General features: G+C 29.0%; 52 protein-coding genes and 1 riboswitch (1 of these 53 only partly in view). Of the genes, 30 read left to right on the forward strand and 22 right to left on the reverse strand.

Going from position 1 to position 57,671, the window contains the following annotated elements; translation table 11 throughout:
• The 6 genes from IR151_RS06510 to IR151_RS06535 all read left to right on the forward strand — a co-directional run.
• On the forward strand, nt 1-1,726 hold the 3' portion of the coding sequence (locus IR151_RS06510; protein ID WP_227433714.1) for a sigma-54 interaction domain-containing protein. 50 nt of this gene lie to the left of the window's left edge; the window shows 1,726 of its 1,776 coding nt (coding positions 51-1,776); the start codon falls outside the window, past its left edge; its stop codon occupies nt 1,724-1,726.
• A 409-nt stretch (nt 1,727-2,135) separates the two neighbouring features.
• On the forward strand, nt 2,136-3,443 hold the full coding sequence (locus tag IR151_RS06515) for a serine dehydratase subunit alpha family protein (protein WP_227433715.1): 1,308 nt from the start codon (nt 2,136-2,138) through the stop codon (nt 3,441-3,443).
• A gap of 315 nt (nt 3,444-3,758) precedes the next feature.
• Nucleotides 3,759-4,298 (forward strand): hypoxanthine phosphoribosyltransferase, encoded by a 540-nt coding sequence (gene hpt / locus IR151_RS06520; protein WP_227433716.1) that lies wholly within the window; start codon nt 3,759-3,761, stop codon nt 4,296-4,298.
• Between the two features lie 257 nt (nt 4,299-4,555).
• Nucleotides 4,556-5,089, forward strand: a complete 534-nt coding sequence (locus tag IR151_RS06525) for a sigma-70 family RNA polymerase sigma factor (protein ID WP_227433717.1) — start codon at nt 4,556-4,558, stop codon at nt 5,087-5,089.
• Between the two features lie 56 nt (nt 5,090-5,145).
• On the forward strand, nt 5,146-6,363 hold the full coding sequence (locus IR151_RS06530) for a DUF4179 domain-containing protein (protein WP_227433718.1): 1,218 nt from the start codon (nt 5,146-5,148) through the stop codon (nt 6,361-6,363).
• A 123-nt stretch (nt 6,364-6,486) separates the two neighbouring features.
• Nucleotides 6,487-7,920, forward strand: coding sequence for an exosporium protein (locus tag IR151_RS06535; RefSeq protein WP_227433719.1), 1,434 nt, complete (start codon nt 6,487-6,489; stop codon nt 7,918-7,920).
• A gap of 191 nt (nt 7,921-8,111) precedes the next feature.
• Here IR151_RS06535 and dapB (IR151_RS06540) read toward each other — a convergent pair whose 3' ends face one another.
• Entirely contained in the window at nt 8,112-8,867 is a 756-nt protein-coding gene (gene dapB / locus IR151_RS06540) for a 4-hydroxy-tetrahydrodipicolinate reductase (RefSeq protein ID WP_227433720.1), read from the reverse strand.
• A 336-nt stretch (nt 8,868-9,203) separates the two neighbouring features.
• On the opposite strand from dapB (IR151_RS06540), the gene IR151_RS06545 reads away from it, so the two are divergent.
• Nucleotides 9,204-10,193 (forward strand): SPFH domain-containing protein, encoded by a 990-nt coding sequence (locus tag IR151_RS06545; protein WP_227433721.1) that lies wholly within the window; start codon nt 9,204-9,206, stop codon nt 10,191-10,193.
• A gap of 265 nt (nt 10,194-10,458) precedes the next feature.
• On the opposite strand, the gene dapD is transcribed toward IR151_RS06545, so the two are convergent.
• The 5 genes from dapD to dapA (IR151_RS06570) all read right to left on the reverse strand — a co-directional run bounded on the left by dapD (nt 10,459) and on the right by dapA (IR151_RS06570) (nt 15,499).
• The gene (gene dapD / locus IR151_RS06550; protein ID WP_227433722.1) at nt 10,459-11,175 is read right to left on the reverse strand and encodes a 2,3,4,5-tetrahydropyridine-2,6-dicarboxylate N-acetyltransferase; all 717 of its coding nucleotides are present in this window, start codon (nt 11,173-11,175) and stop codon (nt 10,459-10,461) included.
• A 195-nt stretch (nt 11,176-11,370) separates the two neighbouring features.
• Nucleotides 11,371-12,120, reverse strand: coding sequence for a 4-hydroxy-tetrahydrodipicolinate reductase (dapB, locus tag IR151_RS06555; RefSeq protein ID WP_227433723.1), 750 nt, complete (start codon nt 12,118-12,120; stop codon nt 11,371-11,373).
• 67 nt (nt 12,121-12,187) lie between these two features.
• The gene (dapA, locus tag IR151_RS06560; protein ID WP_227433724.1) at nt 12,188-13,075 is read right to left on the reverse strand and encodes a 4-hydroxy-tetrahydrodipicolinate synthase; all 888 of its coding nucleotides are present in this window, start codon (nt 13,073-13,075) and stop codon (nt 12,188-12,190) included.
• A 115-nt stretch (nt 13,076-13,190) separates the two neighbouring features.
• The gene (locus IR151_RS06565) at nt 13,191-14,192 is read right to left on the reverse strand and encodes an aspartate-semialdehyde dehydrogenase (RefSeq protein WP_227433725.1); all 1,002 of its coding nucleotides are present in this window, start codon (nt 14,190-14,192) and stop codon (nt 13,191-13,193) included.
• 173 nt (nt 14,193-14,365) lie between these two features.
• A riboswitch (Lysine riboswitch) is annotated at nt 14,366-14,540 on the reverse strand.
• A 77-nt stretch (nt 14,541-14,617) separates the two neighbouring features.
• A complete protein-coding gene (gene dapA, locus IR151_RS06570; protein WP_227433726.1) occupies nt 14,618-15,499 on the reverse strand; it encodes a 4-hydroxy-tetrahydrodipicolinate synthase in 882 nt (293 codons plus the stop codon).
• Between the two features lie 323 nt (nt 15,500-15,822).
• On the opposite strand from dapA (IR151_RS06570), the gene IR151_RS06575 reads away from it, so the two are divergent.
• From IR151_RS06575 to IR151_RS06640, 14 genes are all read left to right on the forward strand, one after another.
• Nucleotides 15,823-17,016 (forward strand): L-serine ammonia-lyase, encoded by a 1,194-nt coding sequence (locus IR151_RS06575; protein ID WP_227433727.1) that lies wholly within the window; start codon nt 15,823-15,825, stop codon nt 17,014-17,016.
• Nucleotides 17,017-17,222: 206 nt separating this feature from the next.
• The gene (locus IR151_RS06580; protein WP_227433728.1) at nt 17,223-18,341 is read left to right on the forward strand and encodes an N-acetyldiaminopimelate deacetylase; all 1,119 of its coding nucleotides are present in this window, start codon (nt 17,223-17,225) and stop codon (nt 18,339-18,341) included.
• Between the two features lie 256 nt (nt 18,342-18,597).
• A complete protein-coding gene (locus IR151_RS06585) occupies nt 18,598-18,831 on the forward strand; it encodes a small, acid-soluble spore protein, alpha/beta type (protein ID WP_227433989.1) in 234 nt (77 codons plus the stop codon).
• Nucleotides 18,818-19,564, forward strand: coding sequence for a class I SAM-dependent methyltransferase (locus IR151_RS06590; protein ID WP_227433729.1), 747 nt, complete (start codon nt 18,818-18,820; stop codon nt 19,562-19,564). The genes IR151_RS06585 and IR151_RS06590 overlap by 14 nt, the downstream gene beginning before the upstream one ends.
• Before the next feature lie 215 nt (nt 19,565-19,779).
• Nucleotides 19,780-20,655, forward strand: coding sequence for an Hsp33 family molecular chaperone HslO (gene hslO / locus IR151_RS06595; RefSeq protein ID WP_227433730.1), 876 nt, complete (start codon nt 19,780-19,782; stop codon nt 20,653-20,655).
• Nucleotides 20,656-21,013: 358 nt separating this feature from the next.
• Nucleotides 21,014-21,814, forward strand: coding sequence for a PIG-L family deacetylase (locus IR151_RS06600; protein ID WP_227433731.1), 801 nt, complete (start codon nt 21,014-21,016; stop codon nt 21,812-21,814).
• 257 nt (nt 21,815-22,071) lie between these two features.
• Entirely contained in the window at nt 22,072-24,312 is a 2,241-nt protein-coding gene (locus IR151_RS06605; RefSeq protein WP_227433732.1) for an excinuclease ABC subunit UvrA, read from the forward strand.
• 365 nt (nt 24,313-24,677) lie between these two features.
• Nucleotides 24,678-26,213 (forward strand): glycine betaine ABC transporter substrate-binding protein, encoded by a 1,536-nt coding sequence (locus IR151_RS06610; protein ID WP_227433733.1) that lies wholly within the window; start codon nt 24,678-24,680, stop codon nt 26,211-26,213.
• A 14-nt stretch (nt 26,214-26,227) separates the two neighbouring features.
• Nucleotides 26,228-26,989: an ABC transporter ATP-binding protein gene (locus IR151_RS06615; protein WP_227433734.1), complete on the forward strand. Its 762-nt coding sequence runs from the start codon at nt 26,228-26,230 to the stop codon at nt 26,987-26,989.
• A 115-nt stretch (nt 26,990-27,104) separates the two neighbouring features.
• Entirely contained in the window at nt 27,105-27,518 is a 414-nt protein-coding gene (locus IR151_RS06620; protein WP_227433735.1) for a cupin domain-containing protein, read from the forward strand.
• Between the two features lie 181 nt (nt 27,519-27,699).
• Nucleotides 27,700-28,392, forward strand: coding sequence for a response regulator transcription factor (locus IR151_RS06625; RefSeq protein ID WP_227433736.1), 693 nt, complete (start codon nt 27,700-27,702; stop codon nt 28,390-28,392).
• Nucleotides 28,382-29,446 carry a sensor histidine kinase gene (locus IR151_RS06630; RefSeq protein ID WP_227433737.1) on the forward strand — a complete coding sequence of 355 codons (1,065 nt, stop codon included), beginning with the start codon at nt 28,382-28,384 and terminating at the stop codon, nt 29,444-29,446. The genes IR151_RS06625 and IR151_RS06630 overlap by 11 nt, the downstream gene beginning before the upstream one ends.
• 298 nt (nt 29,447-29,744) lie before the next feature.
• Nucleotides 29,745-30,434: an ABC transporter ATP-binding protein gene (locus IR151_RS06635; protein WP_227433738.1), complete on the forward strand. Its 690-nt coding sequence runs from the start codon at nt 29,745-29,747 to the stop codon at nt 30,432-30,434.
• The gene (locus IR151_RS06640) at nt 30,421-32,985 is read left to right on the forward strand and encodes an ABC transporter permease (protein ID WP_227433739.1); all 2,565 of its coding nucleotides are present in this window, start codon (nt 30,421-30,423) and stop codon (nt 32,983-32,985) included. The genes IR151_RS06635 and IR151_RS06640 overlap by 14 nt, the downstream gene beginning before the upstream one ends.
• A 346-nt stretch (nt 32,986-33,331) precedes the next feature.
• Here the strand turns inward: IR151_RS06640 and IR151_RS06645 are convergent, their stop codons facing one another.
• The 6 genes from IR151_RS06645 to IR151_RS06670 all read right to left on the reverse strand — a co-directional run bounded on the left by IR151_RS06645 (nt 33,332) and on the right by IR151_RS06670 (nt 37,377).
• Nucleotides 33,332-33,982, reverse strand: coding sequence for an NAD(P)H-dependent oxidoreductase (locus tag IR151_RS06645; protein WP_227433740.1), 651 nt, complete (start codon nt 33,980-33,982; stop codon nt 33,332-33,334).
• On the reverse strand, nt 33,979-34,482 hold the full coding sequence (locus IR151_RS06650) for a flavodoxin family protein (protein ID WP_227433741.1): 504 nt from the start codon (nt 34,480-34,482) through the stop codon (nt 33,979-33,981). Before IR151_RS06650 ends, IR151_RS06645 begins: the two co-directional genes overlap by 4 nt.
• A gap of 48 nt (nt 34,483-34,530) precedes the next feature.
• Entirely contained in the window at nt 34,531-35,046 is a 516-nt protein-coding gene (locus IR151_RS06655; RefSeq protein WP_227433742.1) for a helix-turn-helix transcriptional regulator, read from the reverse strand.
• A 583-nt stretch (nt 35,047-35,629) separates the two neighbouring features.
• Nucleotides 35,630-35,887: a DUF1697 domain-containing protein gene (locus IR151_RS06660; RefSeq protein ID WP_227433743.1), complete on the reverse strand. Its 258-nt coding sequence runs from the start codon at nt 35,885-35,887 to the stop codon at nt 35,630-35,632.
• A gap of 7 nt (nt 35,888-35,894) precedes the next feature.
• Complete coding sequence (locus IR151_RS06665; RefSeq protein WP_227433744.1) at nt 35,895-36,332, reverse strand: DUF3795 domain-containing protein; 438 nt, start codon at nt 36,330-36,332, stop codon at nt 35,895-35,897.
• 61 nt (nt 36,333-36,393) lie between these two features.
• Nucleotides 36,394-37,377, reverse strand: coding sequence for a helix-turn-helix transcriptional regulator (locus tag IR151_RS06670; protein ID WP_227433745.1), 984 nt, complete (start codon nt 37,375-37,377; stop codon nt 36,394-36,396).
• Nucleotides 37,378-37,649: 272 nt separating this feature from the next.
• Between IR151_RS06670 and IR151_RS06675 the strand changes: the two genes are divergently transcribed.
• Complete coding sequence (locus IR151_RS06675; protein ID WP_227433746.1) at nt 37,650-38,111, forward strand: MarR family winged helix-turn-helix transcriptional regulator; 462 nt, start codon at nt 37,650-37,652, stop codon at nt 38,109-38,111.
• The gene (locus tag IR151_RS06680) at nt 38,095-39,498 is read left to right on the forward strand and encodes an MATE family efflux transporter (protein ID WP_227433747.1); all 1,404 of its coding nucleotides are present in this window, start codon (nt 38,095-38,097) and stop codon (nt 39,496-39,498) included. The genes IR151_RS06675 and IR151_RS06680 overlap by 17 nt, the downstream gene beginning before the upstream one ends.
• 105 nt (nt 39,499-39,603) lie before the next feature.
• Here the strand turns inward: IR151_RS06680 and IR151_RS06685 are convergent, their stop codons facing one another.
• Nucleotides 39,604-40,197 (reverse strand): nitroreductase family protein, encoded by a 594-nt coding sequence (locus IR151_RS06685; protein WP_227433748.1) that lies wholly within the window; start codon nt 40,195-40,197, stop codon nt 39,604-39,606.
• Nucleotides 40,198-40,910: 713 nt separating this feature from the next.
• Here IR151_RS06685 and IR151_RS06690 point away from each other — a divergent pair.
• The 3 genes from IR151_RS06690 (at nt 40,911) to IR151_RS06700 (ending at nt 42,672) form a co-directional block, all read left to right on the forward strand.
• The gene (locus IR151_RS06690; protein WP_227433749.1) at nt 40,911-41,561 is read left to right on the forward strand and encodes a YidC/Oxa1 family membrane protein insertase; all 651 of its coding nucleotides are present in this window, start codon (nt 40,911-40,913) and stop codon (nt 41,559-41,561) included.
• A gap of 150 nt (nt 41,562-41,711) precedes the next feature.
• Nucleotides 41,712-42,017 (forward strand): response regulator, encoded by a 306-nt coding sequence (locus IR151_RS06695; protein WP_413927153.1) that lies wholly within the window; start codon nt 41,712-41,714, stop codon nt 42,015-42,017.
• A 238-nt stretch (nt 42,018-42,255) separates the two neighbouring features.
• Nucleotides 42,256-42,672 carry a DUF3795 domain-containing protein gene (locus IR151_RS06700; protein ID WP_227433750.1) on the forward strand — a complete coding sequence of 139 codons (417 nt, stop codon included), beginning with the start codon at nt 42,256-42,258 and terminating at the stop codon, nt 42,670-42,672.
• A gap of 248 nt (nt 42,673-42,920) precedes the next feature.
• On the opposite strand, the gene IR151_RS20320 is transcribed toward IR151_RS06700, so the two are convergent.
• The 6 genes from IR151_RS20320 to IR151_RS06725 all read right to left on the reverse strand — a co-directional run bounded on the left by IR151_RS20320 (nt 42,921) and on the right by IR151_RS06725 (nt 49,559).
• Entirely contained in the window at nt 42,921-43,130 is a 210-nt protein-coding gene (locus tag IR151_RS20320; RefSeq protein WP_285894940.1) for a hypothetical protein, read from the reverse strand.
• Between the two features lie 15 nt (nt 43,131-43,145).
• Nucleotides 43,146-44,171 (reverse strand): MFS transporter, encoded by a 1,026-nt coding sequence (locus IR151_RS06705; protein WP_285894941.1) that lies wholly within the window; start codon nt 44,169-44,171, stop codon nt 43,146-43,148.
• Nucleotides 44,172-44,256: 85 nt separating this feature from the next.
• A complete protein-coding gene (locus tag IR151_RS06710) occupies nt 44,257-45,003 on the reverse strand; it encodes a MerR family transcriptional regulator (RefSeq protein WP_227433751.1) in 747 nt (248 codons plus the stop codon).
• Nucleotides 45,004-45,105: 102 nt separating this feature from the next.
• On the reverse strand, nt 45,106-46,128 hold the full coding sequence (locus IR151_RS06715; RefSeq protein ID WP_227433752.1) for a serine hydrolase domain-containing protein: 1,023 nt from the start codon (nt 46,126-46,128) through the stop codon (nt 45,106-45,108).
• Nucleotides 46,128-48,548, reverse strand: coding sequence for an excinuclease ABC subunit UvrA (locus tag IR151_RS06720; protein ID WP_227433753.1), 2,421 nt, complete (start codon nt 48,546-48,548; stop codon nt 46,128-46,130). The genes IR151_RS06715 and IR151_RS06720 overlap by 1 nt, the downstream gene beginning before the upstream one ends.
• Before the next feature lie 90 nt (nt 48,549-48,638).
• Complete coding sequence (locus tag IR151_RS06725; protein ID WP_227433754.1) at nt 48,639-49,559, reverse strand: AraC family transcriptional regulator; 921 nt, start codon at nt 49,557-49,559, stop codon at nt 48,639-48,641.
• Nucleotides 49,560-50,099: 540 nt separating this feature from the next.
• On the opposite strand from IR151_RS06725, the gene IR151_RS06730 reads away from it, so the two are divergent.
• Nucleotides 50,100-50,963, forward strand: coding sequence for a conserved phage C-terminal domain-containing protein (locus tag IR151_RS06730; RefSeq protein ID WP_227433755.1), 864 nt, complete (start codon nt 50,100-50,102; stop codon nt 50,961-50,963).
• Nucleotides 50,964-51,198: 235 nt separating this feature from the next.
• Here the strand turns inward: IR151_RS06730 and IR151_RS06735 are convergent, their stop codons facing one another.
• Both IR151_RS06735 and IR151_RS20415 read right to left on the reverse strand, forming a co-directional pair.
• A complete protein-coding gene (locus IR151_RS06735) occupies nt 51,199-52,860 on the reverse strand; it encodes a cell wall-binding repeat-containing protein (RefSeq protein WP_227433756.1) in 1,662 nt (553 codons plus the stop codon).
• A 240-nt stretch (nt 52,861-53,100) separates the two neighbouring features.
• The gene (locus IR151_RS20415) at nt 53,101-53,193 is read right to left on the reverse strand and encodes a winged helix-turn-helix transcriptional regulator (protein WP_227433990.1); all 93 of its coding nucleotides are present in this window, start codon (nt 53,191-53,193) and stop codon (nt 53,101-53,103) included.
• Nucleotides 53,194-53,326: 133 nt separating this feature from the next.
• Here IR151_RS20415 and IR151_RS06745 point away from each other — a divergent pair, with 133 nt between their 5' ends.
• From IR151_RS06745 to IR151_RS06755, 3 genes are all read left to right on the forward strand, one after another.
• Entirely contained in the window at nt 53,327-54,448 is a 1,122-nt protein-coding gene (locus IR151_RS06745; protein ID WP_227433757.1) for an aldo/keto reductase, read from the forward strand.
• Nucleotides 54,449-54,658: 210 nt separating this feature from the next.
• Nucleotides 54,659-55,075, forward strand: a complete 417-nt coding sequence (locus tag IR151_RS06750) for a MerR family transcriptional regulator (protein ID WP_227433758.1) — start codon at nt 54,659-54,661, stop codon at nt 55,073-55,075.
• The gene (locus tag IR151_RS06755; RefSeq protein ID WP_227433759.1) at nt 55,068-55,607 is read left to right on the forward strand and encodes a flavodoxin family protein; all 540 of its coding nucleotides are present in this window, start codon (nt 55,068-55,070) and stop codon (nt 55,605-55,607) included. The genes IR151_RS06750 and IR151_RS06755 overlap by 8 nt, the downstream gene beginning before the upstream one ends.
• 1,074 nt (nt 55,608-56,681) lie before the next feature.
• Here the strand turns inward: IR151_RS06755 and IR151_RS06760 are convergent.
• Nucleotides 56,682-57,167 (reverse strand): hypothetical protein, encoded by a 486-nt coding sequence (locus IR151_RS06760; RefSeq protein WP_227433760.1) that lies wholly within the window; start codon nt 57,165-57,167, stop codon nt 56,682-56,684.
• Nucleotides 57,168-57,671: the final 504 nt, after the last annotated feature.

Consider the following 57,671-nt stretch of genomic DNA (forward strand, 5'->3'; position numbering starts at 1 on the left):
AGCTGAAGCTATAGTTTCAGTACTCAATATAGATGTAACTATAGTAAATAGAGACTTATTTAGGATTGCGGGTACAGGTATATATGTAGATAAAATAGGTGAAAAAGTAGATAAATATACAGCTTTTAAAAAGTCACTTACAGAACAAATTACAATACTAATTGATGACCCAAAGAGCAGTGATATATGTAGAGAATGTTATAAAAATAATGTCTGTGTGGAGTTTGCAGAAGTATGTTGCCCAATTATATGTGATGGAGAGTCTCATGGTGTTATAGGTCTTATAGCATTTACGAAAGAACAAGCACAGATTATAGAAAATAATAAAAGTGGACTTATAAACTTTTTATGTAAGATGGCAGACTTGATATCCAATAAACTAAAAGCTCAAATTAAAACGTACGAACTGGAATTAGAAAAGAAAAAATTAGAGACTTTATTAAACAATATGGATAAAGCTGTTGTGTCCATTGATGTAGATGGTAAGATTGATAAATATAATTCAAAGTTTAAAGAACTTTTCAATCTAAAGGACAATATAACTGGGAAAGATATATTCACTGAGTTAGATTTTATAAAGAAACCTTCTATAAATAACTTTAAGAAGGACAAATCATGTAGCTTTTTTTATAGGAGATACGGATATGATTCAAAAGGGATATATAACATCAATAAAATAGTATTAAAAAATGAACTAAAAGGATATGTTATTGACTTTATAGATAAAAGAGATGCTATAAAAAACTACAATAAGATGAATAAAGATTATAAGATAAAACTGGAAAATATAATTGGAGAGAGTATGGCTATAAGAAATTCAAAAAAAGAAGCCTTAATGGCTTCTAAATCTACTTCAACAGTACTTATTACTGGTGAAAGTGGAACAGGTAAAGAGCTATTTGCAAGAGCTATACACAACCATAGTAATAGGGTAGATAATCCTTTTATAGCTGTAAACTGTGCAGCGATACCAGATAATTTATTAGAGAGTGAATTATTTGGATATGAAGAAGGTGCTTTTACAGGGGCTAAAAAAGGTGGAAAACTTGGTATGTTTGAAATAGCCCATAAAGGAAGCATATTTTTAGATGAAATAGGAGATATGAGCTTGCATTTACAGTCAAAGTTGTTGAGGGTATTACAAGAAAAAGAGCTCAACAAGATTGGTAGTAAATCTAATGTTCTTATAGATGTAAGAATTATTGCTGCGACAAATAAAGATTTAGAAAAAATGGTTCAGAATGAAACTTTTAGAGAAGATTTATATTATAGATTAAATGTCATACCAATAAAGCTCCCAAGTTTAAGAGAAAGAAAAGATGATATACCACTTATAATAAAGCATATGATTAGAGAATACTCAAAAAAACTAGATAAAAATGTTATCGATATAGATACTAGGGTTGTCGATGCTATGATTGAATATAGGTGGCCAGGGAATATAAGAGAATTGCAGAATATTATTGAATACAGTGTGAATATGTCTTCATCTCCAATAATTACGATGAATGTAATTCCTCAGAAGATTAAAAATACATCAATAGAAGAATTAGAAGTTAGAAGTGATAAGATAATTCCATTAGAAGAACTTGAGAAAATTGAGATAATAAAAGCTTTAAATAAATACAAAGATTATAAAAGAGATAAAGAATTAACAGCCAAGGCACTTGGAATATCAAGAGCCACATTATATAGAAAAATTGAAAAATACAATATAATTTCTTAGTGATATAAAGTAATATAAGAATACAATAAAAAGTGATATAAAATTTAAATGTAAACAAATAACAATAGTCTATAAAGAGTAGTGGATGCTTAAATCCTGAGAATCTAAAAAATAGTAACTATTAAAATAATAATCGTCTCAAAATGATATAGAATCTCATTTTGAGATTTTTTTTTGTCTTTTTGCGAAATTGTCGTCTATTTAGCGAGTAAAAAAAAAATAAAATCTATATCTGAGTAAAAAAAAATATAATTAAAAGCAGTTATTTCAATGGATATACAATATCAAAGTGAAAAAATTGAAAAAAACAAAAAATGTGGCATGTATTTTGCTATAAATATAGATAAGAAATTATTTAATAAAATTATTTAAGTACTAAAATTAAACTTAATTGGGAGGTTTATATATAATGAGAGATATAAGAAAAGAATTAGTGGAAATGTTAAAAGCAGAGGTTAAACCAGCAGTAGGATGTACTGAGCCAGTAGCTTTAGCTCTAGCATGTGCAAAGGCAAAAGAATTACTAGGAGAAGAAATAGTAGAAAATCATATGTTAGTTAGCCCTAGTATCTATAAAAATGGTATGTGTGTAGGTATACCAGGAACTGAAAGATTAGGATTAAAAATAGCAGCAGCTCTAGGGATAATAGGAGGACATTCTGAAAACGGATTAAGTGTATTAGAAACTTTAACAAAGGAAGAAGTTAAAATAGCAGAAGATTATATGGACAATACTCCTTTATCAATAACACCTGCTGATACAAGAGAGAAAGTTTTTATAGAAGTTGCATTAAAAGGAGCAAATCATAATGCTAAAGTTAGAATAAGAACTAAACATGATAACTTTACATTTTTAGAAAAAGATGGAGAAGTATTATTGGATAATGAACCAAAAGTATCAGTTTCAAATGCTTCAGCAGAAAAAGTTGAGAGCTTAATGGATACTGTAACTATACAAGAATTAATAAAGAATGTAGAAGGCATTGATTTCAAAGATATAGAGTTTTTACTAGATGGAGTAAAAATGAATGAAGAAATGGCTGAATATGGATTGAAACAAAAGACTGGAATTGGTGTTGGATACGGAATCAAAAAGTCTATGGAAGAAGGTCTTTTAGGTAATGATGTTATAAACTATGCAATGATGTTAACTGCTGGAGCTTCAGATGCAAGAATGGCAGGAGTAAAAATGCCTGTTATGAGTTCAAATGGTAGTGGAAATCACGGATTAACAGCAATTCTTCCAATTGTTGCTTACAACAAAAAATTCCCACAATCTGATGAAAGACTAGCAAAAGCTTTAGCTATATCTCATTTAGTAACTGGTTATATTAAGAATTATACAGGAAGATTATCTGCTGTATGTGGCTGTGGAGTTGCAGCATCTACTGGAGCAACTGCTGGTATATCTTGGCTTATGGATGGAAGCGAAAAACAAATAGAAGGTGCAATAGAAAATATGATAGCTGACTTAAGTGGAATGATATGCGACGGAGCAAAAGCTGGTTGTGCATTAAAATTATCATCTGCTGCATCTGCTGCAATACAAAGTGCTATAATAGCTAAGCAAGACTGTTTTGTACCACCATTAAATGGTATAGTTGGTTCAAGTGTTGAGCAAAGTATACAAAACTTAGGAAGAGTAAGTGATAAAGGTATGTCTATAACAGATGAGATAATATTAAATGTAATGAATGACATGAATAAAGTTGATTAATATATTACAATATTTCTTATATTGCAATATATAGTAAAGCTGATATAAATAAATTTAATTAGTACACTCTAATAAATTATGATTATGTATAAATGGGAAAAACTTGCTAGTGCAAGTTTTTTCTTTTTTGTCTAAAATATATAGTATATGATTTAGTAGAGATATATGATTTACTTAAAATAGATAATATCTTGTTAATAATTGTTGAATATACTTAAAAACTCAATAATATTGGCTAATATTGAATAAGAGTATTGAAAAAGTGAGCAATCTCTTATAAAATTAAGAAGGATTATTACAATTGGAGGTCTTTTTATGGATATAGAAACAAAAAAATGGGAAGTATTGTATTCAGAAGAAAAAATTAATGATAAATTAAAAGAATTAGGAGCAATTATAGAGAAGGACTACAAAGATAAAAATCTTATGATTGTGTCTCTATTAAAAGGAAGTTTTATATTTTGTGCAGATTTAGTTAGAAATATAAACTTACCTCTTAGAGTCAACTTTATGACTACTTCTAGTTATGGAAACAGTGAAGAAAGCACTGGAACAGTTAAGGTTGTTTCAGATGTAACTACTGATATAAAAGGATATGATGTATTGGTTGTAGACGATATTACTGACTCTGCCTTAACTATGGATTTTGTTTTAAAGCATCTAAAAGCTAAAAATCCTGCTAGTTTAAAATGTTGTGTACTTTTAGACAAGCCAAGCAGAAGAAAGGTTGATTTAGTACCAGATTATTGTGGGTTTGAGATAGAAGACAAATTCGTAGTAGGATATGGATTTGATTTTGGGGATTACTATAGGAATGTTCCTTATATATTTAATGTAACTGATGAAGATAGATAAGCAATTATTTAATTTTATAGGTATCTCGATATGATTTTGATAAATTATATTGAGGTACCTTTTTATTTTTAGGTCTGATTTGGAATTATCTTCTATTTATATCAAGCTATAAGTCCAACATAGTAAAATTGTTTTGATAGTTTTATCCAAGTTTTAATTCTGTGTTTGGAAATATAAAAAATTTTAAAAATTTGATAGGAAATACGATTTTTAATTGTATTAGTAGTTGTAGAAGCTTTTACAAAGGAGGAGTTAACTTGGAGGATAAATTGATAATTAAAAATATAATAAAGAAAAAAGAAAAGGGTATGGAAATGCTTATAGATGAATATGGGAATTTTATAGCATCTATAGTTAGAAGGACTCTTATGAATGCTAAAATTTATGAGGAAGAATGTATTGATGATGTGCTTTTGGCAATTTGGAATAACATAGAAAAATTTGATAATGAAAAAAACTCTTTTAAAAACTGGATAGGTTCTATTTCTAAATACAGAGCGATTAATTATAGGAAAAAGTATATAAGTAGTAACACTTATTTAAATATAGAACATGAAGAAATACCATATATAGATAAAGAGTTGAGTATGAGAGAAATTGAAGAGGAAATAAATGACCTTATAGGCACATTAAATGATAAAGATGCAGAAATTTTTAGAAGATATTATTTAGAAGATATATCACTAAAGGATATAGCTATACAAAATGAAACCACCGTTGAAAACTTACATAATAGATTATCAAGAGGAAGAAAGAAGTTGAGGCTGCATTTAAATAAAAAGAAAGTTTAGAGATAAGATAATTAAGAATTTAAATATAGAAAATATAGAATAAAAGGAGAATTTTTATGAAAGATAAATTTGATTTATTTAATGAAACAAATATAGATATAGAAAAATACGATGATGTTGTATTAAGTAATAAAGAAAAAGATGAAATGAAGAAGAGAATGAAATCTAAGGTTCAATATAGTAAAAAGAATAATTTTAAGAGATATGCTTTAGTAGGAGGATTATCAGTGGTTATTTTAGGTTCAACTGCATTTACTAATGAAACTACCTTAGCATATATGCAACATCTTGGAAAGCAGATAGAATATTTCTTTAATAAGGATACTGAGGAACTTAAACCTTATAAAAATATTGTAGATGATATTGCTACAGATAAAGGAATAGATATAAAGTTAAATGAGATTATGCTTGGCGATGGAGAATTATTTTTAAATATAAGTGTTGATGATAGCAAACTTGATAAAGATGCTTTGGGATTAAAGAAACAAGAAGGATTTTTAGGAATTGATGATATCAAAATAAAGGTTGGAGATATGAATTTTGTTTCAATAACAGGTCCTTCCACATCAGAAAAAAATAAAGATGGTACTACTAATATGGTTATGACTTGTAAGCTTGATAATCTGGATAAAGATGGAGATGGAAAAGGCGATATTGAAAATTTTGATTTACTAAAAAATGTGGATTTAAATAAAGACTATGATATAAATATAAGTATAAATAAAGTTGAGTATGAATTAAATAAAGATATAAAAACATCAAAAGAGATAGAGATAGGAAATATGGGAGGAGTAGAGGGTGAACACCTAAATGGCTATCTTAGCGGGAATTGGACATTTAATACAAGTATAAATGGTTCAAATATAGTCAAAGATACAAGAGTTTATAATGTAGATAAAAATGTAAAATTAAAAAATAAAAATATTGATGTGGATTTAGTCTTAAAAGAAGTAAGAGTCTCTCCTACGAAAATCAGAGTGATTTATGGATTTAAAACTAACAAATATAATTTCAATAAAGGTGATGATACACCAAAGATACTTGAGTTTGCACTTAAAGATGGAAGAGGAAAAGATTTAGAATTACTTAGTGGAGCAGGAGGTTATGACTTAAGTTACTCTAAGGGTAATTATATTGAATCTTCTTTAGAGTATGAAATTAAGAAAGATGTTAAAAACCTAAAAATAACGCCAACAATAGAAGATTGGAGTAAAGAAATTAATAATATAATAGAATTTAAAAATCAAAGTATAGATGTTGATATAAGTAAATAGATGTTGACATAAGTAAATAGATGTATTATCACATAATAAATTGTCTATTCATATAATTATATAGAGCAATGTTAGATACTTATATAATATTGCTCTAATTTTAAAATAGAGAGGATTTATTATATGGATGATTACAAAGACAATTTAGGTCCAAGTTTATATCAAGATGTAGGACCAACGGGACCAACAGGACCAATTGGTCCTACAGGTCCTAAAGGAGCAACAGGGGCAACAGGAGCAAATGGAATAACAGGACCAACAGGAAATACAGGAGCAACAGGAGCAAATGGAATAACAGGACCAACAGGAAATACAGGAGCAACAGGAGCAAATGGAGCAACAGGAGAAACAGGACCTAGAGGGGCAACAGGAGCAACAGGAGCAAATGGAATAACAGGACCAACAGGAAATACAGGAGCAACAGGGGCAAATGGAATAACAGGACCAACAGGAAACAAAGGAGCAACAGGAGCAAATGGAGTAACAGGAGCAACAGGTCCAGCAGGAGCAACAGGAGCGACAGGGGCAACAGGAAATATAGGAGCAACAGGAGCAACAGGGGAAAATGGAATAACGGGTCCAACAGGAAACACAGGAGCAACAGGAGCAACAGGGGAAAATGGAATAACAGGACCAACAGGAAACACAGGAGCAACAGGAGTAAATGGAGCAACAGGAGCAACAGGTCCAGATGGAGCAACAGGAGCAACAGGCCCAACAGGAAATACAGGAGCAACAGGAGCAGATGGAGTAACAGGAGCAACAGGGGCAATAGGAGCAACAGGTCCAACAGGAGCAGATGGAGAGGTAGGTCCAACAGGGGCAACAGGAGCAACAGGAGTAGATGGAGCAGTAGGTCCAACAGGAGCGACAGGAGCAACAGGTCCAACAGGAGCAACAGGTGCAGTGGGAGCAACAGGCCCAACAGGAGCATTAGGAGTAGCAGGAGCAACAGGTGCAACAGGAGCAACAGGTGCAAATGGAGCAACAGGTCCAACAGGAAATACAGGAGCAACTGGAGTAGCAGGAATAGCAGGAGCAATAGGGCCAACAGGTCCAACAGGTGCAAATGGAGCAACAGGAGCAACAGGAAACACAGGAGCAACTGGAGCGAATGGGGCAACAGGTCCAACAGGAAATACAGGAGCAACTGGAGTATTAGCATCAAACAATGCACAATTTACTGTATCTTCTTCGAGCCTAGTGAATAACACATTGGTTACATTTAACTCATCATTTATAAATGGAACTAATATAACTTTACCAACAAGTAGTACTATAAATCTTGCAGTTGGAGGAGTGTATAATGTATCTTTTGGTATACGTGCTACGCTTTCACTTGCAGGGTTTATGGCAATTACGACTAACTTTAATGGAACAGCTCAAAATAACTTTGTAGCAAAAGCAGTAAATACACTTACCTCATCAGATGTAAGTGTAAGTTTAAGTTTTTTAGTTGATGCTAGAGCAGCAGCAGTGACTTTAAGTTTTACCTTTGGCTCAGGAACAACAGGTACTTCTCCAGCTGGGTATGTATCAGTATATAGAATACAATAATTTATATGATAAATAAAGAAAACTAGATTATATAACAATAAGTGAAATAATATCTAAGAGAATATTTATATGCAAAAGAAAGATATATAAGTTATAAACTTTAGAAATATGTTAAAATCTCAATCTATTAAGTATTCAAATTTTCAAATATGGATATTTAACTAGATTGAGATTTATTATGTATAAAAAAATTATCCTAATATATCTGACATTTTATAAAGTCCAGACTTTCTACCAACTAAAAATTTAGCTGCAACTATAGAACCATCTGCAAAGACTTCATCAGATTGAGAATGGTGACTTAATGTAAGAACTTCATTATCACCTGCAAATATAACATCATGGTCACTGATTATATTACCACCTCTTATAGAGTGTATTCCAATTTCATTTGATTTCCTTTTACAATCTCTACCATATCTTACATATCTATTTTCACTTTCAGGTAAGACCTCTTTAATTGCATTGGCTATCATATTAGCAGTACCACTAGGAGCATCTTCCTTTCTGTTATGATGCTTTTCTATGATTTCAATATCAAAGCTTTCTAACATTTTTGATGCATCTTTAACTAATTTTATTAAAATATTTACACCTAGAGATGTATTTGAGGATAATAATATAGGAATATTTTTTGATGCTTTTTCTATTTTATTTAATTCATCCTCATCATATCCAGTAGTAGCTAATACTACAGGGGTATTGTTTTTTAGTGCGTATGATAAGATTGGGTCTAAAGTTTCATGATGTGAGAAATCTATTATAACATCAGCTTTTTCAGTTACATCAGTCATTGTCTTAAAAAGTTTCGTATCACCATGATAAGTATTTTCATCAGCAGACCTAGCTACACCACAAACTAACTCTAATTCACTATCTTTTTTTACACATTCTGCTAACACTCTTCCCATCGTTCCATTATAACCGCTAATTATAACTTTTAACATAAAATCCTCCTATGAAATTAATAAAAATTTGTTATATTTCTATAAGTTTATTTTATCACTAATATAATTTATATAAAATAATATTAGTCATAATAAACTTATAATTTGCTGGATATTAAAAAATTTTATTTATATTTAACATATATTAAATATAAGTTTGTATATCATAAAATTTACTTAAAAATCAATATTATTATATTAAAATTAATAAAGATGCATCTTTAAAAATATATAAATTTAGAGTATTAATTTTAAACCCAACAATTTGAGCATTAAAAGTGATATTATTAAATTAGAAGTATCTTAACTTAATATAATAAGATGGGAGAGGTGGCTATGTTAAATGAAGAAAAAACTTATCAAGAAAAGGATGCTAAAGCATTTAATGGAGTAGTAGCTTTGATAATGATTATCTTGTTTTTAGTAGTTTCAATAGGTGTTATGGTTTTTGGAATAATAAAACTTGACAATGGATTTACTGGAATAGGTTCGTTTATGTTAGTTTTAAGTATTTTATTTATAGTGATAGATTTTATACTGTGCTTTGGACTAAAAATGATTAACCCAAAAGAAGCTATAGTTCTAGTTTTATTTGGGAACTACTATGGAACTATAAAAAAAGAAGGATACTATTGGGTAAATCCATTTTGTTCAGCAGTAAATCCAACATCATCAGGAATTAATGTATCAAAATCTTCATCTACTGAAAAAGTAGATATATCCTCTAATCCAAGAGGAAAGAAAGTATCTTTAAAAACAATGACTCTTAATAATGAAAAACAAAAAGTTAATGACTTATTAGGAAATCCTATTATAATAGGTGTTGTTGTAATTTGGAAAGTTATAGATGCAACTAAAGCTGTATTTAATGTTGATAATTATAATACTTTTTTATCAATTCAATGTGATTCAACTATTCGTAATGTTTCAAGACTTTATCCATATGATGTGTCTGAAGATGGTGATGAAAAATCTCTTCGTGGTAGTAGTCAAGAGATAGCAGATAAATTACAAAAAGAATTACAATCTAGGGTAGATATTGCAGGAATTGAAGTATGTGAAGTAAGAATTACTCACCTTTCTTATGCACCAGAGATTGCAGCGGCTATGTTACAACGCCAACAAGCAGAAGCTATAATAGCAGCACGTAAAAAGATTGTTGAGGGGGCTGTAAGTATGGTAGAGATGGCATTAACTAATTTAAGTGAGAATAATGTCGTGACTTTAGATGAGGAACATAAAGCAGCTATGGTGAGCAATTTATTGGTTGTTCTTTGTGGTAATAAAGATGCACAACCAGTAGTAAATAGTGGCTCAATTTATTAGTATAAAAGTAATATCATTAAATTAAGAGTATTTAATTAATATGTAATAAAATCAAGAGTGATTAGCTTGTATATAAGAAAATCAGTAAATTAAGGATATTTTAATTAGAGTGTAAGAAAATCAATAAATTAAAAATGTTTAAATTGCATGCAAGTAAATTAAGGGGATGTAACAAAGATAAATTAAATAGCTATAAAAAAGAGGGTGTCTCTAATGAATTAAATTCATATAGAGACACCTTTTAATCAATAATATTATTTTATAATTAGTCTAAGCTTCTAAGGTCTTCCATAAGTTTAGTCTTGTCAGCCGTTTTTTCGTCTTTCATTTTTATAACTTTAGCAGGAGAACCAGCAACAACAGCACCAGCTTCTACATCAGTAGTTACAACAGCACCAGCTGCAACAACAGCACCTTTACCGATTCTAACACCTTCAAGAACAACTGCATTAGCTCCTATTAAAACATCATCTTCAACTATAACAGGAGTAGCAGAAGGTGGCTCTAAAACACCAGCAACAACAGCACCAGCGCCTAAATGAACATTTTTACCAAGAGTACCTCTAGCACCAATAACAGCATTCATATCTACCATAGAACCTTCACCGATAACAGCTCCTATATTTATAACAGCTCCCATCATTACAACAGCATTTTTTTCTATAGTAACCATATCTCTTATTATTGCACCTGGTTCGATTCTTGCATGTTCACTTAAAGTATTTTTTAGAGGAATAGCAGAATTTCTTCTATCATATTCCACATGAGTATCTATTATATCGTTACCATGTTTATCTAATACTTCCATTATATCTTCATAGTCACCTACAAATACATAAGAACCATTGTTTCCAAATACTTTAAATTTATCAGTTGATTGGAAATGTAAAGAGTTAGTATTTACATATACTTTAACAGGTGTTTTCTTTTTAACTTCTTTTATATATCTTGCTATTTCATAAGCATCGTTTAAATTTACCATTTGTTAATTCTCCTTGTATTTCATTATATTTCTTTTATTATATACTCAGATATACTAATTTATCAACTTTAGTATATACTTACTATTATTTATTTTTTAATAGCATTATTATTTTAGCATAATATTGAGTAAATTTATTTGTTATATCATATATTTTTACTTGTTTATATTTTTTACTTGTGATATAGATTTTTACTATCCTAACATACTATCCATGTTATAAAATCCTGGTTTTTGTTTAACCAAGTATTTAGCAGCAGCTATAGAACCACTTGCAAAAATACCACGAGATTGAGCTTGATGACTTATTGTAAGGACTTCATTATCTCCAGCAAATAGAGCATCATGTTCACCAACGATATTTCCACCTCTTATAGCGTGGATACCAACCTCATTTGGTTGTCTTTTTGCACTACGCCCATATCTACCATAATTATTTTCAACGTTTGGTAAAACCTCTTTTATAGCGTTAGCAATCATAACAGCTGTACCACTTGGGGCATCTACTTTTCTGTTGTGATGTTTTTCTATTATTTCTATATCGAATCCTTCTAATAATTTAGCTGCATCTTTAACCAATTTCACTAATACATTTACACCAAGAGACATATTATATGATTGGAATACAGGAATAACTTTAGCCGCTTCATGTATTCTATTAATTTCTTCATCATTATATCCAGTAGTAGCAATTACTAAAGGAGTTTTAGTTTTTAAAACATAAGATAAAATATTATCTAAATTAGAGTGATGAGAAAAATCTATAACTACATCAGCTTCTTCAACTATAGTATTCATATCTTCATAAATTTTAAGATTGCCTTCACAGCTATCCATACCTCTAGCTGCAACACAAACTAATTCTAGTTCACTATCATCTCTTATAGTATCGGCTAAAATCTTGCCCATTTTTCCATCATAACCAGTTGCTATAACTTTTAACATAATTTCCTCCTATGATTAAGGGCTAACTTTTGACCAAACTTAGTCTTTTATCATGCATTAATTTGTACTATGCATTAACTTTTAGTCCAAAGTTAACTAATTCTTTCTTTAATACCTCTAAGTTTGCTGGGTCCATTTCTGCTAGAGGAAGTCTTAAATCTCCAACATTGAATCCTAATAAATTCATTGCAGTCTTAACTGGTATAGGATTTACTTCTATAAATAAAGCAGCGATTAAAGCATCCATACCAAGTTGTAATTTTCTAGAACCTTCTATATCGCCTTCAAAGAATTTAGCTACTAAATCGTGTGTTTCTTGAGGGCAAACATTAGCAAGTACTGATATAACTCCTTGACCTCCTAAAGACAATAAAGGAAGTATAGTATCATCATTACCAGAGTAGATAGCAAAGTCGTCTGGAACTAAGCTAGCTATTTCTGCAACTTGTCCTAAGTCCCCACTAGCTTCCTTTACAGCAACTATATTATCTATCTTAGCAAGTTCAACTATGAGACTAGGGCTTATATTAACACAAGTTCTTCCAGGTACATTGTAAAGTATAATTGGAAGTTTAACACTGTTAGCGATTGTTTCAAAATGACGTTTAAGTCCAGCTTTATTGGCTTTATTGTAATAAGGAGTTATTATTAATAGAGCATCTACTCCTAATTTTTCAGCTTCTTGACTTAAATTAACTGAGTGCATAGTATCATTAGAACCACTTCCTGCGATAACAGGAACTCTTTTATTAACTTTTTCAACAACATACTTAATAGTAGCAAGTTGTTCTTCATCAGTCATAGTATTAGCTTCGCCAGTAGTACCACAAGCTACTATAGCATCAGTACCGTTAGCGATTTGGTATTCAACTAATTCACCTAATTTGTCAAAATCAACTTTGCTATCCTTTGTAAATGGAGTAACTAGAGCAACAGCAGAACCTTTAAATATCATAAAAAATCAATCCCCTCTTTTTTAGTTTTGTGTTTTATATTACAGTTACTTCTAATGCTTATCTTTACTTATTATTAATATTTTACAAAATCATATATTTATACAAATTTGTATACTATACTAAATCATATGATATAGCCATTTCAGCTATTTGGATTGCATTAGTTGCAGCACCTTTTCTTATATTGTCAGCAACAACCCAAAGGTTTACACCATTATCAACACTAAAGTCTCTTCTAATTCTTCCAACAAACACTTCATCTCTATCATCAAATTCTACAGCAGTTGGATATTCATTTTTAGCAGGATTATCAACTACTACAACTCCTGGAGCTTCTTCAAGTGTTTTTACTAAGTCTTCTAATTCAAATGGATTATTAAACTCAATGTTTATAGATTCACTATGACCATTTTTTACTGGAACTCTTACAGTAGTTGCAGTTATTTTTAAGTCGTAGTTATCAAGTATTTTCATAGTTTCGTTTACCATTTTCATTTCTTCCTTAGTATATCCATTTTCAGTAAATGAATCTATATGAGGAAGACAGTTATAAGAAATTTGATGTGGATAGAATCCAGTAGGATTACCAGTCATTCCTTTTTCTAAATCTTCAACCCCTTTAACACCAGAACCAGATACAGCTTGGTAAGTAGAGTAAACAACTCTCTTAATTTTGTATTTGTCATCAAGAGGTTTAAGAGGAACCATAGCTTGTATAGTAGAGCAGTTTGGATTAGCTATTATACCTTTATGTTTTTTTATAGCTTCTGGATTTACCTCAGGAACAACCAAAGGAACATCTGGATTCATTCTCCATTGACTAGAGTTATCTACTACCAAGATTCCATTTGATGCAGCTATTGGAGCATATTTTTCACTAATGCTTCCTCCAGCAGAGAATAACGCTATTTGTATTCCTCTATCAGTAAATGAAGTTTCTTTTAATTCTTCTACTATATATTCTTTACCACAAAACATTACTTTAGAACCAGCAGATTTAGAAGAAGAGAATAAAAATAGATTTTCTATTGGAAAATTTCTTTCTTCTAATACTTTTAAAAATGTTCTACCTACCATTCCAGTAGCACCAACTATTGCCACATTTACTTTTTTCATATTAAATTCACCCCAATTTTTAATTATTAAAACATTATTTGATTTTAGCTATACAAGTAAGATATGTTAATATTTTTATATGTCTAAAAACTTTAATATTATATTAACAACTTTAATTATATACAAAAAACGTACAAAGGTATACTTTGTACGTCTAGTTTATCACTCAAAGTAAACCCTGTAGCTCATCACCTATACAAATAAGTGACAGTATTACACATCTTATGTGTAATCCCAGAAAATATTATTGCAAGAAATATTTTCTTCGGCTATAAATCCTTTTTCCAATCATTAACGCTTGCCAGCTCCTATTGGATACTCTTATTTACAGCTACCTCTACCCTAGGTTAATAGGATATTAAAATTTGATTATTCTAATAATAATACATATTTTAGAAAAAATCAACTTATTTATAGAAATATTGCTAAAATTTAAATCCAAAATTTGTCAATTCTTGTTTTAAGACATTAAGATTAGCTTCTTCCATTTCAGCTAAAGGAAGTCTTAAATCTCCAACATTAAAACCTAAAATATTCATAGCAGTTTTAACTGGAACTGGATTTACTTCTATAAATAAGGCGTCAATTAAAGTATCCATATCAAGTTGTAATTTTTTAGAGCCTTCAATGTCACCTTCAAAGAATTTAGTTACTAAATCATGGGTTTCTTTAGGGCATATATTAGCAAGTACAGAGATAACACCACTTCCACCTAATGATAATAGAGGTAGTATAGTATCATCATTACCGGAGTATATAGCGAAGTCTTTAGGCACTAATTTAGCTATTTCTGCAACCTGAGCTAAATCTCCACTAGCTTCCTTCACAGCAACTATATTATCTATTTTAGCAAGCTCAGCCACAACAGATGGCTTTATATTTACCTTAGTTCTTCCTGGTACATTATATAAAATAATTGGTAATTTAACGCTTTTTGCTATTGTTTCAAAGTGAAGTTTAAGACCTTTTTCATTAGTCTTATTATAGTAAGGAGTTATGATTAAAAGACCATCCACTCCCAATTTTTCAGCTTCTTGGCTCATATGAACAGACAACATAGTATTGTTTGAACCAGTACCTGCTATAACTGGTATTCTCTTGTTGACTTTTTCAACTGTATATTTTATTACAGCAAAAATCTCAGATTCACTCATAGTAGTAGCTTCACCTGTTGTTCCACAAACAACTAGTGCATCTGTGTCATTTTCAATATGGTATTCGATTAATTCACCTAATTTTTCAAAGTTGACATTGTTATCCTCCATAAATGGGGTAACTAAAGCAACAGCAGAACCTTTAAATAACATATAATCAAATCTCCTTTTTTATTTAAATTTAATTTTTTAAGTACAATAATAATTATAGTACAAATTAATTAATTTTAATAGGTATAGTTAATATCTTAACTGTATAAAGTAAGATATTTATATTATATTAATATTAAAAAAATTTAAAATAAATGTTTTATTCTCAAAATATGCATATTAATTTAATAAAATATACCAAAATGGAAATAAAAAATAAATTTTATGCGAATTTAATAACTAATAATTAATATATTTAGGTTATAATAAATATGTGCGTAAAAATAAATAATAAGCATTAACATAGAAAATTTAGGAGGAATAATATGGATACTTTAAAGGAACTTTTTAAAATAGGAAGTGGACCTTCAAGTTCTCATACTATGGGGCCACAAAGAGCAGCGGAAAGATTTAAAAATGAAAATCCAGATGCAGAAAGTTTTAGAGCAATATTATATGGTAGTTTAGCTGCTACAGGAAAAGGTCACTTAACAGATTATATAATTGAAAAAACTATAGCTCCAAAGAAAGTTGAAATCGTTTGGGAGGAAGATATAATAAAAGATTTTCATCCAAATGGAATGAAGTTTGAAGCTTTAGATAAAGATGGAAATGTGACAGCTGAATGGACTGTATATTCTGTTGGTGGAGGAACTATAGCAGAAGAAGGTCAAAGAAACAGTAAAAGCAATAGTATATATCACCTAGACACTATGGATGAAATAGTAAAATGGTGTAAAGAAAATAATAAAACTTTAGTTGATTTTGTGTTAGAATGTGAACCATCTGATATAAAAGACTATATAAAAACTATAAAAGATGCTATGAGAAAATCTATTGATGATGGACTAAGCACAGATGAAGTAATACCAGGTAAATTATTATTAAAAAGAAGAGCAAATAATTTTTATAAAGCGTATCAAGAAGATAAAAGTTTTTCAACACTTGTATATGCATATGCACTAGCAGCTTCAGAGCAAAATGCTTCTGGTAATATAATAGTTACAGCACCGACTTGTGGTTCTGCTGGGGTAATACCAGGAATATTCTTTGCAATGCAAGATTTTTATAAATACGATGATGAAAAAATAATTGAAGCATTACTTGTAGCTGGAATAATTGGAAATATAATAAAAACTAATGCATCAATATCTGGTGCAGAAGTAGGATGTCAAGGTGAGGTTGGAGCAGCTTGTTCGATGGCAGCAGCGGCAGTAGCATATTTAAAGGGTGGTACTATAGACCATATTGAATATGCAGCGGAGATAGCACTTGAACATCATCTAGGAATGACTTGTGACCCTGTATATGGATATGTTCAAATTCCATGTATAGAAAGAAATGCAATGGCAGCTCAAAGAGCTTATGATGCAGCTAAGTATGCATTATTAACTGATGGCTCACATTCTGTCTCCTTGGACCAAGTCGTTGAAACAATGAAAGAAACTGGTATCGATATGATGGATAAATACAAAGAAACTGCAAAAGGTGGACTTGCTAAACACTTCTTCTCTTGCTAAAATTAAAAATTTTTCAATAATAATTCCCCTGTTTTGATTTATGAAACAGGGGAATTATTATTAATGGTGAATTATTTAATAATGCAAAATATTTTTATATTCAATTTAGTTTTTTATTTTTAAATATGAAAGTATATTATATAATATTTTAATTATAAGAGATATAGAAATATTTTTATAATAAATTATAATTTGGAGGAGATTACATGAGAGAGGCATCGTATTTACAAGAACAACTTTACAAGCATAGGAATGCATTAAATCCTATTGCAGAAATTGGAAGAAAAGAGTATAAGACTTCAAAATATATAAGGGATTATCTTGATAAAATAGGAGTTGAATATGAAGTTTATTTAGAAACAGGAATAGTAGGTGTGATAGAAGGTAAAAGGCCAAGAAAAGATATAGCTTTTAGAGCTGATATAGATGGTCTTCGTAGTGAAGAAGGTGTAAAACATTTATGTGGCCATGATGGACATGCTACTATATTGCTTGGATTAATTGAGTATTTAAATGATAATAAAGAAGATTTAAATGATAATGTTGTATTTATATTCCAACCAGCAGAAGAAGGGCCAGGTGGAGCAAAAGCATTGATAGATGCAGGTGTGCTTAGAAAATACAATGTGGATGAGATATATGGGCTTCATATATACCCAGAATTACCAGAAGGTTATGTAGGTACAAGAGAAGGATACTTCATGGCTCAAATAGGAGATATTGATATAGAAATAGTATCTAAAAGTGGACATGGAGCTATGCCACAAAATGGAATTGATGGTATAGTGATAGCTTCAAACTTTATAAGTTCACTTCAAACTATAGTATCAAGAAATATAAGTCCAATAGACAATGCAGTGTTGACTATAGGTAGAATTGAAGGAGGGGCTAGAAGAAATATAATAGCTGAAAATATAAAGATGGAAGGCACTATTAGATGTTTTAATCCAGAAGTGTATGAGAGAATGAAACTTAGAGTTAAAGAACTTGCTAGAGGCTTTGAATTGTCTTATAACTGTAAGGTAAATATAAATATTATGGATGATTATATAGCTGTTAAAAATGATAAGGACTTGTATAAAGAGTTTGTAGAAGCTGTTGGAAAGGATACGGCCATAGAATTAGACCCACTTATGATATCAGAAGATTTCTCTTATTATCAAAAAGAAGTTCCAGGACTGTTCTTTATGTTGGGTTCAAGAAATGAAAAAAAAGGATTTGTAAATGGACTTCATAATATAAACTTTAACTTTGATGAAAAAATATGTGTGAATGCACTAAATGTCTATGCAAAACTATTAAAATATAAAAAAGCAATAGATTAAAATATATTCAGTTTTGTAATGAATAAGTTGTAGATAGCTTATATAAAAAGGTCAATTTTTTTGGTAAGACTGTAAATAACATATATTAAAATTATAAATAACACATACTTAGAAAGAATAATTTTAAAAAGTCATAAATTTAAAATACTTACATTTAAAAACATATGAATTGATAAATACCCCTTACTTATTTGTATAAATTTCTTTTAATTGACAAAAATACAAATAAGAAGGGGTGATTTTTTTGAAAGAAAATATGAAAAGAGAAAAGAAGATAACTAATGGCAAGAATACTAAAATATTGACAAATGATGATATAATGAAATATGAGATAGCCTCTGAACTAGGTCTTATGGACAAAGTTGGAGAACGTGGGTGGGCAGGACTTACAGCTAAAGAAGCTGGAAGAATTGGAGGTATGCTTACATCACGCAAAAAGAGGCTGAGAAAGATTGTGGAGGGGCAGAATAAAAAGGATGAGTCAATATAGTGATTTTGCGTTTGTATATGATGAACTTATGAATGAAGTTGATTATGATGGATGGGTTAAATATATAGAAGATATAATAGCTAATGAAGGTGTAAAAGTAAAAAATATATTGGAATTAGCATGTGGTACAGGTAATCTCACAATTCCATTAACTAAAAAGAGCTATGATATAGCTGGAATTGATATATCTGATGAAATGCTTAGTGTAGCAAGAGAAAAGGCAGAAAAAGAAGGCGTAGAGTTAGTTTTACTTCAACAAGATATATCAGAGCTGGACTTTGATATATCCGATTTGGATTGTGTACTTTGTGCTTGTGATGGATTTAATTATATAACTTATGATGATGATTTAGAAAATGTATTTTCAAAAACATATGAATTATTAAAGAAAGATGGAATCTTTATATTTGATATAAGTTCATTTTATAAATTAGCCAATATATTAGGAAATAATATGTATGGAGAAAACAGAGAAGAGATAGCTTATATGTGGCAAAATTACTTTGATGATGAAGAAAATTTGATTGAAATGGAACTGACATTTTTTATTAAAGATGAAGATGGAAAGTTTGAAAGATTTGAAGAAGTACATCAACAAAGGGCATATACTGAGGATGAAATAATTGATATGCTTAAAAAATCTGGATTTAGGGATATAAAATCTTATGGAGATTTTACATTTGAAAAACCTAATGAAGAAAGTCAAAGGATATTCTTTGTATGTAAAAAATAAAGCTTTTATTGTTGTGTACAAAAAGAAGTGTTATTAATATAAAATATTATTGATGAAAATATAAAATGTTATTGATGAAGGTATAAAATATTATTGGTAAAAATAAAAAAGGTAAAGTTTTCTGTATTAAAAATTAAAGTAATTTAAAGTAGTAATATAGAAAAAAATAATAGTATAGAAAAATAGTATGATTAACAAAATGTGGAGGAATACAGATGAAAGATTATGTACTAAGAGCGACATCAGGAAATGGTCAAGTTAGAGCATTTGTTGCAACTACTAGAAATACAGTAGAAGAAGCTAGAAGATTACATGAAACTACAAAAGTAGCAACAGCAGCACTTGGTAGAACATTAACAGCAACATCTATAATGGGATTGATGATGAAAAATGACAGTGATAAATTGACTGTAATAATAAAAGGTGGTGGACCAATTGGAACTATCATCGCAACAGCAAATTCTAAGGGGATAGTAAAAGGCTATGTAGGAAATCCTCATGTAGAAGTTGAAGATTATCCAAATGGAAAGTTGAATGTTGCAGCAGCAGTGGGGACAGAAGGTGTTGTAAAAGTTATTAAAGACTTAGGTCTTAGAGAGCCATATAATGGAACTTATCCATTAGTAAGTGGAGAAATTGCAGAAGACTTTACTTATTACTTTGCAGTGTCAGAACAAACTCCATCAGTGGTGGCTTTAGGTGTTCTTACAAAAGAGGATGAAGTTGAGTTTGCTGGAGGCTTTATAGTTCAATTAATGCCAGATGCAGAAGAAGAAACTATCGCAAAATTAGAAGAAAATGTAGCTAAATTACCTTCAATAACTAATATGTTAAAGGAAGGAAACTTACCAGAAGATATATTAAATAGAGTTTTAGATGGTTTAGAGCCTAAAGTACTTGATACTTGTGAAGTTGGATTTGAGTGTGAGTGCTCAAAGGAAAGAGTTAAAACTGCTTTAGTGGCAATAGGGAAAAAATCTTTGGCTCAAATAATAGAAGAAGATAAACAGGCAGAAGTTGGATGTCAGTTCTGTAACGAGAAATATATGTATAGTGAAGAAGAGTTGATTGAAATTTTAAAGGAAATGTAGAATAAAATGAATGTGGAATATTAAAATAGTAGCATTAATAGTGGAATATTAAAATATCAGTATTAATATAGAAATTTAAATATAATCCATTAAAAATAAGAATTATATGTTAAAAGATGTTAAGAAAGAAATCTAAGATATGTTGAGAAAGATAAACTTAATAAATTTTAAGAATTAAAGGGCTTTCTAATTGCAGTATTTGTAATATTGCGATTGGAGAGCTTTTTTAGTTTATTGTGCCTTGTGTCAAAGATTGTATAAAGCTACAAATTATTGTAAAATAATTTGTGTATTTTAACCTATTTACAACAAAAATTTACAAGATATTTGAATTGATAAAAAGGAGAAAATTTTAAGAATGGAAAACAAAAAAAAGCACATAGTCATAAGTATATTAATACTGTTTATGATATTTATAATGGCTATTAACCTTAATGGTAAACTTGAGACACCTATTCCACAGAGCAATAGCAGAAAATTTAAATCTAATGCTGTATTTTACCCACAGCATCAAGATGATGAAGTCTTATGGGGAGGAAGTGCTATTGTTAATGCAATAAAACAATGTGGAACTGATAATGTATATGTTGTGTTGGTATCAGATGGCTCTGGAGTGAACGTTTTTAGAGCTAATACTAAATTTAGAAATTTAACTAGGAAGCAAAAGGAAGAGCTTAGGAACAATGAATTTAAGTCAGCACTAAAAGAGCTTGGAGTAAAACAACAAAATATAATTATACTTGCTGATATAGATAAAAAAGAGGGGACACATTATAAGTTAATGGAAAAGACAATATTAGATTTTGAACATAAATTTAAGGGTGATGTCACTCATATAGCTCATCATTATAAGTACGATGACCATATAATGCATAGAAAAAATGGGGCAGTTTTAAAGAAGCTTAAACGTGAACGTAAGATAAAAGATGACTTGTATTTTATAAAACCAAAATATGTAAAGTACATACCAAGAAATGAAAGAACTATTTATAAAGCAACTAATTTTAATGATTATAGTAAGGTCAAAAGTGCGTGTTATGAATATAAGGTTGTAAATTCAAAACGAAAAATGTATGGTATAGGGTATATCTCAGCACATAGCTATTTTGAAAACCTTTTAAATGACCCTGAACTTACGTCTGTGTTAAGTGAAGATTAAAGTAATTTACATAAAGGTATCTTAAAAATATTATTTACTAATGATAAAAAAGTATTTGAGAATAATAAGAATATATTATGATTAGACAAGGTTTAGTATCTCAGTTATGATTTTAAAAATCATTTTGAGGTACTTTTTTTATGCTATTAATAAGTTTATACAGACTTTTTATATGAAATTTTAAACCCTACAGTATACAACCAAGGGATAGGTCACGTGCTATAATTTGCTATAAAAACAATTTAGGAGGTTAAAGTATGGGTAATGAATTTATAGTTTTAAAAGAATGTAAGGAAAATAATCTAGATAATATTTCATTAAAAATACCAAAAAGAAAAATAACTATATTTACAGGTGTATCTGGTTCTGGAAAATCATCTATTGTTTTTGAAACAATTGCAAAAGAATCACAACGTCAATTAAATGAGAGATTTAGTACTTTTGTAAGAAGTTTTTTACCTAAGTATGGAGAAGTTAAAGCTGATTGTATAGAAAATTTATCAACACCGATTATTATAGACCAAAGTAGACTTGGAGGTAATTCAAGGTCAACCTTAGGTACTATCACAGATGTAAATTCCTTTTTAAGGGCTTTATATTCTAGATTTGGAAGCAAGCATATAGGTAATGCTAACATGTTTTCCTTTAATGATGTTAATGGTATGTGTCCAGATTGTCATGGGATTGGGAAAAAACTAATACCTAACATGAAGCATATTCTTGATATGAATAAATCGCTAAATGAGGGTGCTATTTTACTTTTAGGTTTCGGAGTGGGTTCTTGGCACTGGAATATATTTGCCGAATCAGGATACTTTAATATTGATAAGAAAATATGTGATTATTCAGAGAAAGAGCTGAAAAAATTTTTATATGGTGAGCCAGAAAAGATTACAGTAGAAGAAACTGGAAAAATAAATATGACATATGAAGGCTTAATGGTTAAGTTTAATCGTCTATATCTAAGTAAAGAAGGAGAAATTTCTGAGACTACTAAGAAAAAATTGAGTAAACTCCTTATAGAAGACAAGTGTCCTGTTTGCAATGGAAGAAGACTTCATGAAAGCGTATATAAATCTTTAATTAATGGCTACAATATTGCAGACTTGACAAGTATGCAACTTGATGAATTAGTTAAGGTTATTAAAGATATAAATGAGCCAGAAGCACAACCTCTACTTAAAGGAATACTAGAAAAACTAAATAACATCATAGATATAGGTCTAGGGTACTTAACTTTAGATAGGGAAACATCATCACTATCAGGTGGAGAATCTCAGCGTGTAAAGATGGTAAAATATTTAAATAGTAACCTTGTAGATTTGATGTATATTTTTGATGAGCCAAGTATAGGTCTTCATCCAAGAGATGTTTATAAATTAAATAATCTTCTAAGAAAATTACGTGATAAAGGAAATACAATTATAGTTGTTGAGCATGACCCAGATGTTATTAAAATTGCAGACCACATTGTAGATGTAGGTCCAAAAGCTGGTAGGTATGGGGGTAAAGTTGTATATGAAGGAAGTTATGAAAAGTTGCTTTCAAGTGGGACATTGACAGGAAATGCCTTAAATAAAGCTCTTTCTATTAAGGAAAATGTAAGAGAACATAGAGGATATTTAGAGGTTAAAGATTGTAATCAAAACAATTTAAAAAATATATCTATAAAGATACCTAAAGGTGTATTAACTTTAGTGACAGGAGTAGCAGGGGCTGGTAAGAGTACATTAATTAAACATGAATTTTTAAAGCAAAATACAGATGCTGTATTAATAGACCAAAGCCCTGTATCAGCTAATTCTAGGTCAAGCTTAGCAACATATAGTGGAATTATGAACGATATAAGAAACAGTTTTGCAAAAGTAAATGGTGTTAAAGCGTCTTTGTTTAGCTCAAACTCAGAAGGAGCTTGTGATAATTGTAAAGGCTCTGGAACAGTACAAACAAACCTTGCATTTATGGAAAGTATAAAAAGTACTTGCAATATTTGTGAAGGAAAAAAATTTAAAAAAGAAGTTTTAGAATATAGATTTCAAGGGCAAAATATAATAGAAATTCTTGAAATGTCAGTTTCAGATGCGATTGAATTTTTTAGTCTAAAACAGATTAAAAAGAAATTACAGTGCATTGAAAAAATGGGAATCGGATACCTTACTTTAGGGCAAACTCTGGATACATTATCTGGAGGAGAGTGTCAAAGATTAAAGCTTGCTAATGAATTAAATAAGGAAAGTTCAGTGTATATATTAGATGAACCGACAACAGGTCTTCATATGGCTGACATTGAAAATTTTATAAGTATAATTGAAGAGATTGTAGATAATGGAAATACAGTTATCATAATTGAACATAATATAGATATAATTAAAAGAGCAGATTGGATTATTGATATGGGTCCTGAGGGAGGGACAAAAGGTGGGAAAGTAATCTTTGAAGGAACTCCAAAACAATTGTCTAACAATAAAATATCGCTAACAGCAAAATATATAGTATAATAAATAAAATACTATAAATATAGATGATATATGAGTAAATATAATGGGTATATAATATGATAGTTAAGTTTAACAATAATAAATAATATGATAAATATTCAAATTTAATTAAATATAGTGTCAGAAATCCGTTTAAATAGCAACTTTTTAACGGTTCTGACATTTTTTATTATTTTCATGAAGATTGACAAGGTAGGATTTTCTATTAGTTACTTTTTAGTGTCTACTTGAAAGTTTGATATTATGACCTTAACATGTAATTTATGGAATAATTTACTTAGTGTAGTAAGATGCAGTCTATAACTAAACTATAATTTTATAATTTGAATCTTATTAAGTAAAACTCATAAAAAGGAGTGTAAGTAATGCTAAACGATATGCTAACGCTATTATCTGAAAGAAGTGATTTTTTTATAAAACTATCCATCGAACATTTGACAATTTCTATTATTTCTATAATAATTGCAATTGTTTTAGGTGGTATAATTGGTATCATTGTAAGTGAATTTCACAAGTCTTCTAAGCCCATCTTGGGGACTATCAATTTTCTATACACTATACCATCTATTTCTATGTTAGGTTTTTTGATACCATTATCTGGAATTGGAAATACTACAGCTGTTATTGCTCTTACTATATATGCATTATTACCTATGGTTAGAAATACATATACTGGAATTACTAACGTAGATAAAAATATACTTGAAGCAGCGAAAGGTATGGGAAGTACAGACTTTCAGATACTATATAAAATAAAACTTCCACTAGCCTTACCTGTTATTATGTCTGGGATTAGAAACATGGTTATTATGACAATTGCATTGACTGGTATCGCTTCATTTATAGGTGCTGGTGGTCTGGGGGTAGCTATATATAGAGGAATCACAACAAACAACACAGTAATGACAGTCACTGGAAGCATTCTTATTGCTCTATTGGCTTTGTTATTTGATTTTATTCTAGGATTAGTAGAAAGATTTTTACAAAGAAAAAGAAAAAAGAAAAATAGGAAAAAAGTATTTGCCATTCTAGGAAGTCTTATCCTCATAACAACTATCTTTACATCTTATTTTTTTAACTCTGCAAAGACTCAAACTATTCATATTGCTACAAAACCAATGACTGAACAATATATTCTTGGTGAAATGTTGGATATTTTAATTGAAAAAAATACAGATTTAAAAGTAGAAATTACACAAGGTGTAGGTGGAGGAACATCCAATATTCAGCCAGCTATGGAGAATGGAGAATTTGATATTTATCCAGAGTATACAGGGACAGGATGGAATATGGTACTGAAGAAAAATGAATTATACACTGAAAATATGTTTGAGAAATTACAATCTGAATATAAAACTAAACTTAAAATGCAGTGGACTGGGATGTATGGTTTTTCTAATAGTTATGCGTTGGCAGTCAGAAAAGAAATTGCAGATAAGTATAAATTAAAGAATATCTCAGATTTGAGAGATATATCTTCTAAATTGACATTTGGTGCAGAGTATGATTTTTATGAAAGAGAAGATGGCTATACTCCACTATGTAATACCTATGACTTACACTTTAAAAACACAGTTGATTTAGATATTGGACTTAAATATCAGGCAATCAATGAGGGAAAAATTGATGTAATGCCTATATTTACAACTGATGGTCAGTATAGTGTTTCAGATGTTGTAGTTTTAAATGATGATAAAAGCTTTTATCCATCTTATCAATGTGGAAATGTTATTCGTTCAGAGGTGTTAGAGGAACATCCAGAACTTTCAAAAGTATTCCAGATGGTTAAAAATATTTTAACTGATAAAGAGATGGCTAAATTGAATTACGATGTAGAAAATAATAATTTAGAGCCTAGAGAAGTTGCACATGAGTTTTTGAACAAAAAGGGACTTTTATAATTGGAGGAAATATAATGACACCTATTATACAATTTAAAAATATTGAAAAACAATATAATGATAAAACAATCATAAATAATCTAAATTTAGATATAGAAAAAGGAGAATTTTTAACTGTTATTGGGTCATCTGGAAGTGGAAAAACAACACTTCTAAAAATGATTAATGGTCTTATTTTGCCAGATGGAGGAGATATTTTAATTAATAAAACAGACATTAAAAATGAGGACTTAATTAAATTAAGAAGAAAAATAGGCTATTGTGTGCAGGAAAGTGTTCTTTTTCCTCATATGACTGTTGAAGAAAATATTTCATATGTGCCAAATCTCCTTAATCGAAAAAATAAGTTAGAGATAAAAAATGCTGTAGACAAATGGATGCAAATCGTAGGATTACCAAATGATATGAAAATAAGATACCCATCTGAATTATCAGGTGGTCAGCAACAGCGTGTAGGGATTGCACGTGCTTTAGCTTCTTCGCCAGAAATCTTATTGATGGATGAACCTTTTGGAGCTGTTGATGAAATTACACGAAAACAGTTACAAAAAGAGATAAAAGAAATTCATAAAAAAACAGGAATTACGATTATCTTTATTACACATGATATTTATGAGGCCTTGATTTTGGGTACAAAAACTTTAGTATTGAATCATGGAGTCATTCAACAATATGATACTCCTGAAAATATTTTAAATGCTCCTGCGAATCAATTTGTAGACCAATTACTGAATGTAAAAAAATCTATAACAAGTTATGATGACTTAAAAGAATAAAGTTAATCCAAAAATTAAATTATGATAATACTGAAAAGCTATTGACCTTGAGTTAACTTTAAGTCGTATACTAAAAATGTAAGAATAGTTAAGCAAGGCATAGGAGGTATTAAATATGGATAGAGAAAGAGACTTAGGTACAGGAGCAGTTTTCCCTATTGGGGAAGAAAACAAAGCATTTGCACAGTATTTTACAGGAGAATGTTATTTAAATATGCTTACTACTAAGGGTGTGGGAATTGGTAATGTGACTTTTGCTCCTTCTACAATCAATTCATGGCACATACATCATAAGGGTGGACAGATTTTACTTGTAACTGGAGGTAGAGGATATTATCAAGAGTTTGGAAAACCAGCTCAGGAATTGCATGCAGGTGATGTAGTTAATATACCACCAGATGTAAAACACTGGCATGGAGCTGCACCAGATAGTTGGTTTCAGCATCTAGCTGTAGAAGTACCAGCAGAGGGAGCCTTCAATGAATGGTTGGAGCCTGTATCTGATGAAGACTATGGTAAACTAAAATAGAATATTTATAAACTTATAAAAAATGAAGAGTGTATATTAGTTAAAATTACTAAATATACACTCTTTTTATTTTGAATTAATGAAAATTTAAGATAATAATAGTTTTTTAGAAAATAAAATTAGTATAATAAAATAGGAAACTCAATGATTTAATGTGTATAAAAAATATGGAGGAAATAAAATGGAAACTATAATGGTTGTAGAAGATGATATTATGCTTAATAATGGTATATGTTTTAACTTACAAAGTGATGGATTTCGAGTTGTACCAACATATAGTCTAAAAGAAGCTAAAGAGAAATTTGAGAAAGAAAAAATAGATTTAATGATATTAGATGTAAATCTTCCTGATGGAAATGGATTTGACTTGTGCAAGGAAATAAGAGCTAGCTCAAAAGTAGGTATTCTGTTTTTGACAGCATGTGATATGGAATCTGATATTGTAAATGGATTTAAGATAGGAGCAGATGATTACATAACAAAGCCATTTAGTATAAACATATTGATACAAAGAATAAAAGCACTGCTTAGAAGATGTAAGGTTGAAATACAAGAAGAGGTCTTATTTGAGGGAGAATTTGAATTTAATTTTGATAATATGACTGTAACTAGAAATAGCGAAAATATAATCCTTTCACCTATAGAATATAGAATTCTAAAGAAATTGGTGCAACATAAAAATGAAATAGTTACAAGACAAGCATTGATAGATGCAATATGGGACAATGATAGTGAGTATATGGAAGAACATGCATTGACTGTAAATATAAATAGATTGAGAAAGAGAATAGACCAGAAAACATCAAAGCATAAGTACATAAGAACTATTTATGGAATAGGGTATATGTGGGTTGGTGAACAAGATGAAAAATAATAAAAGTTTAAATAAGAACTATTACAAGAACATTTCTATTATATATTTCATAGTGTCATGTTTATCCTTAATAATAATAAGAATGCAAACTAACAAAATTTTATATGTGCATCCTGACTTAGCTGAATTTATTGTAAATATTAATTGTATAATTTTAATTTTTATATTTACTATGTTTTTTATATCGTTATTTTTTGTATATAAAATAAGAAAAGACATAGTTGAATTTAGTAGTAATATCATATATAACATAGATGAATTTATATCGGGTAATAAAAATATGCACTTTGATTTAAATAAAGATACTTTAACTGCAAAAGTTCAAAATAAAATTAAATATATGATAGAGGTTATGGAAGTTAAAAACAGCAAGTATTCAGAGGAAAAAGAAAATATAAAAACTTTAATATCAGATATATCGCATCAAATAAAAATACCAATAGCTAATATATCTATGTATAATGAGACTCTAATACAAAAAGAGTTAGATAGAAAGAATCAAGTATTGTTTTTAGAAAACATGCAAAGTCAGGTAAATAAATTGGACTGGCTGGGAAAAGCACTTATAAAAATTTCTAGATTAGAAACTGGTATTATATCTTTGAATACGACTAAAAGCAGAATAAGTGATACTATTGCAAGTGCATTAAGTGGAGTCTTTTTAAAATTAGAAGAAAAAAATATATTACTAGAAATTGATTTAGATGATAAAATTGAAGTTTGTCACGATAAAAAGTGGACTAGTGAAGCTTTCTTTAATATTATAGAAAATGCAGTAAAGTATACCAATGAGGAAGGAAAGATAAGTATAAAGACTGATAAAATGGATATATTCACTAAAATTATCATAAGTGACAATGGAATGGGTATAGATGAGAGTGAAATAAACAATATATTTAAAAGGTTCTATAGAAGTAGAGAAGTTGGGGATATAGAAGGTATTGGAGTTGGATTGTACTTAGCAAGAGAAATTATAAATAAACAGAATGGATATATAAAAGTAGATTCTCAAAAAAATATTGGAACTACATTTAATATTTATATGAAAAATTAGACTTAGCATTTATTTAAAATTGATGTTTATAATATATAACTTGAAAATAAAATCAAAAATTCTTAGAAGTAGTGTATATAGTGTTTATTAGATAACATTATATGCACTATTTTTAGTTTCACTTCAATAAATATCACAAAATATCTCGAAATTGTTATAATTCATATCTAAAATATAACAGCACTGTGAGGATTGGATAGGGGCTTACATGATAATATCTAAATAAGGAATCAATAAGCGTGAAAGTTTAATATACAATTAAAAAATATATAAAATAAAGTAAGAGGGAGATTTGATTATGAAAATACTGGAGACTAATAATTTAAAAAAATATTATGGAAAAGGTGAAAATATAGTAAAAGCTTTAGATGGAATAAATATAAGTATAAATAGAGGGGAGTTTGTAGCTATAGTTGGGACTTCAGGTAGTGGAAAAAGTACCTTGTTACATATGATAGGGGGACTTGATAGAGCAAGTGATGGAAAAGTAATTGTTGATAATAATGATATATTTGCTATGGATGATGAAGAACTTACAATATTTAGAAGACGTAATGTAGGCTTTATATTTCAAAATTATAATTTAGTTCCAATACTAAATGTTTATGAAAATATAGTATTACCTATAGAACTTGATGGATGTAAAATAGACACTAAATATATAGATGAGATAATAGAAGTTTTAGGACTAAGTCAAAAAGTGGATGACCTACCAAACAATCTATCAGGAGGACAGCAACAGAGAGTAGCTATTGCAAGAGCTTTAGCAACAAAACCATCAATAATACTAGCTGATGAACCAACAGGTAATTTAGATAGCAAAACAGAACAAGATGTGCTAGGACTTTTAAAAGTTACTAGTAATAAGTTTAGCCAAACTATAATTATGATAACTCATAATGAACAAATTGCTCAAATGGCTGATAGAATTATAAGGATTGAGGATGGAAAAGTTGTAAATAGAGGTGAGAACAATGTTACAGAATAACAATAAGGAAATTATAAAAAAGTTAAGTAATAGAAGTTTCAAAACAAATAAAATGAGAAATATAGTTTCAGTGCTTGCAATAGTATTGACAACAGTTTTGTTTACATCATTGTTTACAGTGGGATATAGTGTGTTGGACGCTTTTAATAGTTACAAAGCTATGGAATATGGGACAAAGAACCATGTTCAATTTCAAGCTTTAAGTAATAGACAAATTGAAATTATAAAAAAAGATAGTTCAGTAGACAAAAACAGTATTGGAATAGTAAAAAACATAGCAAGTTTAAAAAATCCAGAGTTTTCAACTCAGACAGTGAATTTAACCGTTTATGATAAAAAAAGTCTTGAAAATGCTGCAAATGTAGAGATGATTGAAGGGAGTTTACCAAAAAATAATGATGAAATAGTCATGCCTACAAAGATATTAGATATGTTAGATATACCTCATAAAATAGGTGCTGAAGTAAAATTAATAATTCCAAAAACTAAAGATGGGGTACTAACTAATGAAAAAGAAACGTTCAAATTTAAACTAGTTGGATATTTTGAATACAAAACAGCTACAGCAATACCTCTTCATGATGTATTTACGAGTGAAGCTTTCTATGATAATTACAAAAAAACAAATGAAGTAGCTCCTACAAGTGTATCCTTTAATTTTTTTAATGATAAAGATTTGCAGTCTAAATTTGATAAACTAACTGAGAAAATCCAACCTTATTCAGGAAAATCAACTATAAATCCTATATATTTAAGTAAACAAGCAACTACTTTCAAAGAAGTTGTTAAAAATGTATTACCAATAATCTTAATTGTAATGCTTATACTTTTAAGTGGATATTTATTAATTTATAATATTTTTTATATTTCAGTTGTTAAAGATATAAAATATTATGGATTATTAAAAACAATAGGAACATCTCCATATCAATTAAAAAAATTGATTATTAAACAAGCTAATAGATTATGTATAATAGCTATACCAATAGGTTTATTATTGGGATTTTTAATAGGAATAGTGTTTGTTCCTCTAGTTGGTAAGTTTATGGATGGATTAAATAAAACCGCATTTGAATATTTTAATCCGTTAATATTTGTATTTGCCGTTGTATTTTCATATGTAACTGTTAGATTGTCATGCAAAAAACCTGCTAAGATTGTAAGTTCTGTATCTCCTATAGATGCTGTAAGATATAGTGATAAAAGTAATAAGATTAAACGTAAGTCTAAAAGAGGGAAAAGTGGTTCTAAAATTCATAAGATGGCATTTGCAAATGTATTTAGAAATAGACGCAAAGCTATTTTAGTTTTAGTTTCTATGTCACTAAGTTGTATAATATTTTTGACTGTATCTGCAATTATAAGTAGCTCTAATCCAGAAAGAGCTGCTGAAGGTATGATGTTAGGGGATATAGAAATACGTCATGGACTTGCAGACACTGCTAAATCTGAAGATAACGAAGTTGCTCCAATTGACGAAAATCTTATAAAAGATATTAAGAATCTTGATGGAGTGAGTAATGTAAGTAAGGTGTACAAGGATTTAAGTTATATAGTTTATGAAGGAGATTTAAAAGATGAGATATTGACTCAAAAAGTAGATGAAGAATATAAAAAGCAATTTCTTCAGGGCAGAGACCCAAAAGAAATAGCAGAAAATAATGGTTTTTTAGCCTCAGATACAGTTGGATTATCTTCAGGTAGATTATTAAGTAAACTATCAAAAAACAATATTATATATTCTCAAAAGAATTCTAAAATACTGTCAGGTTCTATAGATGAGAAAAAATTTGATGAAGGTGGATATGTAGTAATTACTGGACATGAAGGAAGTAAAATAAAAGCAGGAGATAAAATTAAGTTTAGATATTTAAAAGGAGATACTATAGGGAAAGGATATATAGATAAAGAGTTTAAAGTCATGGCAGTTTTTGATGGTGCACAAAATTTTAATATGGGGATGTACATTAATGAAAATGACTTTAAAAATATGGTTATAAAGCCATATATAGAAAATCTGGTAATTGATATAAATGGTGATGTTAAGTCTGTTGAAAATAAAATAAATAATTTGAATAAGAAATACAATAATCCATATACAAAAGTTTATTCAAAAAATATCTATATAGAAGAGGCAAGAGAGAGTCAAAAGGTTATAAAGATTGTAGGTATGAGTGCGGTATTTATAATAGGATTGATTGGAGTGCTAAACTTTATAAATACTATGATAACAAATATAATGTCTCGTAAACAAGAGTTTGCAATGATTGAGGCAGTAGGAATGACAAGAAAACAGCTTCAAAGAATGATAATGCTTGAAGGTTTTTATTATGGGGTGATAATAACTATTGTAAATCTTACTTTTGGAAGTATCGCAACATTTTTAGGGTTTAATATTATGAAATTAAGATATTCTGTGTATGCTTATCCATTAGGGGCGCTTATAATAAGTATATTAATAGTATTTTTGATAACGTCTATAGTGCCTTTAATAGTTTATCATAATGTTTCTAAGGATAGTATTGTTGAAAGAATTAGGGAAGCTGAATAATAATTAAATATAATAGAAACTGAATAATGGTTAAATATAATCCAAGCTAAATAATAATTAAATGTAGCATAAAAAAATATTTTTTTATATACACAATAGAAAGAGGATGTCTCAAAATGAGCTTTTTGGTTCATGAGGCACTCTTTTTTTGTATGAAATCAAATATATTTTCATTATTTAAACAATGAAAAAGAGACTTATCCCTATTTTGAGACAGCCCCTTTTTAGAAGTTGTTTTTAATATAGTATTTTAAGCTTTACATGATTTGTATAGATTTGTATGCATAATTTTAAAGACAAATAAAATACTTATATCTTATGTAAAATTTATTTTAATATTAATTTTTTATTTTCTTAATATATCACTTTTAGTCAGTCCATTTGATTTACCTTGAGGAGTCCAATGATAATTAGACATAGATTTAAATAGAAATCTAGGAAAGTTAGGTGATATAAAAATATTATCTTTACTAGAAGTGTTACTATCTATGTTGTTACTAAGTATATTCTTTGATAGTTCTCCTAATGAAGTTCCTAAGCTTTTTTTGGGACCTTTACCTAAAGGAGTAGATTGTAATGAACCTAGCATTTCTCCTCCACCAATTCCTATCCCTTGAACCCATGTAAAGTTAACCCTTTTACACCAATTTTCTATCATTTGAATTGCTAAATGAGTTTGTTTCCCTTCATAGAATCCACAGTTAACTATTGCATATACTGGAATAGATTTTTTATTTAGTTTCTTCGCACATTCTTCACATTCCTCTAAAAAACGAATTAAATGAGAAGGAATGCCATCTACATAAAGAGGAAATGCAATTATTAACCTATCACAAGTAAGTATGGCTTCAATAGCTTTAGGATATTTAGATACATTGTCTATTTTAAATGTGAGAATGTCATTATCCTTTTGTATAAGTTTTTCTACTTCAGATAAAAAGTATTGTGAATTATTTTCTTTTACTTTTGGGCTTCCATTTATCATTACTATATTCATAAAGATTCACCTCTTACATCTTGTGGATTTTTAAAAAATGAAACAGAATGTTCCTTCATATTGAGATTTACAGCATTTGCACGTACTAGATTAGTAGCAGTGTCTTTTTCAGTATCTGTAATACAATCCCCATAGAATAAAGCCTTTAAATTTATCTGTTTTTCATATCTATTTTTATGATGCATTTCATTATTCTTTATTACAAAGTATGGAAGGAGATAGCTTATACTTCTATCAAGTATATTCTTAATAAATGGGCTAAAGCCACCATAACAACATCTACTAATTATAATAAATTCATCAGAATCAGCTATCAATTTACCCATATTTCTGTAATAGTCTTTTATGACACATGTAGTAGGTGTTTTAATCCAACAACCAAAACAACCAATACACTTGTGGATTTCTTCAGTGTTTGAAAGTATTTTTATATTGTTATCAAGTTTAGGTAATAAATTATCTAAATCTTTTTCAGTTAAATCATGTATTAAAAGTCTCATAAATTTTACCCCCTTTATATTATGTAGGTTGACTTTTATAATTCTATCCTACAATTTTTTTAATAAATCATTACACCAATTAATTACAAAACTATAATAGTCAACGCCATAAATCATTGTGAAATACATACATGTGTATTGGTCAATACAACAATTTTGTTCTACCTCAGTTTTTTGTGCATCTAATTTATTTAAAAGTAATTCAATTTCAGCTATCAACATTTTTAAGTTTGTTTCAATTATTTCTTTAGGTAAGTACTCATAAAAAAATATGTTAACAAGGTGGTTATGCTTTGTCTTAGAAAATTTAATTGGTTTTTCTAACCACTCGAGAAAGTATGATTTCCCTATATCAGTTATGGAATATAGTTTTTTTAATTTGCCACCATCTATAACTTCGCGATAGTAGATATAATCTTTTTCTTCTAATCTTTTAAGTGCAGGATAAATACTACCAAAACTAGCATCAAAAAAGTATGAAGTACTTTGTGACATCTTTTGTTTTAAATCGTATCCACTTAATTCTTTTTCCATCAGAAATCCTAAAATAATGTATTCTAACATAGTGCCTCCTAATATCGTTTATGTATATATTGTTTAGTTATATATCGTTTTGATATATTAATTATTACAAATAATGGGTAGACTGTCAATATGTTTTTAAATTAAGTTTTAAACAGAAATACAGATTATCGCTTAAACACTAGGTTTATTATCATATCTTAAGTTTTAAGAGTTGAATTTACCACTTACATAAGAACTTTGACATGACAATATGATTAAAAGCATATAAATTATTTGAATAGTGCACAAAACCGCAGATTGTATATAATTCACTAATTAGTGAATTATATACAATCTGCGGTTTTTATTCGCTGAATTTATAGCCAACACCCCAAACAGCCAATATATTGTGGATTGTCTGAGTCAGTCTCTATTTTTTTCTTAGTTTTGTACAAATGACGACGTTAGATTATTAACCTTTTATGGTATTGTCATAGCTCCAGATGCTTTCGTATAGCTGTTTTTTTGCAAATTTAACTACTTCCATCCAGTTATAACCTTCTAGTCAATTTCAAATTTTCTAGTCAGTCAATGATAAAGATAAACTGAAATTTGGGAACTCCATGTTATGCCCATAATAGATTTACTTGCTAGATAACAAAAATAATTTTTTTGTAGTGCTGGCATTCACTTTTATCGTTGCTTTCACTGGAAAAAGAACATTTCCGCTATTGATATAGGTGCTAACATTCAAAAATCCCATACCTTCAAATGCCGCCTTTAATAATGGCATTGACACTTTGTTTTTACAACTAATGTTTATGCCACGAAAAAGAGCAATATATTTTTCTAACTTAAAGAACCTCCATCTATTATAAATAATCTTTGATTCAACTTTCAATTTGCATTTACATCCAACGCTTAAATACTACAATTTCAGCATCAGAATCATAAACGCTATACTCAGATACCATGAGATATTTTTCATCAGCAATAATTCCATAATATCTGTCACTGTCTTTTTTGCTAAGCTGATTTCCAAAGTAAATTTTATTATCGTCCCAAAACTTTACAAGCTGCCCTTTTGGCAAGGTATATTCAATGTTAATGAAAGAGCCTTTCAGTGCATTAAGTTCTGTGACTTCTTCCATATCTTGTATATTAAGTGCATTAAATGCTGCAATCAAATTCTTTTTGAATTTGTATAGAGCATCTTTACCTTCTTTCAAACATAATGCAACCAAGCACTCTGAACCAAAAGGATGACCTTTCGTTTCAGCACATCCATTACAAGTGTTACTCAATTCGCATTTCCTACAATCAACTCCGCAAATAGACTTAGTCATTTTTAATTTTCCTCCTTAAATTTTATTTTATCGAGTACGTCTTATCTACTTAGTTTGGATTTTACAGTGGATAGGCGTACATCTTTTTCACAGGTCTAATGTACTTAAAATACTGGTCTGGGTTATAATAAAAGTACATGATTCTTCCAGGGGTAATATCAGGACAGTAACCCTTACCAATGTAATCAAAAGTTGCCATAGCCATTTCAATCTTTTCTTCAACACTACAATTTTCCTGTTCATAATTAAATGGACCATGTTCAAAGATGATATACTCGGCTTCAGGAATATCAATCATAAGCATTTGTGGCGGAAGTTCCCCTTTATAATCAAAAGGAAGTCGTACGCCCCAACACTCTGTACGGAGAATACCCCAATCGCAGAGCCTGCCATCTGGACTGTTTATATAAGCCATAATCTGACCACTTCCACAGTTAGCTTCGCTTCCACCATCATCATCCAATTTACCCTTGATGCTGTCGAGCAAACCACAAATTGTTTCGTGGTCCTGTCCTGGAATAAGGTTTTGTTTTCTCCAAAAATCCCAATACCCGTTACTTTCATTGTTTTTAATGTACAAAAATTTATGTGCAGGTATGGTTGCAAAATAAATCTTGACACCATCTGTTGATTTAATCATTCCTATTTCTCCTAATCCTAAAAAGTAGCGGTCAAAAGGGGTTATTTTTGTACGAAGAACGACTGGCTTAGGATTTTTTCGATATTCACTTGGTGTTACACCATAAGTTCTTTTGAAAGCTCTGGTAAAAGCTTCATGTGATGAAAATCCATAATCAAAAGCAATGTCCAATAGACTCTTATCACTGTCCCTAACCTCTTTTAATGCAAAGGCTAATTTTCTATTCCGCAAGTAATCTCTAAACTGCATACCCGATATTTCTTTGAATTTTTTCGTTGTATAAAATTCAGAATATCCCAATTTGCGAGAAAGAAAGCGTAACGTTAAGACTTCGCCGTTGTAATTTTTAATACATTTGTCAATCTCGTCAATGATTATCTGAATTTGTTGTTGCCACTCATACATTTAACTATTCACCTCGTTTCAATTACCCTACATTCATTATAACGAAATAGAGAAGTTATGGCTTGATTTTACTTGTTGTCATTTAATTTTAATTCTGTGGATTTGCATCTTGTCTAATTTACTATATTATGTCACATTGACATGAAAGCTTAAAAGGAATTAAGAATTAGGAACTATTGACAAAGTGTAAATTTAGCAGTAAAATAATTGCATGAGCAAATAGATTGTTGCGCTCGCAACAAAAATATAAATAACAATATTAAGGAGAGAACATGAGAGAGCTATTAAAATGGGTTTCCATTATAAATAGATATAACGCAAACTATATTGATAGGAAATTGGCTGATATTGGAATTAATAATAGCCAATATTTTTATGTATTACACATATGTAGTAATCCAGGTATTACACAGGATACTATATTTAAAAGAATTCTTGTAAATCCTAGTAATATAACAAGAGCTTTGGCAAACCTAGAAAAAGAAGGGTTTATCACTAGAGAACCAAGTGTTAAAGATAAAAGAACATGGCATCTGTATCCTACAGAAAAATCTTTGGCATGTTATGATGAAATAATAAAAATAACGAATGGATATGTAGAGGAATTGTTAAGTTCATTTAAAAAAGAAGAGCAAGAGTTGTTCATGTCAATGTTAAAAAAGACTGCTTTTATAGCTATTGATATGAATGAAGAAGCAAAATTGGAGGCGAAGGAAGATGGAAGAAAAATATAAAGAACCATTGGAGTATGAGAAAGTTTCAAAATTATTGACTAAGTATGCAATACCTAGCATTATAGCAATGTTAGTAAGTGCGTTATATAACATAGTTGACCAAATTTTTATCGGGCAAGGTGTTGGAGTGTTAGGTAATGCTGCTACAAATGTTAGCTTTCCACTAACAACAATATGTACTGCAATTGCTTTATTATTAGGTATTGGTGGAGCATCTAAGTGCTCATTAGAATTAGGTGCTAAAAATTCAGAAAAAGCTACAAAATCAGCGGGAAATTCTATTTGTCTAATGGCTATCTTTGGAATAAGTTTGTTTATAATAGTATCAATATTTTTAACACCACTATTGAAATTCTTTGGTTCCACATCAGAAATATTACCTTATGCACACACATACACAAAGATTACATCAATTGGATTGCCATTTCTTATAATGTCTACTGGAATGAGTAAGTTGATACTTGCTGATGGAAAACCAAAAGCTTCTATGTTTTGTATGTTGGTAGGAGCAGTTATTAACACAATTTTAAATCCACTATTCATATTTGTGCTTGATATGGGAATTGCTGGGTCTGCTTTAGCTACTGTTATTGGTCAACTTATATCTTTTGGCTTTAGTGTTTATTATGTAATGAATTTTCAACATATTAAACTACATAAGAAAAGTTTTAAATTAGAAAGTATAATTTATAAACATATATTTGCGCTAGGTTCAAGTTCATGTTTTAATCAATTAGCAATGACTGTAACACAAATAGTTATGAATAATACGTTGGCATATTACGGAGCTAGGTCAGTTTATGGAAGTGAAATTCCACTTGCTTGTGTTGGTATCATTATTAAAGTAAATATGATTTTTATATCTATAATTATTGGTATATCACAAGGGATGCAACCAATTATAGGATACAATTATGGAGCTGAAAAATATAATCGTGTAAAAGAAGCATATAAGTTAGCAGTAGGAAGTGCAACTGTTATATCTGTTATTGCATTCTTATGCTTCCAATTCTTCCCACGACAAATTACATCTATATTTGGTAATGGGAATGAAACTTACTTTATATTTGCAGAACATTATTTTAGAACTTTCTTGTTCTTAACATTTATAAATGGTGTTCAAATAGTATCATCAACTTTCTTTACATCAATTGGGAAATCAGTACTGGGACTTTTTACTTCTTTGACTCGTCAGATTCTGTTTTTAATTCCATTAATAGTGATTTTACCAATGTTTATGGGTATTGATGGAGTAATGTATGCGGGGCCAATAGCGGATGCCGCTGCTGCAATGGTATGCATATATTTTGCAATTCATGAAATGAAATCACTGACTATAAAGCAAAATAAAGTAGTGAGTAATCATAAGGAGATTGTAGAGGTATAAGATAATCTTCAATAGTTCTAACAGCATAGTAATCAAATTATTTTTTATGGTAAGTAAATTGTTTTTATTGAATTTACTTACCATATTTTAATTATAAATAGTTATTTATCTCCATTCAGTTACATCATTTAACTTTAATCTAGGTCTTTTTGCTGGTTGTTCATCAGGATAACCTAACGATATTGCTGCAACCAATTGACTATCTGTATCTAACCACTCACATAATTCACAATATGCAAAGTACACATCACAAATCCAAAGACTACCTAAACCTAATTCTACAGCTGTAAGAGACATATTTTGAATTGCAGCTCCGATTGATTGTATGTTTGCCATTTCATAAAAACGTTCTTCAGCAGATAAGTTTTCTAAAGGTGATTTTCCCAACTTGTTTAAAATAAAAATTGTTATGGGAGCTTGTTTCATAATTTCAACAGTATAATTTGCTCCTGCAATATGTTGACGACTTTCTGGAAGAAGTCCATTGTTATCAATTTCATTTTGAATACCTTTGCTCATAGCTCTAAGCATAGATTCTTTTTCTTTTTCAGTGACAACAATAAATTTCCATGGTTGTCTATTTTTAGATGAAGGTGCATCTATTCCAGCTTCAATTATTTTTTCTATAGTTTCATGTGAAATATTTTGATTTTTATATTTTCTAATGCTACGTCTTTTCGATATAGAATCGCTTATCATTATAGTAACCTCCATTTATTTTTGTTAATTTTTCCAAGTAAGGTTTTTATTTAAAAGATTATATTAGTTTTAAAAATCTATTTATATAAAATCTATTTACGTTATGTTTACAAAAAACATATTCACATATAGAAGAATTGTTTTAATTATTTTATCATTAATTTAGAAAAAAGTCATTGTCTTTAGAAGTAGAGCATGAGAATTCTGGTAAAAATAACACTGAAAATTTAATGTAGCTTTATCAAGGTATTAGTACTTGTATATTTACAACCTAGTGCAGAAAGTCCACTCTTTTAGGTGTGGATGGATAGCATAGATAGTGTATAAAAATATTGACATTAAGAGATTAACATACTATAATTATTTAAACATAAACATAAACATAAACATAAACATAAACATAAACATAAATACTTATGAGGTGATGTAATGAGATTTGATATGGATAATCTGTTATATATACTAATTTATATGACATTATTAGTATCTATCCTTGGATGCATAATTTACTTTTGTAAAGACCTCTTATATCATAAAATTAAATATGTTTTAAGGAAAAACATATTTATAAATAGATTTACATATTCTGAAAAAAGATTGCCTAAGCATTATATTGTTTTTCAAAAATATGATATTTGGAGGTATTATAGTATATTTTAATTTGAAATGATTCTATTACAGTTCAAGAATTTAAAATAAAAGGAGAGAATAGAATGGATTTCATTTCAAATATACTACAAGAGGTATTAAATATATTATTTAGTTTTACAGGAGATTTTGGGATTGCAATAGTACTTATAACTTTAATAGTAAAGTTGATGCTAATGCCATTGTCATTAAAACAAAGATTTTCTATGAAAAAACAACAAGAATTGGCAGAAAAGATGGAACATATAAAAGAAAAATATAAGGATAATGCTAAAGAACTTGAAAAGCAACTACAGATGCACTCTGTGGAAAGTATGAAGAGTATGATTGGGTGTTCCACAATTTTACTACAAATGCCAGTAATATATGCACTGTATCATGTATGCTTAAACATGCCAAAGGGATTTACAACAGTTATAATTCCTTGGATTGCTAATTTAAATACAGCTGATAATTTATTTATACTACCTTGTATATACACATTAACTATGCTAGCTCCAAATTTAATAAATTATATACCATATTTTAAGGTGAGTTCTCAAAGAACATTTAATAAACAAACGATTATAATGACTACTATAACGAGTCTTATAATAACTGTTAGAACTCCAGTAGCCCTAGGTCTATATTTTATAACAAGTGCAATTTATGCATTAATTGAAGAGATTTGCTTTAGAATATATTTTAATCAAAAAAATAAACTAGTATTAAAATAATATAATAAGTATTTTATAAATTCTTAGCCTGCCAACATGAATCAAAGTTGGCAGGCTATTTTTATAAACATATTATTTTCTAAAAAATAGTTATAAAATAAATTAATATAAACTAAAATAAAGTTAAAAAACTGAGATGATAAAATAATAATGGCTAAAATATTAGTAGTAGAAGATGAAAAAAGAATGCAAGATATCATTGTAGAATATATGCAAAAAGGAGGATATACTTGCATAACTGCTGATGATGGAGTAGAAGCACTTACAATAGTGAAGAATAATGATATAGATTTAATGATATTGGATATTATGATGCCATATTTAGATGGATTCTCAGTATGTAGAGTTTCACGTGAAATGACTAATATACCTATTATTATGTTGACAGCTAAAGGTGAAGAAGAAGATAAATTAAAAGGCTATGAGTATGGGGCTGATGATTATAAAATGTTATGATGTATGAGAGTATCTCATTAAAATGATTTTTTATAAAAAGATTGTTCAAAAACTTCATGATTTCAATAATCACAGATTTAGGAGTATAGAGAAGCTTTTTATCAAGAATAGGAGAAATATTTTATTTTCAACATGGTATAGTGGGGAAGATGTAAGCCTTAAATGTAGTTAAAGTAGAGTAGTTAAAGAATTAAGAAGACTCAATAATTAAGAATATTATAGAAAGGAATAATGTATTATGAAAATGCCCAATAAGATTGAAAATATTATGTTTGCTCCCTGTGGGATGAACTGTAAAGTCTGTTATAAACATTGTTATTCAAAGAAACCTTGTCAGGGATGTTATGCAGGTGACTTGGGGAAACCAGAACATTGCAGAAAGTGTAATATAAAAGAGTGTACAAAGATAGAAAAGATTACATACTGTTTTGAGTGTGAAAAATTTCCATGCAAATTGGTCAAAAACTTGGAAAAAAGTTACAATAAAAGATACGAAGAGAGCCTTATAAAAAATAATATTTTAGCTAAAGAGTCTGGAATAACTACTTTGATGGAAGCAGAATTAAAAAAATGGACTTGTATTTATTGTGGTGGCATTATTTCTTTACATGACTCTGAATGTTCTGAGTGTCATGCTAAAAAGGAATCAAAATAATAATAGCCTTATTGACATATAGCTTTTCTCCGTTTCATTTAATTCTTGATGAAAATGAATATGTAAATGAAACGGAGGTCTATAAAATTTGAACTAGGTTAATTAAAACTATCGTAGTGATTAAAACTATCTTAGTGTATTATGTATAAAAATCAAAATAGAACAATTAAAATTTATCTAGTATATTACCTAGTTTATTTAGTGTATTACTTAATTTTTTTAGTATATTACTTAGTTTCTTTAGCATATTATTTAATTTCTTTTGATTTAAAGATGCCTTGCTTATAAAATTGTCCTGAATAAGGAATAGATAAAGCAAAAAATGCAATTATTACACCTGAAACAATAATCAAGAAATTAATAGATACCATATCAGCAAGTGGTCCAAAGAGTATCATCCCAAGAGGTATAAGACCAGTATATATAATAGTAGGTAAGCCCAATACACGACCTTGCATTTCTGGTACTACATGTTATTGCAACATGGTCATAGCTGTTGCTTGAATAATTGGGATTGAAAAACTGGTAAAAAACATGAATATGAAAAATTGCCAAGCTTGTGTAACAGACCCCAAAATAATAGAAAAGATAGCATAAGATAACATTGCCAAGAAAAATGTCTTATTTCGATTTTTAAAGCCACCAAATATTCCTATAACTAATCCACCTAGAACCATACCTGAAAAGCCAATCATTTCAATAATAGATAGATAAATATACCCCTTACCAAATGTACGCTCAATCAATAATCCTATAAGAAAGCCTGATGGTACACAAAGAAAAATGAAAGCGCCATAAGTAAAAACTACTTTTCTAATAAATTTATCCGAAAAAGAGTATTTTATTCCAGATATCATGTCTGCTAAAAATGATACTTTTTCAGTTTGTTTTATTATATTATGTTTAGGTATTTTAATGAAGCAGAGTAATACAATAGCAATAATTGCAGTAATAATATCAAGTAAAAGTACTTGAGATATTTTATTTCCTAGACCAAGAATTGCTGCGGATACAATAGGAACTATAAATTGAACTATAGATTGAATACTGCCATTTATACCATTAAAACGCATTAAGTGTTCCTCTGGCACAAGTTGAGGAATCAGTGCATTTACAGCAGGTGTCTGTACACCACTTCCTAAAGAACGAATAATAGATACAACAGCAATTGCGATTAATTCATTTTCTCCTTTAATTCCTGACATCATAAGCATAAGTAGTATTAGTGTAGAAGCAGCGATTATAGCATCAGATACAATGATGAGTATTTTTCGATTATAGTAATCTGCCCATACACCTGCCAAAAAAGATATTAGCATTTGTGGTATGAAGGAGCATACGGTTAAGATTGTTACCCATATGCCTGATGACGTTTGAAGTGTGATATACCATATCATTGCCATCTGTACAAGTGATGAACCAAATAGGGAAATATATTGGCTCACTAAAAAGGTAAGGATTTTTTGCTTCCATGTAAAATGAGTATTTTTGTTTTCCATTCTATTCCTCCTTTGATTTGTGTGTTTAATTTTTCTTGCTCTTAAGAATAACACACAAATCAAAGTATGGAGTTAGAGTGGAGGGTTAAGAAAATTGTTCTTTCATGCTTTGAAGATGAGATTTCATTGTTTTTGCGTTGTATTCCGCCTCTTTCAATGAGGTTATCAATTTGTCACATACTGAGATAATTTCATCATCGTCTTTTGGAGTGTCAATAACAGTTTTAATATTAGCATTGGGATTACAAGACAAAGCATTTAACATTCTTAAAATAGCTGAAAGAGAATAGTTTGCAGAGCGTAACGAATTAATAATTTTAAGGCGCTTTATATCTTCATCAGTATATACACGATAACCATTTTGCTTTCTTTTTACTTTTAACAACCCGTTCATTTCCCAATTTCTTAAAGTATCTATTGTAACCTTTAAGTATTCTGAGGTTTCTTTTCTAGTTAAAAATAACTTGTCTGTCTCTTGTGTGTTTCCATTTAAAATTTCTTTAACAATATTGATTGCTTCCTCAGCATTTGATTTTTCTATTTCTAATTGTTGTAAATAATGACTAACAAGAGAAATAGCTTTGTCAAAATCTTTATTTGCTGATGTTCTGACAATCTCAATTGCATTTTTTCTCAATCCTCTTTGCGTAACTTCAATTTTTAAGGCTGTACGAGCAAATTTAAATTGCTCTATATGAAAATCGTTAAAAATACGATAGCCATTAGGATTACGCTTAGGTTTAGGTATTAGTTCAAGTTCTTCATATAAACGTACTGTATTAGGATGTATACCAATTAAATCTGCTATTTCTGATGTTGTGTAGGTATTCATTTATATTCAACTCCTCTTGTGTGTATATAGCATCAACAATAATATCACTAAACGAAAGTCTGGTGTTATAGTGGAGGGTTGTTATAATCATTCCATATACAACTATTCTATTATAGAAGTAAGTATATGTTTTTTAATAAGCTGCCATCTATCACGAGGTTTAAAAACTATCTTAGATGGTATTGCTATAACCAAATCGTACTTTGGTATACAACAGATGGCATTTCCTCCAGCTCCCATTGCTGAATACCAAAGAGTTCCATCTTCTTCACATAGCCACCATAGATAACCATACTCATTGGAATTCATTTTGGTTGATTCTTCAATCCATGATTTAGATATAATACATTTATTATTCCAAATACCATCATTTAAATACAGAGAACCAAATCGTAACATATCTCTGGCACTCAATGTAAGTCCCCAGCCACCAGCAGTATTACCTTGCCTGTCTTTTGCCCAACCTTTAAGATTTTTTCCAAATAAATCTTCAAAATCAAAATTTTCTATATCATAATCGGGTATTTCTCTCATACCAATAGGTTTGAATAGATGTTCATTAGCAAACTCACGAGCACACTTTCCTGTAGTATTTGTAATAATAGCTGAAAGTAGGTGAACTCCAGCTGAAGAATATTTGAAAGTTCCAATGTTTTTGTTTTGACCAAGTTGATTTAGGGCATATTTTACCCAATCTCGTTGTTTAGAAAGTCTCTCTAATGATTCAGTTGTATTTTTAAAAGGGTATGGTGCAGTCATCGTAAGCAAGTGGCGTATAGTTACTGCTTTTTTGTATATATCAGCAGGGCTACAATTATATTCAGGAAAAAAATCAACAACTTTTTGCTCAACATCCTTTATATAACCCTTGTCTATTGCGATACCAATTAGGGCTGATATGATACTTTTTGTGACAGATGCAACATGAAAAGTATCGTCAGCATTATAACCATTATAATATTTTTCAAAGACGATATTTCCTCTTCTCGCTATGATTATTGCGTTTATATTGCTATATTGTGAGATTATTAAAGGTTCAAGCTGTGAAAGTTTTTTTGAATCCATTCCAACACTTGAAGGGTCTATATTTTCAAATTTCAAATCTAAGCAGTAACCTTTATCCATTATAAATACCTCCCTGTTATAGACTTTGAGTTTTCTTTTAGTTGTTGAGGAGAACCCTCTGCAATGATATATCCGCCTTTGTCTCCTCCTTCTGGACCAAGTTCAATAATCCAGTCACAAGTATTTAGAACTTCTATATCATGTTCAACAACAATTACAGAATTTCCATTTTCGATTAATTCATCCAACAATTGAATTAGTTTAGCAGTATCATACAGACTTAGACCAGTAGTGGGTTCATCCAACACATAGAGGATATTGCCTTTTCGTTTTTTACCAATCTCTTTTGCAAGCTTGATTCTTTGAGATTCTCCACCACTTAAAGTAGGGGTAGGTTGACCTAGTTTTATATAACCCATACCAATTTGTTCTAGTACTTTTAAGTGTGAAACAATATTTGGAGTATCTTCAAAAAAAACAACAGCTTCAGATACACTCATATTTAAGACATCATAGATATTTTTATTCTTATATTTAATGGATAGGGATTCATCATTAAATCTTTTTCCATGACACTCATTACATATACTGTCCATACTTAAATTATTTCCCAACCAGATTTTTTCATATCCACTACCACTACACTTAGGACAAGCACCTTTTGAATTGAATGAAAAATGCCCAGCAGTGAAATTTTGTTTTATTGATTCTGGTTGACCTGCAAATAAAACACGTATCTTATCCCATATCCCAATATAAGAGGCAGGAGTTGAGTTCATATTTCTACCAATAGGAGTTTGAGATATTTCTGAATATCCAGAGATATATTGTGTACCACTTAATTTATCAGCAATAGTTTCTACAATTGTATAATCATCCTCATTACTTACTTCATTTTCTTTAATAGTGGTTTTATTATTACTTGCTTGATTGTTGAAGTAACTTCTAAGAAGAGGGAGTAATGTATCTGATATAAGGGAACTTTTTCCACTACCAGATTTTCCAGCTATTCCAACCATAGCACCTAAAGGTAATGATGCAGTAATGTTTTTAAGATTATTTGTACTTGCATTTTGAACAACTATACAATGCATTTTTTCAATGTCCGTAATATTTTTAGATGATGTTCTAGTAGGCATGGAGTATTTTCCTGAGATATATTGTCCAGTAATTGATTCATTTGACTTAAGTAGACCTTCTAAATCTCCTTGATATATTAATTGTCCACCTTCAATACCAGCTTTTGGCCCTATATCAATAATATGTTCTGCCATATTAATTGTATTTTTGTCGTGTTCAACTACAATGACAGTGTTACCTAAATCTTTTAAATCTTTAATGGATTTTAGAATGTCGATTTTTTCGGATTCATGTAATCCCGCAGTTGGTTCGTCAAGTACGTAAATTAATGAGTCCATCTCTGAATCAAGGTGAGAATTTAAAAATAGCCTTTGTATTTCTCCACCACTTAAAGTTGACATCTCTCTGTATAAGGACAGATGACCTAGTCGTGCCTTTATTAGATTATTTGTCTTAATTAAAATATCAGCTATTAAATTTTTACCTAGAATAGTTAGTTTGTCTTGATTCAATAATGACTTTAGGAATTCATGAACTTCTAAAATGCTCATCTTTCCAAGTTCACCAATATGCTTTCCATTTAATAAAACTTGGCGTGCTTCTTCACCAATTTTAAAACCATGGCACTCAGAACAAGTAGTCATGCTATAAATACCATTTAAGTCTTCACCTCTTTGGTGACGACCATGAAGTACTTTTGCTAAAGAAGAACTTTGTTTTCCATTTTCATAGTGACCATATAGTACCTCGTTTTGTACTTCCTCAGGCAATTGTAAGAATGGTATATCTAAGTAATCTTTGAATTTTTTAGATAACACTCTCAAATATCCTGGTGTGATTTGGGCTCTATCCAAAACTTTTTTTAGGGTAGTGCGCTTATCCAAGATAAGTTTTTCAATATTAATCTCAAAGTATGCTCCACGTCCAGAACATTTCATACACATTCCATCTGAAGAGGTATATGAGAAATAACTTGGTCTTAAGCGTTCTTCTTTATTACCACAATTATTACAAATAAGATTGTTGTCTACAGGAGTGTTACACGCAGAACATATTACTTGTCCTTCTCCTGCATATAATAGTGTAAGCATACTAATAATATTGGTTCTAGTACCTACTGTTGAACGAGGATTACTCTGACGGATGATATTTTGTTTAACAGCTATAGTAGGAGCTAATCCTTGAATATTGTCAAATTTATTCTCATTATCAATGCCTGAAAGTATGCCTAAGGACTGTAAGTACTGTTTACGCCCTTCCTCAAATACAATATCGAACATAAGACTGGATTTACCTGAACCACTAACACCTGTTGCAACTACAAGCTTATTTTTGGGGATAGAGATATTTATATTTTTTAGGTTATGTATTTTTGCACCTTTGATTTTTATTTCTTTCATTAATTCACCTCATTTTATTAATTTTATCAAACTATAAAATTAGTATGTTTTAATCATTAATATAAGAAGAGGTTAAGCGAAATCATAGTATTAAAAAGGCTCTATAGGTAAATATATATCAACTATATGTTTATTTTGTGGGTGACTATTTGGGTCATTAAGATATACTTCAAAAGGAAAAGAATTACGTAGTTTATGCTCATCATTTGATAGCCATTCATTATACATAAAATCCCAAGCATCACTATATTCATCTTGAAAAATACTAAAATGTCCCACCAGATATTTCCCAGAAGGTATTGTAATATTGCCAAGGTCGCTATTTTCTTTGACAACAATATTATCTGGAATTGTCATACAAATACTAGTCCTCAAATGATGTTCTTGTGTAAATTGAGGATTATCATGATAAATAGCTAATATCTTTGTCTTTTCAAGTTCAATTAGATTCTGCTCATTTGCATAATCAAAGAGTTTTTCTACAATCTTTGGAAAGTGACTGGCCAAATTTCCATATGACCCAGTGTATCTAATATAAGCTGTATTTACATTATCAAGTTCTAAGATTTCAATTTCTCCCTTAACCTCTCTCTTATTTTTAGATTTAAGTTTTGATATGTGTCTATTATACTGAGAAATTTTATATGGTTCTTTGCAATTCTTGCTATAATTGTTTCTATATTTTATAGGGCTTATCTTATAATAATTTTTGAAGGCTCGCGAAAAAACTGCGGAATCAGTAAAACCGAAATAATGTGCAATATCAGTAACTGTCATATCAGTACGATGAATAAGAAAAGAAGTGGCTCCTTCTAGTTTTAACCTATTTACATACTGTGACAATGTTTCTTTTTCTATCGCTTTGAAAATTCTATGAAAATGAAACTTTGAAAAACCTGCTATATTAGAAAGCTCTTCAAGAGAAAGAGAATCATACAAATGCTCTTCTATGTAGTCTTGTACTTTGCAAATACGACGTAAGTATTCTTTTTTAATTTGGGAATCGGTCATAAGTATACCTCCTTATTGTAAAAATATATATTTTAAATACCCTTATTTATAGTAAATAAAGCGTTGAGTATGTGAAATTTAAAGTAAAAAAATGTTAAATAGATTTTTTATTAGGAGTTTTTCTTATATATAACAACAATTTATATTATAAGAGAATTTCTATCTTACTTTGTAACACTTAGTATAACATAGTGATATATTTTTAGATTGTATATTTGATTATACATTTATATAAAGTTAGAGACTATAACATAGACAAAAACTTAATATCTAGTAGGGTTGTAAACTTTGATACTAAGAACAATATATCAATTTTAAGAAAATGTTTACTAAATAATAAAATATTTATATTAAAAAAATTATTAAATTTATTGTTTAAATAAAAAAGTTAAATCTCATCTATTAACATAGAGCCTTTAAAACTTTAAAATGAAAAATATAGAAGAATGATTTTTAATAAAATATAATCATCTAATAAATTATTAAGAAATACAAAAATACTTACAAACAACTATTTATTTGAATTGGGGGAATAAGAATATGAACAATGGTTTTTATCAATTAAATTCAGCAGTATTATATTTTAACGAGCGAAGTGATGTAAACAAAATAAGGTTTAATCACTATATAATGAGAAAAGAAAACATACAAAGATTAAGGGGAACTTTACCAAGGGGACAGTTTATGATGACTGTAAGAAAGGCTGCATCTGACCTTGATTTATCAATATCTACAATAAGTAGGCTTGTAAATGAATTTATAGATTTAGGAATATTGAGACTAATAAGTCGAGGAGTGAAGGGAAATTGTTGCTCTGTATATAGTTATATATGCTCTGAAAGTAATGATACAGGTGTAATAAAGAAACGTAGAAGTTTTTTTGAAGATATATTAGAAAATATTAATGAAACAAATAATAGTAGCCAAAAGGTATCAAAACATGAATATAAGTATGACAAAGATAAGGCCAGTGATACCAATATGTATAGCTATGTAGATAAAGAGTATAGACAATGGGGTTATGACCCAGAATTTCATACTGTAGATGAAACAGAAGATGTAACAAAGAAAAAAGAATTATTAAAAAAAAATTTAAAAAAAGAGTTATTAAAAAAGAACTCCAAGAAAAATACTGATGTGGAAGAGGAATACTGTTATATAGAAAGTATTTATGAAAATATTATAAAAAAGTTAAATAAAGAGTCAGGGGAAAGTTTTAGGTTTGATTCAGAAACAGATAATAAACTTATAGCTGAAAGAAGAAAAGAAGGCCATAGCTTAGAAGATTTTTATAAAGTTATAGAATCAAGAGTGAAGAGCTGGAAGGAGACTCCTACGCTAGTGGATATAAAGCCAGAGATTCTATTTAGTCATGAATTCAAGACTTACTTAAATAAAAAGTGATTATAGTGGATAAGAGATATAAGTGGATAAGAGATATACTAGAATAGATATTATGAAAAATCTAAAATTTAGATATAGTTTATGTTCAGATATATTATATGTATAGAAAATAGGATTATTAGTGTTATTAATAATAAAAAATATTACTGGAATTTTTAAAATTCCAGTAATATAAAATTTAAATTACAGTAATAAATAAGAAAATTTTTATAAACTATATCATTAGAGTTATATACTATACTGTATCAACTTCATATTCTAATATTTTTCCAGTGATTGCACTGATTGTTATATCATATTCATTATTTCCCTTTATTATTTCGCCTTCATATTCTTTATCATCTTTATCATATTCAAATTTTACTATTTTACCACCAGGTACTTTGTTTAGCATTATTGACTTAGCTTTTTCAATGCTAATTATAGAGTTATTGTTATTAGAATCACTATTATTGTGATTATTATCAAAGTCATCATAATCATTATCATCATAATCATCGTCCATATCAATATCTATAATTCTTCCATCAAATGCATTTATCTCTATTTCATATGTTTTATTATCTTTTACAACTTTAGCCTCATATTCATTATCGTCAGCATCATATTTACAGTATATTAAATTACTATTAGGAATGGCATCTAGTATTATAGATTTAGCTTTATCTAAAGATATATTTTTGACACCTAAATTATTATTTATATCATCATCTTTTTCAATTTCTATTATTTTACCAGAGTAGGCATCTATTTCTACTTCATATACAATATTATCCTTTATAACCTTACTGTCGTATTTATTATCATCTTGGTCGTAGTAACAAACTAAAACATTACTTTCTGGAACAGCTTTTTTTAATATTTCCTTAGCTTCAATTAAAGATATTTTTTTAGTTTTATTTCTTATATCGACATTTTTTAGCTTTAAGATATCCTCAAATGCTTTTTGGTTATCACCTCCGCCAACTTGTGTTACTTCTTTTATGTCTTTATTGTTAATAAAATCTTTTTGGCTGTTTACAAGAGTGCCATTAGATATTATTACAGGAGAATTTTCTTTGGCTGCCAATACTCCTATTGATAATGCGTCTACTAGTGCATTTTCCTTGTTCATACCATCTTTAGTAACAAACACATTTTTTATACTTTTGGTTTTGTAAAATTGTTCAATAATTTTGGCATTGGTATTGTTTCTATCTGAACCACTGATTCTTTCTTTATTCGGATATTTTTTTACTGTATTGTCTGATAAAATCTTATTTCCACCAACTATATAAGATTTTTTTATAGACCTATTGTTTAAGAAATTTATACTGCTATTATTGCTGTTTTCCTCTGATACTAGTATTATAGGCATATTATGTATTGCTGATGGAGAAGCTATGCTAACAGCATCAGATAACCCCTTTAATCCATTTACAACTGCTACATTTTCCACTTTTTTTATTTTATCTATTTCTTTAAGTAAATTTGTAGACATTTCATAGATATTATTTCCTACTATTTTATTTACCTTTATGTTGAGTGATTTTATTTCATTTTCTACTTTATTAGATATACTATTTCCACTGTCCACTATATATACATTATCTACGCCAAGTCTTTTAAGTTCAGTTTTAGTTGAACTTTCTATACTATTATCATTTACTAATAGTATAGGAGCATTTTTTAATTTAGCAAAAGGATTTGCACAAAGTGCACTTTGAATAGAGTTGCCATTGACTATAATTGCTACTTTTGATTGAACCCATCCTAATTTACTCACTTCTACAGCCGTTTCATATCTTGTTTTACCTATTAATCTTTCTTGCTTTGTTATGTTGTTTGCAAAGATTACTGAAGAGCTAGAAAAAAACATCATACCTGCCACTAATATAGCTAAGTTTTTCTTATTCATATTTTTTACCTCACAATCCTTATATTTTATTATTTAGTATGAACTAGTAAAATATAATCTTAAAATCAAGTTACTATTAAATGTAACATTTTAAAATTAACAGATAAGAGTATTCAATATAAAGCTTTTATTTTACTATTTAACATTGTATCATAAATCTTTGGGAAAATGTTTTCGATATTGAATATATGTAAATCAGGATGGATTATTTTTATCATTTGATAAATAGGTTTTTCCCCATTATTTCATGTGTTCTAAAACAGGGACAAAGTTTATTCCTAAATCTGTTAGGAAATATTCTACTTTAGGTGGAATTTCTTGATAAATTTTTATAGTATTTAATTAAAAAATAAAAAAACTATTGACTTGAAGTTAACTCTAAGTAGTAAAGTATAATTATAGAAAATTTATAAATATTTAAAAACATAAATTAAAGTAGAGAATACATAAAGGGGGAAGCAGGACAATGGAACAAAAAAAATTAGGGTTTGGGTTAATGCGTTTACCAATAAAAGACGAAAATGATGCTACAAGTATTGATATGGATTACTTAAATAATATGGTTGATACTTTTTTAGAGAGAGGATTCACATATTTTGATACAGCATATGTATACCATATGGGTAAAAGTGAAATAGCACTTAGAGAATCTCTAGTAAAGAGACATAAAAGAGAAAGTTTTACAGTAGCTACAAAACTACCACTAATGGCTTTAAAAACAAAAGAAGAGCAGGAGCCTATTTTTAATGAACAGTTAGAAAAATGTGGTGTAGATTATTTTGATTATTATCTTTTACATAACATTGGTGTATCACATTATGAAATAGCTAAAAAATTTGACAGTTTCAAGTTTATTGAAGAAAAGAAAAAAGAAGGAAAAATAAAAAATATTGGTTTTTCTTTTCATGATAGTGCAGAACTATTAGACAAAGTATTGAATGAGCATCCAGAAGTAGATTTTGTGCAGTTACAAATTAATTATTTAGATTGGGATAATGAAAGCATACAATCTAGAAAGTGTTATGAAGTAGCAAAGAAACACAATAAACCTGTTATAGTTATGGAACCAGTAAAAGGTGGTACACTAGCAAAAATACCAGAAAGAGCAGAAAAATTATTTAACGATTATAATCCAGATATGTCAGTGCCATCATGGGCAATTCGTTTTGCAGCAAGTAAAGATAATGTCATGATGGTTTTAAGTGGAATGTCAAATATGGAACAACTATTAGACAACACAGGTTATATGCAAAATTTTGAACCATTTGTACAGGAAGAATATGATGTTATAAATGAAGCGGTGGAAATTATAAATGAAGCAATTGCAGTTCCATGTACTGCTTGCCAGTATTGCGTAGAAGGATGTCCAAAAAATATCGCTATTCCAAACTATTTTGCTTTATACAATGCAGAAAAGCAAGCTCTTAATACTGGATTTTCAACACAAATGGTTTATTATAATAACTACACTAAAACTTATGGAAAAGCATCAGATTGTATTGGATGTAAACAGTGTGAAAAAAATTGTCCACAACATATCAAAATTGTAGAATCTCTAAAGAATGTAGCAGAAATATTTGAAAAATAATTGCTACTATAAAATAATTAATGATATATAAAGAACTTGAAGTTAATTAAGTATAAGTGAAATAATTAATGTTATATAGAAAAGTTGAAGTTAATGAAATATAAGTAAAATAATTAATGTTATATAGAAAAGTCGAAGTTAATGAAATATCAGTTAAACTATTTAATCCGATTTTAAATTATACAGTATCAAGAAAGGATGAGGATTTGTATGACAATTTCAGAAGTAAGTAGAAAATACGAACTTTCAGCAGATACTTTACGATATTATGAACGAATTGGTTTAATACCACCTGTAAATAGAAATAAGAGTGGAATTAGGTCTTTTACAGAAAAAGATTGTGAGTGGGTTAATTTCATCAAATGTATGAGAAGTGCAGGACTTTCCATTGAGACATTGATTGAATATGTAACTATGTTTCAACAAGGGAACAAAACTATCAAAGCGAGAAAAGAACTTTTAATAGAACAACGAAATCAGCTTTCTAGAAGAATTGAAGATATGCAGAAAACTTTAGAACGATTAAATAGTAAAATTGATGGATACGAGGATAAAGTTATTGAAAAAGAAAAAACATTAAAAAATAATAGTGAGAGTCAAAGAACGGAGGTATTGTCTTATGAATAAAAGTGTACTTGTATTGTCTGCAAGCCCTAGAAAAGGTGGTAATTCTGATTTATTATGTGACCAATTTATGCAAGGGGCATTAGAATCTAAAAACCAAGTAGAGAAAATATTTTTAAAAGATAAGGATGTTAAATATTGTATAGGATGTGGAGTCTGTTACGAGAAAGGTGGAAACTGTTCACAAAAAGATGACATGGAAGAAATTCTTGAAAAAATGATTAAAGCAGATGTGATTGTTTTGGCAACTCCAGTTTATTTTTATACTATGAATGCACAGATGAAAACTATGATTGATAGAACTTGTTCGAGATACACTGAAATTTCTGGAAAAGAGTTTTATTTCATCGTTGCCGCAGCCGACAATAGTGAGCAGGCTATGGAAAGAACATTAGAAGGATTCAGAGGATTTACGTCATGTCTAAATGGTGCTAAGGAAAAAGGTATAGTGTATGGCATAGGAGCTTGGCATGTAGGTGACATCAAAGAAAGTGTAGCAATGAATCATGCCTATGAAATGGGCAAGTCAGTGTAGTGAAGAGAGATTTTTAAGAGTATCAGATTTACTAAATTTTATTGATAGAGTGAGTTCAGAATAATCTAGACAAAATAATCTTGATAAAATAAATAGTAGACTAAAATGTATTCTACCATTTAGAGGCTGTAAGTAGATTTGTGTAAAACAAATTTACCTACAGCTTTTTGTTGTATATAATTGGTAAACTAGATAATTAGTTTTTTCATCCATAGCATCAGTCTTCATATTTTATTATCATATCATAAATATAAATACTAATTTTATAAAGTGAATAAATTATAAAATAAATATAAATAAATTATATATAAAATATAAACGGTTTATAAACAAATCAACTACTGATAAGATGAATTTTAATGATAGCATATAACACTTCAAGGAAATTCTTATTATGGGGGAGATGTTCCAGAATTAAGTGAAAGTGAAGAAGATAAAAAACCATTCATAGGAGCAACAAATTTCATAACTAGAGGCTTTTCTAATATGAGTATTGTCACATTGACAGAGACAAATCAGACTATAAAAAACATTAACTTTATATACATCATTTTTTCTAGACAAAATTTCTATCTTTTCAAGGTTCTTAAACACTTTCATTAACTAGTCAACTAATTCGATTTCCTCTATTCCAGCCTTTAAGTATCTACTTTTATTATTTTTAATATAGTTTTCTAATGTCATAGGATAGTTATCTTTACTACAAATATATTTTAATATATGTTCTTCTGTTGCTGATAGAGTAATATCATTTTCAAATAACTCCTTAAGCTTATGTATCTAAAACTTATTATATGATAAAGTCGATATCGAAATGTAACGTAGATGCTTATGATTATATAATAGAAGCAGTATATGAAGATGGGAATTTAAGATTACAAAATAACTTTAATGGCTATATAGTGAAAGCAATACATAAAGGCTATAATTAGATTTACAGAAAAGTAAATTTATCTACAGCCTTTTTGGTATACACAGTTTTTTAATATGCACAGAATTTTGATATACATACAAATCTATGCACATTTTTATCATTTATTTGATATCTAAATTTATGTGTGTTTTAGTAGCATATTAAACAGATTTCTGCATAATATCATTCTCTTTACTAATTAACTTTTTTAGATTTTTCCAATCTATTTCTTCCATATTAGCAAAATAATGTCCACTTCCTACACAAGTTAAATAGGACTTGCCATCTAATTCAAATGAAGAACCACCAATACATTTTGGATTACATTTTTTACAAGTACGAGTTTTTGTAATACTATCTTTAATAGTTTTAGAACATTCCTCCACAGTATCTCTATATGTATTTAGATTATAAAGGTTTGCTTTAACTCTCCATTTTTTCTCATTACATTCAATAGTAAATAGACTACGCTTTGGTTTTTTAGTTGAATATAATATACGATAAGAACGAGCTCCTGTTCGTGGTTCAATCTTGCAATCGAGTGATTGACCAAGCTTATGAAAATCATAAGCAATACTATAATCTTTCCCACTTAGTACTTTTAGCATTTCTTCTGTTGTTTCTGCTGTTAATGGACTTTTGTTCATAATTAAAAACCCCCTATATAAATAAAAATTTTGCATATAAATAGTAGCTTTATATACAAATAAAAACTAATAATAGTATAGTCAATCAAGTTATCAAAATCAATAAAATAGCTGTAATCTTACATTATTAGGCATGAAATGAGAGGTATTGTTTTGTAGAGGTAAAGACTTAATAGTATGAAAATTCACTCAAACATGATACAATTCTATAAAAGATTTAAAAAATAAGAAGGGAGAAAGTTGCTGAAATAATTTTATACTTTACTTATATTTTATAAAATAAACGTATATCTTATAAAATAAATGGGGTCATTAAAAAATAGTTTTGTAAGTTTTCAGCAGCAGTAGTGGAATGATAATTTTTTGGTTACTATTATACTTGGCTATTATATTTTCAATAGGTTCTATGATAACAAAAGTAAATAAGGTCTGGATTAAAGTGTTGCTATTTGTAGCAGTAGGATTGTCAACCATAGTTCTTTCATACATGATAGCATAATAACT

The sequence above is a fragment of the Clostridioides sp. ES-S-0006-03 genome, from assembly GCF_020662275.1.
Taxonomy (GTDB): Bacteria; Bacillota; Clostridia; order Peptostreptococcales; family Peptostreptococcaceae; genus Clostridioides.

Excerpts from the sequence above, each read along its gene's own strand:
- IR151_RS06515 (WP_227433715.1), top strand. The coding sequence starts at position 2,136 with ATGAGAGATATAAGAAAAGAATTAGTGGAAATGTTAAAAGCAGAGGTT.
- IR151_RS06715 (WP_227433752.1), bottom strand. The coding sequence starts at position 46,128 with ATGGATAAAGGTTACTGCTTAGATTTGAAATTTGAAAATATAGACCCT.
- dapB (WP_227433720.1), bottom strand. The coding sequence starts at position 8,867 with ATGTTAAAAGTTATAATTAGCGGTTATAATGGAACGATGGGAAGAGTG.
- IR151_RS06730 (WP_227433755.1), top strand. The coding sequence starts at position 50,100 with ATGAACAATGGTTTTTATCAATTAAATTCAGCAGTATTATATTTTAAC.
- IR151_RS06710 (WP_227433751.1), bottom strand. The coding sequence starts at position 45,003 with ATGAATACCTACACAACATCAGAAATAGCAGATTTAATTGGTATACAT.
- IR151_RS06700 (WP_227433750.1), top strand. The coding sequence starts at position 42,256 with ATGAAAATGCCCAATAAGATTGAAAATATTATGTTTGCTCCCTGTGGG.
- IR151_RS06685 (WP_227433748.1), bottom strand. The coding sequence starts at position 40,197 with ATGATAAGCGATTCTATATCGAAAAGACGTAGCATTAGAAAATATAAA.
- IR151_RS06620 (WP_227433735.1), top strand. The coding sequence starts at position 27,105 with ATGGATAGAGAAAGAGACTTAGGTACAGGAGCAGTTTTCCCTATTGGG.
- dapA (WP_227433724.1), bottom strand. The coding sequence starts at position 13,075 with ATGATATTTAAAGGTTCTGCTGTTGCTCTAGTTACTCCATTTACAAAG.
- IR151_RS06650 (WP_227433741.1), bottom strand. The coding sequence starts at position 34,482 with ATGAGACTTTTAATACATGATTTAACTGAAAAAGATTTAGATAATTTA.
- dapB (WP_227433723.1), bottom strand. The coding sequence starts at position 12,120 with ATGTTAAAAGTTATAGCAACTGGTTATGATGGAAAAATGGGCAAGATT.
- IR151_RS06670 (WP_227433745.1), bottom strand. The coding sequence starts at position 37,377 with ATGTATGAGTGGCAACAACAAATTCAGATAATCATTGACGAGATTGAC.
- IR151_RS06735 (WP_227433756.1), bottom strand. The coding sequence starts at position 52,860 with ATGAATAAGAAAAACTTAGCTATATTAGTGGCAGGTATGATGTTTTTT.
- dapA (WP_227433726.1), bottom strand. The coding sequence starts at position 15,499 with ATGTTATTTAAAGGTTCTGCTGTTGCTTTAGTTACCCCATTTATGGAG.
- dapD (WP_227433722.1), bottom strand. The coding sequence starts at position 11,175 with ATGGTAAATTTAAACGATGCTTATGAAATAGCAAGATATATAAAAGAA.
- IR151_RS06615 (WP_227433734.1), top strand. The coding sequence starts at position 26,228 with ATGACACCTATTATACAATTTAAAAATATTGAAAAACAATATAATGAT.
- IR151_RS06720 (WP_227433753.1), bottom strand. The coding sequence starts at position 48,548 with ATGAAAGAAATAAAAATCAAAGGTGCAAAAATACATAACCTAAAAAAT.
- IR151_RS06600 (WP_227433731.1), top strand. The coding sequence starts at position 21,014 with ATGGAAAACAAAAAAAAGCACATAGTCATAAGTATATTAATACTGTTT.
- IR151_RS06565 (WP_227433725.1), bottom strand. The coding sequence starts at position 14,192 with ATGAAAAAAGTAAATGTGGCAATAGTTGGTGCTACTGGAATGGTAGGT.
- IR151_RS06575 (WP_227433727.1), top strand. The coding sequence starts at position 15,823 with ATGGATACTTTAAAGGAACTTTTTAAAATAGGAAGTGGACCTTCAAGT.
- IR151_RS06635 (WP_227433738.1), top strand. The coding sequence starts at position 29,745 with ATGAAAATACTGGAGACTAATAATTTAAAAAAATATTATGGAAAAGGT.
- IR151_RS06750 (WP_227433758.1), top strand. The coding sequence starts at position 54,659 with ATGACAATTTCAGAAGTAAGTAGAAAATACGAACTTTCAGCAGATACT.
- IR151_RS06690 (WP_227433749.1), top strand. The coding sequence starts at position 40,911 with ATGGATTTCATTTCAAATATACTACAAGAGGTATTAAATATATTATTT.
- IR151_RS06625 (WP_227433736.1), top strand. The coding sequence starts at position 27,700 with ATGGAAACTATAATGGTTGTAGAAGATGATATTATGCTTAATAATGGT.
- IR151_RS20320 (WP_285894940.1), bottom strand. The coding sequence starts at position 43,130 with ATGCAAGGTCGTGTATTGGGCTTACCTACTATTATATATACTGGTCTT.
- IR151_RS06530 (WP_227433718.1), top strand. The coding sequence starts at position 5,146 with ATGAAAGATAAATTTGATTTATTTAATGAAACAAATATAGATATAGAA.
- IR151_RS06640 (WP_227433739.1), top strand. The coding sequence starts at position 30,421 with ATGTTACAGAATAACAATAAGGAAATTATAAAAAAGTTAAGTAATAGA.
- hslO (WP_227433730.1), top strand. The coding sequence starts at position 19,780 with ATGAAAGATTATGTACTAAGAGCGACATCAGGAAATGGTCAAGTTAGA.
- IR151_RS06585 (WP_227433989.1), top strand. The coding sequence starts at position 18,598 with ATGAAAAGAGAAAAGAAGATAACTAATGGCAAGAATACTAAAATATTG.
- IR151_RS06755 (WP_227433759.1), top strand. The coding sequence starts at position 55,068 with ATGAATAAAAGTGTACTTGTATTGTCTGCAAGCCCTAGAAAAGGTGGT.
- IR151_RS06745 (WP_227433757.1), top strand. The coding sequence starts at position 53,327 with ATGGAACAAAAAAAATTAGGGTTTGGGTTAATGCGTTTACCAATAAAA.
- IR151_RS06655 (WP_227433742.1), bottom strand. The coding sequence starts at position 35,046 with ATGTTAGAATACATTATTTTAGGATTTCTGATGGAAAAAGAATTAAGT.
- IR151_RS06725 (WP_227433754.1), bottom strand. The coding sequence starts at position 49,559 with ATGACCGATTCCCAAATTAAAAAAGAATACTTACGTCGTATTTGCAAA.
- IR151_RS06545 (WP_227433721.1), top strand. The coding sequence starts at position 9,204 with ATGTTAAATGAAGAAAAAACTTATCAAGAAAAGGATGCTAAAGCATTT.
- IR151_RS06535 (WP_227433719.1), top strand. The coding sequence starts at position 6,487 with ATGGATGATTACAAAGACAATTTAGGTCCAAGTTTATATCAAGATGTA.
- IR151_RS06680 (WP_227433747.1), top strand. The coding sequence starts at position 38,095 with ATGGAAGAAAAATATAAAGAACCATTGGAGTATGAGAAAGTTTCAAAA.
- hpt (WP_227433716.1), top strand. The coding sequence starts at position 3,759 with ATGGATATAGAAACAAAAAAATGGGAAGTATTGTATTCAGAAGAAAAA.
- IR151_RS06580 (WP_227433728.1), top strand. The coding sequence starts at position 17,223 with ATGAGAGAGGCATCGTATTTACAAGAACAACTTTACAAGCATAGGAAT.
- IR151_RS06610 (WP_227433733.1), top strand. The coding sequence starts at position 24,678 with ATGCTAAACGATATGCTAACGCTATTATCTGAAAGAAGTGATTTTTTT.
- IR151_RS06665 (WP_227433744.1), bottom strand. The coding sequence starts at position 36,332 with ATGACTAAGTCTATTTGCGGAGTTGATTGTAGGAAATGCGAATTGAGT.
- IR151_RS06675 (WP_227433746.1), top strand. The coding sequence starts at position 37,650 with ATGAGAGAGCTATTAAAATGGGTTTCCATTATAAATAGATATAACGCA.
- IR151_RS06760 (WP_227433760.1), bottom strand. The coding sequence starts at position 57,167 with ATGAACAAAAGTCCATTAACAGCAGAAACAACAGAAGAAATGCTAAAA.
- IR151_RS06705 (WP_285894941.1), bottom strand. The coding sequence starts at position 44,171 with ATGGAAAACAAAAATACTCATTTTACATGGAAGCAAAAAATCCTTACC.
- IR151_RS06605 (WP_227433732.1), top strand. The coding sequence starts at position 22,072 with ATGGGTAATGAATTTATAGTTTTAAAAGAATGTAAGGAAAATAATCTA.
- IR151_RS06590 (WP_227433729.1), top strand. The coding sequence starts at position 18,818 with ATGAGTCAATATAGTGATTTTGCGTTTGTATATGATGAACTTATGAAT.
- IR151_RS06695 (WP_413927153.1), top strand. The coding sequence starts at position 41,712 with ATGGCTAAAATATTAGTAGTAGAAGATGAAAAAAGAATGCAAGATATC.
- IR151_RS06645 (WP_227433740.1), bottom strand. The coding sequence starts at position 33,982 with ATGAATATAGTAATGATAAATGGAAGCCCAAAAGTAAAAGAAAATAAT.
- IR151_RS06630 (WP_227433737.1), top strand. The coding sequence starts at position 28,382 with ATGAAAAATAATAAAAGTTTAAATAAGAACTATTACAAGAACATTTCT.